Source organism: Rhizomicrobium sp. (assembly GCA_037200385.1).
Classification (GTDB): domain Bacteria; phylum Pseudomonadota; class Alphaproteobacteria; order Micropepsales; family Micropepsaceae; genus Rhizomicrobium.
Genome location: JBBCGL010000001.1, coordinates 115,344 through 173,014, shown reverse-complemented (window position 1 = coordinate 173,014; position 57,671 = coordinate 115,344). Strand labels below are relative to the sequence as shown.

Here is a 57,671-nt window from a genome sequence, read left to right as displayed (position 1 = left end):
AAGTGCTCGCTCGACAGAAGCCGCTTCACTCGAGGCTGAGCCAGGATCGCGTTCAGGAACTTGGCCGCGATGTCACCTTGAAGCAGCCGATCCCGGTTCTTCGAGAACACCGAGTGGTCCCATGCCGGATCATCCACCCCAAGCCCGACGAACCAGCGGAACAGAAGGTCAAACTCTATCCGTTCCATCAGCAGCCGCTCCGAGCGCACACCGTAGAACGCCTGCAACAGCGTCGCCCGCAACAGCTTCTCCGGCGCGATCGAGGGACGGCCAAAGTCCGTGTAGAGCTCGTCGAAGTCCTTCGACAGATCCATCAACGCCGCGTTCGCAATTTCCCGGATCACCCGCAGAGGATGGTCATGGCGAACCCGGGACTCCAAATCCACGTAACTGAACAGCGCCCCGGACCGCTCGTCGCTTCCACGCATCGTCCATCCCTCGGCCGACCCGCCCAAAGGGAATCACGATCCCAAACGCGCCGCCAGAGACTTCTTCAACAGCCTGCTAGGCCAAACGGGAGAAGAGCTGCACCGCTTCGGCCTGGCTCGCCGTGCCGCTCTTGCGGAAGATCGCCTGGAGATGGTTGCGCGCCGTGTTGGGCGCCATGCCGGCATCTGCCGCCGCGCCGGCGAGCCCCGCGCAGCGCACCAGCGCGATGGCGAGATCGGCTTCGCGTTCGGTGAGACCGAAGGCGGCCATGAGCAGGCTTTTCGGCGGCACGCGCACTGCGGCGAGATCGTGAATATGCATGACGGCGGCGATGCTGCCGCCGGCGAGAAAACAATCGAACCGCGGCGCCGCCATAATGCGCAGCACATAGGGCCGCCTGCCGCCGCGGCGCGTTAGGAGCATCTCGCCGCCAGGCTGAGCCTCGGATGGCGGCGCGATCGCCGTAGCATTCGCGATCAGGCTGCGCAGGCGGCGGGTTTCCGGCCCGCGCTGCGTCGTGACTTCGCCGCGCGCGAAGGCAAGACCGTCGCCGGCGCCGAGAATCGCGTGTGCCGCGTCGTTCATGAAGCTCGGCTGTCCCGACGCATCGAGCAGGATCACGCCGTCGGCCCGCCGCGCCAGCGCGTCGAGCAGCGCGGCCTGGGTCGCCGCGCGCTCCTGGACGACCTGTCCGAGCGTCAGCGCCTGCGCCATGTGCGGCGCAAGACGGCGCCAGGCACCGATTTGAGATTGCGAGACGTGGCCTTCGGCCTCCGTCCGGAAGAGCGCGATGGAGGCCACGATGCCGCCGGGAAGACCCATGACCGCGCCGATCTGATATTTGACGCCGAGTGCGGCGCTACAGGCGCGGGCGCCGGGGTCGCGATTGATCGCCTCCACGTCGTAGAGCGCCTGATCGAAATAGATCGCGCCGGGCGGCACCTTGCGGAAATAGGGCACGCGCGGATCGTTGCGGTAGATTTCGCCCGTGTAGAACTGCGCCGCGAAGTCGGTGGAATAGCCGTGGACATCGAAGCCCAAAAGACGTTCCTCGCCATCCAGCAACTGCACCACGGCCTTGCTCGAGCCGAAGTGCTCCGCAAACGACTCCAGGGTTGTGGCCCAGGGCAGATCCCCGAGCGCGGCGGCATAGAGGCGCCCGACAAGGGCGTCATGCTCGTCACGTCCCAACATGAACATCCCCCACGCAACGCAAAGACAGGCGCCAGACAGGCTAAGCCGAATGCGCCCTTGGCCACAACGCAGACCCGCCGCGCGGCAATGCGCGAATGGCCGTGAGGCGGTGCCTATGAAATGAGCATCAGCGCCAGGCCGGCAGCTGCGCCGCGACGTTTGCGCCGATCGAGAGCTGCGGCTCCGAGGGGTACGCGTTGATTTCGGCTTCCTTGCGGCTGACGCAAGCCCGGATGGCGCCTGCGAGACCGGGGAAATCGCCGGCGCGGCCGATGCTGTCGAGCCAGCAATTGTCGAAGAAGGTGTAATGGTCGTTGTCGCCGCAGCCGAAGGACGGCCGGTCGGGCCGCGCCGCCGTCATCACGAAGCGGTTCGGCGCCGCCAGCGCGGGCACGAACACGCCAGAGAAGCAGGCGGCGACGAACACCACGGTCGGGCGGCTGCCGCAGGCATTGTCGATCACCCGGCCCATGCTCTCGGGCGAGAACACGCCTTCGCCCAGCACGATCCCCTCCGGCGAGCCATGGCTGGTGAAATAGACCAGGCAGCCGCCCGTCGTCCGGTTGGAGAGATCCCACAGATCGTTGGCGATGGTCTGCTTGTCGGAATGCTCCGTACCCGGATGGCTGTCGGACTCCACCGAGAACTGCAGCAGGTTCGCCGGCGCGAAGCCGATGCGCAGAAGCTGGGCCGCGATGTCGCGGCGGCCATTGTCGAACACCTGGGACGGGTTGCCGGAATGGGAATGATCGTCGCCGGACACCACGATGGCCGCCCAATTGGCGAAATTCGCCGCCTGTGCGGCCGGCGCGAGCAAAGCCCCGCCGAGCAGCGCCAATGCGAAGGCCAGATATCTCATGACCGTCCCCGTGCGTCCCCTACCGCGCGAACGCGGCCACCAGCTCAATATGCGACGACCACAGGAATTGGTCTACGGGGGTGACGGTTCCGATCTTGTAGCCGCCGCTCACCAGGATCGCGGCGTCGCGGGCGAAGCTGGCGGCATCGCAGGAGACATAGACCAGACGGCCCACCTTCGCGGCGGCGATCTGGCGGACCTGCGCCTCCGCGCCCGCACGCGGCGGGTCGAGCACGACGGCATCGAAGGCGTTCAGCTCGAGAGGACCCAGCGGCACCTTGAAGAGATCGCGCCGCGCCGTGGTGACGGGCTTGAGGCCGGAGGCGGCGCGGGCAGCGGCGGCCAGCGCGTCGAGCATCGCCTGCTCGCGCTCCACCGCATGGACCCGGGCCCGCTCGGCCAAAGGCAGCGAGAAGGTGCCGCAGCCCGCGAACAGATCGGCGACATGCTTGGCGCCCTTCGTCGCCGCCAGCACAAGGGCGGTGAGCGCCGCTTCGCCCTCGCGCGAAGCCTGCAGGAAGGTGTCCGGCGGCAGCTTCACCTGCGCCTTGCCGAAGCGGACGACGGGCGCGGCGCTCTCGAAGGCGAGCCGGGCGTTCCAGGTGATACGGCTGGCCTTGAGCGCCGGGGCGATGCGGCCCAGCGCGGCCGTCAATGCCGGGGTGAGCTTGGCCTGGGCCCGGAAGGCGATGTCGAGGCCGTTGTCGCATTCGGTGGCGCGGGCTTCGGCATCCTGCCCGTCGGCGAGGAGCGGCAGCATCGCGGTGCGCAACGCCGCGACCAGCGCAAACAGCGCCGGGCGCAGCACCAGGCATTCGTGCATGTCGACGACGCTGTGCGATCGCAGCGGATGGAAGCCGACCGCGATGCGGCCGGCGCGGCGCTGGACGTTGAGCACGGTGCGGCGGCGGGTGTGCGACGGGACGGTGACGACCTCCGCGACCGCGGCCTCGACGCCGGCATGCTGCAGCGCGCGGACGACCGCATCGCGCTTTTGTGCGCGATATTGCGCTTCCGGCACGCTCTGGAGCGTGCAGCCGCCGCAGTCCCCGACATGGCGGCAAAGCGCGCTCACACCTTCTTCGCGGCGATCAGATATTCGCGGTTGCCGTCGCCGCCCTCGACCGGGCTTTCCATGCGGCCGGCCACCGTCCAGCCCGCCTGGTCGGCGATCCAGGCGGCGATGTCCTTCACCGCCGCGTCGCGCGCCTCGGCGTCCTTGACGATGCCGCCCTTGTCGACCGCGAAGCGGCCGACCTCGAATTGCGGCTTCACCAGCGCCACCAGCCAGGCGCCGCTCGCCGCCAGCGCCAAGGCGGGCGGCAGGGCGAGCTTGAGGCCGATGAAGCTGACATCGATGACGACCGCCTGCGGCGGCTCCGGCACGTGGTCGCGCGTCAGGGCGCGGGCGTTGACGCCTTCGCAGGGAACGACGCGCGGATCGCGCCGCACCTTGGGATGCATCTGGGCGTGACCGACATCGACGGCATAGACCTTGGTCGCGCCGCGCTCGAGCAGCACCTCGGTGAAGCCGCCGGTCGAGGCGCCGACATCGAGGCAGATCAGCCCCTGCGGCGACAGCTCGAAGCGGTCGAGCGCCGCGACCAGCTTCAGCGCGCCGCGCGAAACATAGGGATGCGGCTTGACGTATTCGATGGTGGCGTCGGGATCGAGGGTGCGCGACGGCTTGTTCACGATCTCGCCGTTGACCTTCAGGCGGCCGGAGCGGATCGCGGACTGCGCCTCGGTGCGGCTCTTGGCATAGCCGTTGCGCACCAGAAAGACGTCGGCGCGGAATTCGTCGCTGGATGGCGTGCTCATGGCGTACTCGCTTTATGCGAGACGCGCGGCCATCCCAAGAGGCGCGTCCGCTCGATTGTCGATTTGCGCGGGGCACCTGGGCCACGGCGCGCGGGAGAAGCATGCAACAGGGGTGGGTTGTGCGTCCACCCTCTCCGCGAGGGCGGGTCGGAAATCAGGCGATCCTGCCCGCCGCCTCCGCTTCGCGTTCGCGGCCCAGCGCATTGAGCACCGTCGCGACGATCGCCTTCGAATCCAGGCCGGCCGCCTCATACATGCGGTCCGGCGTGTCCTGGTCCTGGAAGCGGTCCGGCAGGACCATCGGGCGGACCTTGAGCCCATGGTCCAAGAGGCCTTCCCAGGCCAGGAACTGCATCACATGGCTGCCGAAGCCGCCCACCGCGCCTTCCTCGATGGTGATCAGCACTTCGTGCTGGCGGGCCAGGCGGCGGATCATGTCGGTGTCGAGCGGCTTGGCGAATCGGGCATCGGCGACCGTCGCCGACAGTCCGTAGCCGGAGAGTTTCTCCGCCGCCAGCAGCGCCTCGTGCAGGCGCGTGCCGTAGGAGAGGATCGCGATGGACGAGCCTTCCTTCCAGATCTTGCCCTTGCCGATCTCCAGCGGCACGCCGACCAACGGACGCTCGATGGTGCCCCAGCCCTCGCCGCGCGGGTAGCGCAGCGCGGACGGACGGTCGTCGATCACCGCCGTGGTGGCGACCATGTGCACCAGCTCCGCCTCGTTGGCCGCGGCCATCAGCACGAAGTTCGGCAGCGTGCCGAGATAGGCGATGTCGAAGGAGCCCGCATGGGTCGCGCCGTCGGCGCCGACCAGGCCGGCGCGATCCATCGCGAAGCGCACCGGCAGCGACTGGATCGCCACGTCGTGCACCACCTGGTCGTAGGCGCGCTGCAGGAAGGTCGAATAGATCGCGCAATAGGGCTTCATGCCCTCGGCCGCGAGGCCGGCGGCGAAGGTCACCGCATGCTGCTCGGCGATGCCGACGTCGAAGGTGCGCGTCGGGAAGACCTGCTGGAAGAGATCCACGCCGGTGCCCGACGGCATCGCGGCGGTGATCGCGACGATGCGGCTGTCCTTCTTGGCCTCCATGATGAGGCTCTCGCCGAACACCTTCTGGTAGGCGGGCGCCTTGGAGTTGGATTTCTTCTGCTCGCCGGTGATGACGTCGAACTTGGTGACGCCGTGATACTTGTCGGCGGAGGCCTCGGCGGGCGCGTAGCCCTTGCCCTTCTTGGTCACGACATGGACCAGCACCGGGCCGTTCTTCATGTCGCGGACATTCTCGAGCACCGGGATCAGGTGGTCGAGATTGTGGCCGTCGATCGGACCGACGTAATAGAAGCCGAGCTCCTCGAACAGCGTGCCGCCGGTGACCATGCCGCGGGCGTATTCCTCCGCCCGGCGCGCACCGACCTTCATCGGACGCGGCAGGATGGAGGCGATCTTCTTGCCGAGGCTGCGCAGGCCGCGATAGGTGTGGCTGGAGACGAGGCGCGCGAGATAGGCGCTCATCGCCCCGACCGGCGGGGCGATCGACATGTCGTTGTCGTTGAGGATCACGATCAGCCGCGCATCCATCGCGCCGGCATTGTTCATCGCCTCATAGGCCATGCCGGCGCTCATCGCGCCGTCGCCGATCACCGCGACGACATTGTTCGCGCCGCCCTTGAGATCGCGCGCCACCGCGAAGCCGAGGCCGGCGGAGATCGAGGTCGAGGAATGCGCCGCGCCGAACGGGTCGTATTCGCTCTCGGCGCGCTTGGTGAAACCCGACAAGCCGTCGCCCTGGCGCAGCGAGCGCATGCGGCTGCGGCGCCCGGTGACGATCTTGTGCGGATAGGCTTGGTGACCGACGTCCCAGATGATCTTGTCCTTCGGCGTGTCGAACACGTAGTGCAGCGCGGTGGTGAGCTCGACCACGCCGAGGCCGGCGCCGAGATGGCCGCCGGTCACCGAGACGACGTCGATCATCTCCCTCCGCAGCTCGTCGGCGAACTGGCGCAGATCCTTTTTGTCGAGCGCGCGCAGCTGATGCGGCTCGTTCACGCCGTCCAGAAGTGGCGTCTTGGTCGGCTGCCCCATGGCGAAATCGTCTCCGCGAGTCATACGCTTGTGTTGCATTGCGAAAAGTCGGCCTTTTCAGACCGCAAATCAACGCAAATCAGGACGAGCCCAGATCCACCGGTTCCGCGCCCGTTGCGCCGCCGGCGCCATGCACGATCTTCTCCAACCGGCTCTCCGCCGCCTTCAACTTGGCTTCGCAGTGCAGCTTGAGGGCCTGGCCCCGCTCGTAGAGGGCGATGGAATCCTCCAGATCGACCTCGCCCTGCTCCAGACGCGAGACGATGCCCTCCAGCTCCTTGAGGGCGAGTTCGAAACTGAGCTGGGCGACCGGAACGGCGTCCGGCTTGCTTTTTGCGGTCATGTCTTGCTCCATCGCGCTGAGCGCCGCCGGTCATATCCGCGTTTGCCGCGGGTGACAATTTGCGGCGACGGTGGGGCCGGGACGGCCGCCGCATGGCCGGTTCCTGCCGCGACAGCGCCCGGCTTGCCTGTTACGGAAATAATAATCACAAATCCGGCCAAGTACCGCGCGACCCCGATCCGAGAGTGGAACCATCATGGCGACGAAGGAAAGCAAGTTCGAAGTACCCGGGGACGGATTTCCCGCCTTCAACCCGCGCGCCGCGTCGCCCGCGCTGCTGCAGCAGCTCATGGAAGAAGGGATCGCCCATCACCGGGAGGGCCGCAAGGAAGAGGCGGAGCGTTGCTATCGAAAAGTGCTGGATTACGCCCCGAACCAGCCGGATGCCCTGAATTTGCTGGGCGTCCTGGCGGCCGATGAGGGGCTGCTCGCCATAGCGGTGGACCTGATGGGCCGCGCCCTCGCCATCCGGCCCCGCGACCCCAATATCCACAACAATCGCGGACATGCCCTGTCGGAACTGCGGCGCTTCGACGAAGCGCGCGACCACCTGGAACGCGCGGTGGCGCTCAAGCCCGATTTCGACGAGGCGAAGTACAATCTCGGCCGGGTGTTGCGCCAGTTGGGAGAGGTCGATGGCGCCCTGCAACTCTGGCGCGAGGTCTGGGCCAAGGACGACCGGGTCTATGCCGCTCTGGTGGGAATCACGGGCATTCTGTCGGATCAGGGCAAATTCGATGAGGCCGAGCAGGCCGCGCGGCAGGTCATCGAACGCCTCCCCCACCGTCCGGCCGGCTATATCAGCCTTGCCCATGTCCACAAGTTCCGCAAAGACGACGGCACGCTCGCAGAGATCGAATCGCAGCTCCAGGACGAGGCGCTCTTGGACACCGACAGGATTTCCCTGCGCTATGCCGCCGGCAAGATCTGCGACGACCTGAAGCTCTATAGCCGGGCCTTCGCGCATTTCGATGCCGGAAACCGGCTGGCCTACAAGAACTTCGACCACAAGGAGAATCTGGACTATCGCCGCCAGAAGAAGATGGTGTTTTCCAAGCGCTTCTTCCGGGAACGGGAAGGCTGGGGATTCCCATCCGATGTTCCGGTGTTCATCGTCGGGATGCCCCGGTCGGGCACCACGCTGACCGAGCAGATCCTGTCGGCGCATCCGGAGGTCTATGGCGGCGGCGAAATCGAATCCTTCGAGCGCATGGCGACCCTGTCGGAGGACATTTCACCCACCCGCGACGTCTTCCCCCTGAGCACGCTGAAGCTCAGCCAGTATGGCGCGCATCTCATCGGCGAGCGTTACATCCGCGACCTCAAGAATCGCGCGGACGGCGCAGCGAAGCGCATCACCAACAAGATGCCCCACAATTTCGAACTCCTGGGCCTGATCTCGCTGGTGTTGCCGAATGCCAAGATCATCCATTGCCGGCGCGATCCGGTCGATACTTGCCTGTCCTGCTGGACCAAGAATTTCAACGACGCCCACGGCTACAACCGCTCGCTGACCGATATAGGCCGCTATTACCAAGGTTATCATAGCCTGATGGATCACTGGCGCGAGACGCTGCCGATCCCGATTCTGGACGTCGACTATGAAGACTACACCACCGATCTCGAAGGAACGGCGCGGCGACTCGTAGACTTCATCGGACTGGAATGGGATGCGCGCTGCCTCGAATTCTACAGCGTCGAGCGCGCCGTCCGCACCGCAAGTCAATGGCAAGTCCGCCAGCCGATCTACAAGACATCGGTGCAAAAATGGCGCAATTACATGCCGGAATTGCAGCCTCTTCTGGACGCGTTGGGTCCGCTGGCGAATGCTGAATCATAATCGGTCGTAAAATCGGGAAGTTTACGAGCGCGGCGAATGTTGACGCGCGTACCGCCGGACAGAATATTAGCAATATGTGTCAAACGTGTCAGAATTGCAACTTCTGACTTCAGAATGAAGTCCCGGCGTCATACTGCGTTGCGATACAAAGAGTTGCGAGCATAAGATTTCTTCGCTCGGTGCCGCCGTTGGATGCGGTGACCGCACGATCATAGCGGGGAAAAAATGAAAGTTCGCAACCTTCTGCTGTTTACCGCGTCTGCCGCCTCGCTTCTGGCGGGGACGAGTGCCTCGGAAGCGGCGTCGACGTATGTCAGCCTTTTCGGTGGCGCCAGTCTCCTTCAAAAGCCGGGCCTCAAAGGCATTTCTCACACCCATTCGACCACCTACACCTTCGTTTCCCATCAGTCTGTCGACACCAGCTTCAAGACCGGGTTCGTCGTTGGCGGCAATTGGGGCATCGATTGGGGCACGTTCCGCACCGAGCTGGAGGCGGCCTATCACGGCAACACCTCCAAGAGCTCCGCTCGCGTTCGCACCCTGTACCAGTATGCCGGTCATACCCACACCGGCGGCGGCGCCACGGGCCCGGGCTGGAACCCGCTTACAACCCTGAGCCAATCCACCGGCAACCAGCCAGCGAACATCAAGCTCAACGCGTATTCGCTGATGGCGAATGTCTGGTACGACTTCCATGATTTCGGCCAATCCTTCGGCGTGACGCCCTATGTCGGCGGCGGCATCGGCCTTGCACAGATCCAGATCGGCGGCAAGCTCGGCGGCAACAACCTGATCGAGAAGAACGACTACGTCTTCGCCTGGCAGCTGGGCGCGGGCGCCAGCGTTCCGCTCTCGGACGACATCAGCTTCTTTGCCGACTACCGCTACTTCGCGGCCGACGGCGCGAAACTGAGGATCGCGCCCGGCCTGCATGGCGGCGACGTCGATGCGGATTTCGACAGCCATGAGGTGCTGCTCGGCTTCCGGCTCACGCTCTGATTCCGTCGGTTATCCATCTCTCTAGGGGGGCAACTGTGCTCAATACTCCTAAGTTCCAGACTTCCTTTCGCATGTTCCTGCTTGCCGGTGCGGCCACGGTCGCGCTGTCCAGCAGCGCAATCGCCGACGACCAGGTCGAGACGGTCATCGTCACCGGCTCGCTGATCCAGCATCCTGCCGGCGATGCACCGACACCGACGGTCGTCGTCGATGCCGACACCATCATGAAGACCGGCCAGCCGAACATCGCCAACGTCCTGACGCAGCTGCCGCAGGTGCAGAATGCGGGCGGCCTCGGCGACCTGTCGCCGACGAACTCCAACTTCCTGACCTCGGGATTCGGCATTTCGAACGTCGACCTTCGCTCGCTGGGCAGCTCGCGCACCCTGGTGCTGGTCAACGGACGCCGCCAGGTCTCCGGTTCGCCGACCGCCAGCGCCGTCGACCTGAACACCATCCCGACCCAGCTGATCAGCCGGGTCGACGTGATCACCGGCGGTTCGTCGGCGATCTACGGTTCGGATGCGGTGGCCGGCGTGGTCAACATCATCCTGAAGGACGACTTCGAGGGCTTGCTCGCCACCGGCCAGGCCGGCTCGAGCTCGCGCAGCGATGGCGGCGACGTCTATGGCGCCCTGACGCTGGGCACCAATTTCGCCAATGATCGCGGCAACGTCACGATTTCGGCGACGGTCGAGCACAGCGGGTCCATCCATTCGAGCAATCGCGACCTGACGTCGACGGACGAGACCTATCTGCCGGGTCTGTTCCCGCTTTACGGTCATGCCGGCACGCTCATCCTCGGACCGGCAGCCTACAGCTCGTTCGGTCTGGGTGGCCGCTTCCAGGTTGCCCCTCCGGGCGGCGGCGGCACCGGTATCGGCACCAGCTACAATCCGGACGGCACCGTGTTCAGCACGGCCGCCAACGGCTACGACCGCAATCCGAACCGCTATATCGAGGTTCCGTTGGCGCGTCGCGTCATCGCCGAGACGGCGCATTACGACATCACCAAGTGGCTGACCTTCTTCGTCGAATCCACCTATTCGGAATCGCATTCGGCGTCGCAGCTCGAGCCCTATCCCGGTGCGTCGACCGACGGTCTCAGCGCGCCGACCTCCTCGGGCGGCACCGGCATCGTGATCCCCTACACCAACCCCTTCGTGCCGGCCGCCCTGCTCGCGGCCGACGCGACGACGATCGCAGCGCATCCGGGCTCGCCTGGGTTCTTCTTCTCGCGCCGCTTCGGCGACCTGGGCGATCGCACCGCAGTGGTCGATCGCACCATGGCGAAGGTGACGCTGGGCTTCAAAGGCCCGCTGCCCTTCGGCGACTGGTCCTGGAACTCCTACTATGAGTGGGGCCGTACCTCGGAAGGCCAGTTCGACGGCGGCTATTACGACAAGATCAAGCTGCAGAACGCGCTGAACGCGCGCGCACCGGTCGCCGGGGAAGTCGCGCCGGCCGGTGGCGGCGGCTTCGTCTGCAGCGATCCGATCGCTCGGGCTGCGGGCTGCGTCCCGATCAATCTGTTCGGGGCCGGTTCGATCACGCCGCAGGCGGCCGCCTACGTCGCTTCGCCGCTGTCGCTGCAGAGCCAGGCGGTCGAGCAGGTCGGCCAGGTCACGGCGAACGGTTCGCTGATCGACCTGCCCGCCGGTGCGGTCAAGTTCGCCATCGGCGGCGAGTATCGCGACGAGACGGCGTCCTTCGTTCCCGATGCCGCCACCCAGGCGGGTACGGTCGCGGGCAACCAGCAATCGGCGATCCGCGGCAGCTTCAATGTCAAGGAAGTCTTCGCGGAAGGCCTGATCCCGGTCCTCAAGGACCTGCCGCTGGCCCAGTATCTCGAGATCACCGGTGCGGTGCGCTTCGCGCATTACAGCACGGCCGGCGATGCGACGAGCTGGAACTACGGCGCGACCTACCAGCCGATCGAGGACCTGAAGTTCCGGGTCGAAGAAGCCTCAGCGACGCGCGCACCGAACATCGGTGAGCTCTTCGCGCCGAACGCCCAGACCTTCCCGAGCATCTCGGTGGATCCCTGCTCGCATCCGACACCCGGCACCAATGTGGCGACGAACTGCGCAACGCAGATCGCCGCGCTCGGACCGGGCTTCGTGGGTGAGCCGGCGGCGCCGAACTACACTCTGCCGGGCGGCCAGGCGGCCCTCCAGGGCGTGGGCGGCAACGTCTCGGGCAACCCCAACCTGAAGCCGGAAACCGCGCATACCTTCACGGCCGGTTTCGTCTACACCCCGAGCTGGGTGTCGGGGCTGCAGGCGACGGTCGACTTCTACGACATCCGCCTGACCGGTGCGATCGGCGGCCTGTCCTCGAACGACACGCTGAATGCGTGTTACGAGGCGAGCCCGACGCTGTTCGCCACCAACCTGTTCTGCCGGCAGATCATCCGGCAGCACGACTCGACGCTCGGCCCGATCATCAAGCAGCTCAACTTCCCGACCTTCAACCTGGGCTCGGTCAAGACCTCGGGCGTCGACGGCACGCTGACCTATGCCTTCGACATGGGCGATCTGGACCCGACGCTGGCCGATGCCGGCAACTGGACCGTGTCGCTCAACACGACCTATCTCGACTCCTACACGACGGATCCGGGCGTCGCCGGCACGTCGCCGATCATCGGCGCCGGGACGATCGGGCTCGAGCACTGGAAGGCCCTGCTGCGGACCACCTACAACACCGGTCCGCTGTCGGTCACGACGACGATCCACTTCGTGGGTCCGGCGCTGATCGACAAGACGGGCACGGTTCCGATCGACGATCCGGCCAACCGCGTCCCGACCTTCTACTACCTGGACCTGAACGCGACCTACGACCTCAACAAGTGGGCCCAGGTCTATGTCGGCGCCAACAACCTGTTCGACACCCGTCCGCCGGAGATCTATCCGGGCTCGGGCCTGGACACGACGGGTACCGGTACGGACTCCGACGTCTACGATCCGATCGGCCTGTTCCTCTATGCGGGCGTGAACTTCAAGCTGTAAGTTCCGCCGATCCAGACAAGCAAAACGGCGGTCCGCTCGGGCCGCCGTTTTTTTTGGCGCCACGCGTCGCCGGCGTTCATCGACGCCGCGATATCCATCGCGCGGCCCTCGGCTTTGCGCCCCAGCCGCCCCTGCGGAAACACAGATCAGGTTTCGCGAGATCGCCGGCGCCGCGGCGTGCGCCCGGCTCTTGGCCTGCAGGCGATCGCAGGCGGAGGCGATGTCGTGGTGGATCGTGTGTCGCGATAGGCCAAGGGCGCGGGCGATCTCCCGGATGCTCGCGCCCTCGCGATGCGGCGAAGGCGCTCCCGCTGTCTTGGAGCGAGCCTGCGTTCATCGGCCATGCGGGCTATGCGCCAGCAAGCCTCATGCCCCACCCGTTCCAAGAGCCCGCTGGAAGGCCTCTCGGCCGCTGCCAGCGAGCCATGACCGGAACGGCAGCATCTCGGGGTTGATGGCGCGCAATGCATCCATATCGGCATGGCCGGCGAGCGGGCCGCCGTTCATGAGATCCGCCATCCGCGCCAGGAAGGGACTGGCCGCCAGAACCTGTTCCGGAAAGCGCGAATAGGTAATGGGACGGCCTGCCGCCTCGGTGAAGAAGGTGGCGATATCGCGGGCTACGAACATGTCGCTGGCGATTTCCAGCGTCACGCCCTTGAAGCGAGTCCGATCAGCGAAGATCGCGGCGACGAACTTGCCGATGTCCTCGACCGCAATCACCTGAATAGACTGATCCGGTTCGGCGAACGAGACGAAATGCCCGGTGTCGATGCCCAATCCCGGCCTCACCAGCATGTCCATGAAGCCGACAGGTCGAACGATGGTCGCGGTGATCGGAAGCGAGCGGATGTGGGATTCGATCCGTCCCTTGCTATCGAAATATCCGATACCGACCGGCTGATCGCCCGCAGCCGATGCGGAGCTATAGACCAAATGGCCGACGCCAGCCCCCACGGCGGCATCGGCGACGGCTGTGCCGTAGCGCACCTCGTCATCGTCGGTGACGCCGTAGAGCGCGCCTTGTCCAGAGCTGGGCTGGACGCTGAAAACACCGTGCACGCCCGCCATGGCGGCGCGGATCGATCGGATGTCGTCCAAGCTCCCCTTCACGAGATCGACACCGGCCGCGCGGAGCGTGACGGACTTGGCGGAGGTCGGATCGCGAACCAGCGCACGGATTTGCCAGCCGGCCTTCAGGAGAGCCGCCGCAACCGATCCACCTTGCTGGCCGGTCGAACCGAAAACCAGGATCGGGCCTTGCCGTTTCGTCATGGGAGCCACCTTCGTTGCGAGCGAGGGCTACCCATATACACTCACACGACGGCGCCGGAAGACGGCACATTTGTGAACCCCATGCACAGGGATGATACCCTTGAACGATGCAACCGAAGGCGGGCCTCCGTCCGATATCGAGCAACGCCTTGGCTTCCGGCCGTGCGCACCGACCGGCCTTGTTGCCCGGCTGGGCAACAGATGGACCGTGCTCGTCATCTCCCATTTGGCGGTCGTGCCGGATCGTCGGGCCCGGTTCTCGACGCTCAAGAACAACATCGAAGGGATCACCCAGCGCATGCTGACGCTGACCCTCCGCAATCTGGAGCGTGACGGCCTGCTGTTGCGCCACTACTTTGCGGAAGTGCCGCCCCGCGTCGAGTATGAACTCACCGATATGGGAGCAAGCATGTTGCCGATGCTGGAAGGATTTAGCTCTTGGATTCGGGACAATCGGACTCGCATCGAAGCGTGCCGCCGCGCCTTTGATGACGCCCGCGCGTAACATGGACTTCTGCAGCGCCGCTGCGATCTCCCGGTTCGTCTCTCCAGCCGCCTTGCGCACCAGGTTGGCGTCAGCCTGACAAAAACTTGTCATGGTCCGCGCCCTTCGACGCCGCCTGCGGCGTCGCTCAGGATGACGTGCGGGTGACCGTATTGTCAGTCAAGGGATTTGGTCGCCTGCCATGGGGTGTCGGCTTTGACGATGCGGTTTGCGAGGACGACGAGTTTTCGCCGGCATGCGAATTGGATCCGACCGTGACGGGAGCCTGGCACGTCGGGCTCGCGATCACGTTCCTGGTCGTCGACGACGGCCGCGATCGCTCGCCGCTATGGACGGCATCCCGCATCCGACTCTTATGCGGCCTTGCGGGAAAGGGCGGCGCTGCGCGGACGCACGACATGCGCTTCCGCGCAAAACCATCCCCGCTCGCCGCTCTGGCCGCCCCAGCGCAGAAAATCCCTCCGGCACGGTCCCGACGCGCCGGAAGCCGCCGCCAATCGGGTGCGCGCTGTCGGCGCCCGATTCGCAGACAACCGCGCGGAGATATCGGCCGTCCAGCGCTTGGCGCGCGCCATCATCGCCGCCGCGCCAAACAGCACCGCATCCGGCGCGCAATGGCTTGGAGATCGTTTTGCCGAATATTGATCCGATACTGATCGATATTCCCTACGATTCAAAGCGCTCAAACCTGGGAAAACGCCCAGATTCGTTACATTTTCAAGTCCAGCGGTGCGTTGTATAAATTTTACTTTAGATTCCAGCCACGTTTGGCGGCGGATGCTTAGGGATCAGCATGTTGACACTAAAATGCAACAGGTGCCAGGCGAATTCCGCAATGCAGCACTTCGATTTTGACCCTTGCGCGTGTCGGACGTAGCGTGACTGCGATTGGGGGGAGCCATTCACCGGAGCGCAATAGGTGAGCGGCGCTTGGCATCAGCCAAGTCATGACCCCAGGCAGAGTCGCTTCGACAAAACCAAAGGGGGCATCCACTGATGTTGCACAAGACAAAACCAAAACTACGAGCAGTCGCCATGGCCGGCGCCGCCGTTCTATCCTTGATAGGACTTTCGGCTGCCGCGGCCGGCGCCGACACGGAGACCGTCGTGGTCACCGGCTCGCGCATTCCCATGAGCAATCTGACCAATCCCAGCCCGCTTTCGGTCAAGGACGCGGACGCGATCCAGCTTACCAGTGCCTACAATCTGGAAGACGTGCTGAAGACGATGACCGGCGCGGATACGCTCGGCCTCAGCAACAACTCCAACAATGGCGGCGTCGGTCTTTCGGAGATCAGCTTGCGCGGCCTCGGGCCGGCACGCACACTCGTGCTGATCGATGGCCAGCGCCTGATCCCCGTCTTCGCGGGCAGCATCTCGGTGCCGGATATCAACTCGGTTCCGGTCTCGATGATCGAGCGTGTTGAAGTCCTGCGCGACGGCGCATCCTCGGTCTACGGCGCGGACGCGGTCGGCGGCGTGGTCAACATCATCACCAAGAAGGATTTCTCCGGCCTGCAGTTCGACGCCGAAGCCGGCGGCAGCCAGCATGGCGGCGGCGACACCTACAGCGTCGGCGCGACCCTCGGCATCGACGTGGAGCGCGGCAACGTCACGATCTCCGTGCTGAACCAGAACGACAGCGCCCTGGGACAATGGCAGCGAGACTGGGCGAGCGATCCGCACGCCACCGACCCGAACTTCCCGGGCGGCTCGATCGCGCGCAGCCAGCCGGCCACGCTCAAGGACGAGACGGGCTCCGAGATATGGGTGAACGGCGTTGCCGGCACGACCCATGATCCGGCGCTTGCCGCACAAGTGCCCTGCTCCTTCTTCATCGGCGGCACGCTCAAGCTGAACGCAGGCTGCTACACCCCGGAAGGCGGCTGGAACACGCTCCAGGGCTCGCTGGGACGGACCCAGCTTTCGCTGAACGGACATTACGACATCACTCCGGATGTCAGCTTCATCGTCCAGGGCAGCTTCAACGATCGCCGCTCCGGCCAGCAGCTCCGTCCCGAGCCGCTGCTCGGCGACTCGATCGCGACGACCGATCCGGCCACGGGCAACATCATTTATCCGGGCTTCTACGTTCCGGCAGACGCGCATTGGGGCTATCCGGGCGGCGGCAACGTCCAGCCCGGCGGCACGCAGGCCTGTCCCGACCCGACGGGTTGCATCCTGGCCTTCGACACGCCGGTCCAGTTCGGGCCGCGCACCTATCGCCAGACCTCGCAGACCTATCGCATCCGCGTCGGTCTGGAAGGCACGGCCTTTGGCGACTACCACTGGGAAGCCGGCTACGTCCAGCAGCGCAACGAAGACACCAATCGCGTCTACAACACGGGCAATTTCTACCACCTGGCCCAAGCCATGGGTCAGATCCCCTGCGTCGACGTTCCCGGTGGCTGCGTGTTCGACCCGGCCTTCGGGTTCGCCGTGCCGGTGGCGCCGCCGAACTTCTACAATGAGCCCAACGGCCTGACCGCGGCGCAGGTCGCGTATCTGAAGTACACCCAGGTCGATACCAACCGCTCGATCGAAAACTACGCCTATGCGGACATCCATGGACCGGTCATCGACCTGCCCTATGGCACGATGCAGGGCGCGATCGGTGTCGAGCGCCGCTTCGAATCGCTCTCCGACACGCCGGACGCGCTGGTGCAGGCGAGCTATGCGCCGAACCAGACCTTCCCGACGTCGGGCGGCTATGGCGTCTATTCGGCCTACGCCGAATTGCAGATTCCGGTTCTCGCCGGCCTGCCCTTCGCGAAGTCCTTCGACGTCACGCCGAGCGTGCGGTTCGACCACTACTCGACCTTCGGCAATGCCACGACCTACAAGGTCGGTGCGAACTGGAGCATCACGGACGACATACGGTTCCGGGGGACCTACTCCACCGGCTTCCGTGCGCCCAACGTGTCGGAGCTGTTCGGCGGACACGCCGTCAGCGACAACACGCTGGACGGCGACCCGTGCGACGTCCGCGCCCAGGTCAATGGCAATACGAACATGGGCCAGGCCAGCCTGGCACCGGGTTCGACCTGCTATGCCGCTCTGACCGCGCAGGGTCTCACCCCGGCGCAGATCGCCACGCATCAATCGCCGGAAAACAATCTGTCTTCCGACCAGCGCGGCATCATCATCGGCGGCAACCCCGCGCTCCTGCCCGAGAAATCGCATGGCTGGAACGTGGGCACGGTGGTCACGCCGAGCTTCACCCCCGGCTTCAGCTTTGGTGGCGACTACTACCAGACGACGGTCACCAACGCGATCCAGGGCGGCGGCGGTATCCCGGCAGCGGTGGGGCTCGATTCCTTCGTGCTCCAGTGCTACGGGCCGCTGCAGTCGGCGGCCGCGTGTTCGCAGATCACGCGCAACTCCAGCGGCATCTTCCAGATCAGTGCCTTGAACGCCAACTTCGGCGCCAACAAGGTCACGGGCATGGAGCTGCAGCTGAACTACGACACGGCCGCGGCGGATCTCGATCTCCCGCTCCCCGGCTCGTTCGTGTTCAACGCAGAGATGACGCGTGAGTTCTCGAACGTCCAGCTCCTGCCGACCGGCGACATCCACAACACCGGGCACTTCAACAACGGCGTGGAGTTGAACTACCCGGCCTATCGGGCGACGCTCGACCTCGACTGGAAGCTCGAGGCCTGGACGCTGCACTGGGACACGCTGTTCGCCTCGCACACGACGAACCTCGACGGTTCGGCGCCGGTGTATGGCAACGTCCTGGGCGACAACTGGAACAACAATGTCAGCGTGGCCTACGACCTGAATTCCTGGGTCGGCGATGACACGTTCCTGAAGTCGAGCCGCATCATCTTCGGCGTCAACAACCTGTTCGATCAGGATCCGCCGTTCCTCGGCAACGACAGCATTTGCAAGTGCAACAGCTTCGCCGGCGGCGGTTACGACTTCGTCGGTCGCTTCTTCTACATGAGGCTTTCCGCGAAGATGTAATTTCCCGCATCAGGAAGAAATCGGGGCCGCGGAGAAATCCGCGGCCCTTTTTTCATCTCCTTGGCGGCCGCAGTCAGTGCGGCAGGTTGGTCGCCCGCAACTCGACGCCGCTTCGCGGCAGGTCGCCGACCGCGCCGATCGCCGCCCGCACAGGTGCCGCGTTCATCAGCGTGACCAAGCCCTGCACCGCGCGCACCCCGGCCGAGGAATTGCCGAACAGGGCGCCGATCGCATCGAGCAAGCCCTTCTGCCGCGGATAGATGCGGAAGGCGACACGCTCATTCGGCGCCACGCCGGCCAATTTCCCGGCGAGATCCGCCGCCGTCCAGAAGCCGCCGAGCTGATCGACCAGGCCATGGCTCAACCCATCCGCGCCGGACCACACGCGGCCCTTCGCGATCGCCTGGACCTGCGCCAGCGCAAGATGCCGGCCGGCCGCGACCTTGCCGGTGAAATCGGCATAGATCGCATCGGCCTCGCGGTTCAGCGCCGCGAGCTGGTCCACCGTATAGGGCTGGAATTCGGAATCGTAGAGCGCATTGCGCCCGACCCCGACCGTGTCGGTGCCGATGCCGGCCAGCGCCAGGCTGCGGTCGACAGAGACCTTGCCCGTGAGGACGCCGATCGAGCCTGTGATGGTGCCGGGCTCCGCGACGATCCGGTTGGCGGACAGCGAGATGTAATAGCCGCCGGAGGCCGCGACGCCGCCCATGCTGACCACCACCGGCTTGCCGGCCGCCTGCGCCTTCTTCACCGCGTCGAGGATCTGATCCGAGGCGGTCACCGAGCCGCCGGGCGAGTCGACGCGCAGGATGATCGCCTTGATGTCCTTGTCCGCCGTGGCGGCGCGGATGGCGCTCGCCATCTCGTCGCCCGAGATGACCTCGCCGTCGCCGAACAGGCTGCCGCCGCCGGCAGGACCGTCCTGGATCTCGCCCGCGGCCTGGATGAGCGCGATCTGCGGCCCGGGCGCATAGGCGGCGGCCTGCCGCTGCACGCGGACGAAATCGGCCATCGCCACCATCTTGGCGCCCGCGCCGGCCCGGCCGAGCGCCGCGTTGCGGGCATCGTCGTCATAGCCCAGGCGATCGACCAGGCCTGCGGCCCGCGCATCCTCGCTGAACTGGGGACTCGCCTCGAACACCGCCGCGACCTTGGCCTGGGGCAGATGACGGCCGGCCGCCGCGCCGGCGGTGGCCGCATCGTACCAGGACTGCATCAGCCGCGTGAGCTGCTCACGGTCGGCCGGCGTCATGTTCTTTTCCATGTACTGGTCGGCCGCGCTCTTGTAATCGGCGCGCTTGACGATCTGCGGATCGGCCTGGAGCTTGTCGAGCAGGCCGCGCAGGAAGAACGCACCGCCACCTTCGCCCGCCGCGGTGAATGGCGCACGCGGCTGCATCCAAATCTCGTTGGCGCCGGCGACCGTCAGATAGTCGCCGAGGCCGGCGGCGAGAAAGCCCTGGGCATGGGCGATGACGAACTTGCCCGAGGCGCGGAATTTCTTGAGCGCGCCGCCGATCTCCTCCGCCTGGGCGATCGACAAATTGGCGCTGCCGATACGCACCACAGCACCCTTGACGCGCGGATCGCGCTCGGCGGCGTCGAGCGCCAGCACGATGTCCATCACAGTCACCGGCGAGCCGCCGAAGCTGAAGCTGGTGTTGGACGAGTCCTGCAGCGGTTTGCGCAGGTCGAGCGCCAGGACCATGTTCGGCGGCAGCCCGTCGCCCGTGAAGATGCCGACCGTGAAGATCACGACGAGCAGCAGGACGACGAAGACGGCGAAGCGCGCAATGGCGTTCAGGACGCCCAGGCCAACGGACTTGGCCCAGCGGAGGAATGCGATCATGGGGGAGACCCTTCGTGGCGGCGCGGTTCGCCCCATTATATGGGGACGGTATTAAAGAAGCGCGAGGGCGGCACGGATCGCGCCGCGACGGGTAATAACCTGTTGCTTTTCCTGGAAAATCCACAGTCATAGCGGCGGGACGGACGGCGCGGCGACGGCGGAAGCGCCGCGAACCGCGCCCAAGAAGCCGACCGGAGCGCGCTTCGTCCTTTTGCAGCAATTGTCGCAAGACGCAATTCCGCCATGCGCCGCGGCAAGAGCACTGGAAGTGGCGCGGCGCGGTCCGTAGACTTGTCCTATCACAAAGACAAGAACGCTGCGGACCGTCCGTGGCACAGGGAAACGGCGCATCCGCGCCGGCGGAACAGTTGAGCGTCTCTCCAGCACAGCAAGCGGCCAGGCCGGAGCGTAGCGCGCTCCGGCGGCTCATCCCGCTGGTCAACAGGCACGCGGGCAAGTTCTGGGGCGGGATGTTCTTCATCTGCCTGGGCCGCGTGTTCGAGGCCTGCATGCCGCTGTTCGTGAGCACGGCGGTCAACCGCGTCGCGGCGCACAACTGGGCCTTGCTGGGACCGGTGCTCGGCATCCTCGGGCTGGCGGTGGTGCGCTATGTCTCTGTCGCTTACGGCCGGCAACTCGTGCGCCTGGTCGGCGTCACCGTCACCTTCGCCATGCGTGAGCGCCTCTACTGGCATTTCGAACTTCAGGGGCCGCGCTTCTTCGCGCGCTTCCCGACCGGCGACCTGATGGCGCGCGCGATCAACGACCTCAACCTGGTACGGCAGCTGATCGGCGTCGGCTCGCGCACGCTGATCGTGCTGGGATTCTCCGGCCTCATCGCCTTCGCCTTCATGCTGGCGCTGTCGCTCAAGCTGACGCTGTGGCTCCTGCCGATCATGCCGTTCATCGCCGGCATGGGCTATTTCCTGTCGCGGCGCATCTACGAGCAGTCGACGCGGGTGCAGGAGGGTTTCTCCGCGCTGTCGGAATCGGTGCAGGAGAACCTCAACGGCATCCGCACCATCCAGACCCATGCGCAGGAAGACCGGGAGGTCGCGCGCTTCCGGCAGGTCTCGGCGACCTATGCCGACAACTATTTCCGCCTGATGGTGCTGAACGCCGCGCTGAATGCCTGGATGGTCGTGTTCACCGGCCTTGCCGTGATGGTGATCATGGGCTTCGGCGGCTGGCAGGTGATGCATGGCGAGATGAGCGTCGGGACATTCACCGCCTTCACGCTCTATCTCGGCATGGCGGTGCAGCCGATCCAGCAATCGGGCCAGATCGTCTCGATGTTCCAGCGCGGCTCTTCCGGCGCGGCGCGGCTGTTCGAGATACTCGATTACGAGCCGGAGATTCGCGACGCGCCGGATGCCAGGCCGCTCGACACGATCAGGGGCGACATCGCGCTGCGGCATCTGTCCTACACCTATCCGCGGCGCGCCACGGCGAAGGAGGCGCGGGCGGGCGGGCGGGACGTCGCGGGTCTCGCGGCGCTGAACGACGTGTCGCTCGAGATCCGCGCCGGCGAGACGATCGCCATCCTCGGTCGCGTCGGCGCGGGCAAGTCGACCTTGCTGCGCGCCATCGTGCGGCTGCTCGATCCGCCGCCCGGCGCCATCGCGCTCGACGGCCGCGACATCCGGCTGCTGCCGCTGGCACAGCTGCGCGGCGAGATCGCGCTGGTGCCGCAGGACCCGTTCCTCTTTGCCGACGAACTGGGCCGCAATATCGCCTACGACAATCCGGCGCGGCCGCTGTCCGACATCGCCGGCGCGGCGGAGGCCGCCGATCTCGAGGACACCATCGCGCGCTTTCCCGACCACCTGCACACCCTGGTGGGCGAGCGCGGCGTCACGCTGTCGGGCGGGCAGAAACAGCGCACCAGCCTGGCGCGCGGCCTGATCCGCGACACGCCGGTGCTGCTGCTGGACGACTGTTTCTCCAGCGTCGACACCGAGACGGAGGAGCATATCCTCGCGCGGCTGAAAGCGCTGCGCGCCGGGCGCACGACGCTGCTTGTCTCGCACCGCGTCTCCACCGCGCGGCATGCCGACCGCATCGTCGTGCTCGAGGACGGCCGCGTCGCCGAACTGGGCAGCCATGCCGAGCTGATCGCGCGCGGCGGGATCTACGCCCATTTCGCGCAGGTCCAGGGGCGCCGCGAGGAGCTCGTCCACGATCTCGAGCGCGAAACCGGCGTCGAGGCCGCGACATGACGGACGCCACCGCGACAGATGCGCCGCGCCGGCCGAAAGGCGCCTTCGACGACGACGTCTATGGCAAGAGCCTCGACACCGGCCAGGTGCGGCGCCTGCTGGGCTGGATGAAGCCGTATCGGGCGCAGGCGATCGGATCGCTGGTGCTGGTGTTGCTGGCGGCAGTCGCCGCGATCATGGCGCCGACCGTCATGAGCCGCGTGCTGATCGACGGCATCGTGCTCGATCATCGGGGGCCGGCGCTGGCCGACCTGGGACAGGAGGCGCTGAACCATTGGATCGCGGCGACCTTCGGCCTGACGCCGCTGGTCGCGGCCTGTGCGCAATATATGGGCTGGGTCCTGCTCGCCGCCGCGCTGGGCCGCGGCTTCGGCATCCTGTTCGGGCGCGCCACGCTGAACACGCTGCGCGACCTGCGCTGCGACCTGTTCGAGCATCTCGAGCACCTGCCGTCGAGCTTCTACGACCGCGTCGCGGTCGGGCGGGTGATGACACGCGTCGCCAACGACGTGGAGACCCTGTTCGAGCTGTTCGCCGGCTTCGGCCAGCTTGCAGGACAGTTCGTGCCGTTCTTCGTGGCGATCTCGATCATGCTGACCCTGTCGCCCACGCTCACCTTCGAGCTGCTGCCGGTGATGCCGATCGCGGGATTCTTCACCTGGATGTTCCGCCGCATGTCGCGGCCGCTCTACCGCATCATCCGCCTGAGCGTCTCGCGGCTGAACGAGAATTTGCAGGAGAACCTGTCGGGCATCGAGGTCGTGCAGCTCTATGGCCGCGAGAAGCTGAACTTCGAGCGCTACAGCGCGATCAACACCCAGAACCGCGTCACCGAGGTGAAGGCGCTGACTATCGAAAGCTTCTACGGGCCGTTCATCGACGGGATGAACTATATCGGCATCGCGGCCATCGTGTGGTTCGGCGGCCATCTGGTGCTGCATCAGGCGATGACGGTGGGCACGCTGCTGCTGTTCACTCAGTTCCTCGACATGTTGTTCCGCCCGATCGTCGCGATGGGCGAACAGTGGAACATCGTCTTCCGCGCGATGGCGAGCGGCGAGCGCATCTTCCAGGCGCTCGACTGGAACGAGGCGCTGAAGGAACCCGAGCACCCCACGCCGCTGCCGGCGGACCTGCACGGCAAGGTGGAATTCCGCCACCTCGACTTCGCCTACAACCCCGAGCACAAGATCCTGAAGGATGTGAGCTTCACCATCGCTCCGGGCGAGCGCATCGCCATCGTGGGACCGACGGGTTCGGGCAAGACCAGCCTGATCCGCCTGCTCTGCCGCTTCTACGACGTGCCCGACGGCAGCATCTTCCTCGACAACATCGACATCATGCAGATCAAGCCGTCAGACATCCGCACGCGGATCGGCGTGGTGCTGCAGGACTTCCACATCTTCTCCGGCACGGTCTACGACAACATCGCGCTCAACGACCCGCGCATCACCCGCGCGGCGGCGGAGCATGCCGCCAAGCTGGTGCATGCCGATCCGTTCATCCGCGCCCTGCCGCAGGGCTATGACACGCCGCTGAACGAGCGCGGCCGCAATCTCAGCCACGGCCAGCGGCAGCTTCTCGCCTTCGCGCGGGTGCTGGCGATGAACCCGGAAGTGCTGGTGCTCGACGAGGCGACCGCGAGCATCGACACCGAGACCGAGCTGGTGATCCAGGACGCGCTGCTGAAGCTCACCGAGGGCCGCACCTCGGTGATCATCGCGCACCGCTTACAAACTATTAAGGACGCCCATCGCATCGTGGTGCTAACGGATGGCAGGGTTCGCGAGATCGGCACCCATCAGGAGCTGATCGCGAGGGGCGGGCTGTACAAGACGCTCTACGAGCTGCAATTCCAGGAGGCAGTCGCCGGCTGAGTTGCCGCAGCGAGGGTGTGGCGCGCATGGATCCAAACACCAAGATCGCCGGAACCAGGACAGTCAAAGACTGGCTTAGTTTCCGCAAGATGCTGGCGGGATCGCGCGATCCGGTTCTATGGCGCAGGGCCGGCACCGAATATTTCCACGAGCGCATCCTCGCGCGTTACATGAAGCCGCTCGGCGTGCTCCAGTCGAGCGAAGCGAGTAACGGCGAAGGCTTTTCGATCGTGACGATCCAATGCGCCCTGCTCGAATTTCTCGCGGCCGCGGTGGCTGGCAAGAACTTCCGCTATTCAAAGGCGCTTACCGCCTTCGAGTATTCCAACAGTCACCAGTTGTTCGTCAGGTTTCTCACCCAGGAGCAACCTTTCGCGAAATCCTTTAGCAAGGAGGCGGCGGAGGATTTCTATACGGCGATCCGCTGCGGCCTGTTGCACGAAGCGCAGACGAAGAACGGCTGGCGGATCAGAACTCACAAGCCCGACGTAGCTTCGACCATCGATTTCAAGGAAAAAATTCTCTACCGCCATGGCTTCCAGCGCGACCTCGACACATTCATCAAGCGCTATCGCGACCGCCTGACCGCCGAGCGTCCGCTCCAGGAAGGCTTCATCCGCAAATTCGACCACATTTGCGGTCTCGAGCCTGGCGCGCCCTCCAAATGAAAAAGCCCGGCTTTCGCCGGGCTCTTCCATCGTTCCGCGCGAACGAAAATTAATCGGCGGCGTCGCGGGCGGCGTCTTTCAGACCGCCGATGGCGTTCTGAGCCTTGCCCTTGAGCTTGTCGGTCGCGCCCTCGGTCTTGAGCTTGGCATCGCCGGTCACTTTGCCCACGGCTTCCTTGATGGCACCCTTGGCTTGCGTCGCGGAACCTTCGATACGATCCTTGTCCATTGCCGTCTCCATGATCTGAGTGGAATTCTCACAGAGAACGACAGGCCGCGTCCCACGTTCCCGCTACCGCAAAGGATTAAATTCGAGCCGCCATGGAACCGAACACCCTCGATGCGATTCTCGCCGGGCCGCACGCAACCGTTGTTCCCGGCGTGCACGATGCTTTATCGGCCCGGGTCGCGGCGCGCGCCGGCGCACAAGCGCTCTATATGACCGGCTTCGGCGTCGCGGGCGCGGGCTTCGGCGTGCCGGATATCGGGCTCGTCAGCGCGAGCGAAATGATCGACCGCGTCGGCGTCATCGCAGGCGCCTGCGACGGCGTTCCTCTGATCGCGGACGGCGACAACGGCCATGGCGGGCCGCTCAACGCGGCGAAGCTCGCGCGCGCCTATGAGCGCGCCGGCGCCGCGGCGATCCAGCTCGAGGACCAGGTGCTGCCCAAGCGCTGCGGCCACATGGAGGACAAGGAGGTCGTCCCGAAAGAGGACGCCGCGCAGAAGATCCGCGCCGCGGCCGCGGCGCGCGACAGCAAGGCGTTCAAGATCGTGGCGCGCACCGATGCCCGCGCGACGCACGGCCTCGACGAAGCGCTGGCGCGCGGCGAGGCTTTCCTGGAGGCCGGCGCCGACATGCTCTTCATCGAAGCGCCGCGCTCGGAAGAAGAGTTGCGCCGCGTCGCCGAGACCTTCAAGGGTGTGCCGCTGCTCGCCAACCTGGTCGAGGACGGCAAGACGCCGCTGCTGAGCGTGGCGGAGCTGGACGCCCTGGGCTACCGCGTCGTGCTCTATCCGATCTCGGCGCTGCTCGGCGTCACGAAACGATTGGAGGAGATCTATGATCTGCTTCTCCGCGGCGAACGTAAGATGCTGGACGGCAACCGCTCCAGCTTCGGCCATTACAACGAGATCATGAAACTGCCCGAGCTTCTGGCTGTAACCAAAGCGCTCGCGGGCACGAAATAGGGAGCGAAACCATGCCGAGATTGCGCCAGGTCGGGAAAGATGCCGCCCACCCCTTCGCCAAGGCCATCTACCGATCGCTGTTCGGCGCGCGCGATCCCGTCGCGCAGCCCGGCACCGACACCGGCACGCCGGGCAATTGGTGGACCGTGTTCGCCATCTCCCCCGATGCCTTCGACCACGCGGTCGCCGGTTTCCAATTCTATCGCGGCAAGCGCAAGCTCGATCCCAAGCTGCGCGAATTGGGGCAGACCCGCGCCGGCTGGGCCCGCGGCAGCCAGTTCGTCTATTCGCAGCACTGCAAGGCCTCGCGCGGCGTCGGTCTCGGCGAGGAGCAGATCGCATCCATCCCGCATTGGCCGGTCGCCGATTGCTACGGCCCGGCCGAGCGCGCCGTGCTCGCCTATACCGACGCGATGGTCCTGCAAGGCGGCCGGGTCGCCGACGGGATCTTCGTCGCGCTCAAGAAACATCTCTGCGACGAAGAGATCCTCGAACTCACCTACATCGTGGGCATGTACGACATGCATGCGGTGATGAGCAAAGCCCTGCGCCTCGAATATGACGACGTCGACGACCGCATCGTCGAGGTCGCCGCGCCGGCCGGATCCTCCGCCGACGTGATGCGCATGGTGGACCAGGACAAGACTTGAGGAGACCGAGCATGACGAACCGGCGCGACTTTCTCACGGGATTGATGCTCGGCGGCGCAGCCGCCACGCTGGGGCTCGCGCCAGCGCGCGCCACAGCGCCCATGAGCGACGCCGATTGGCGCAAGCTCGGCGACGCGGAATGGCGCAAGCGCCTGTCGCCCGCGGCTTACGACGTGCTGCGCCAGCAGGGGACGGAGTATCCCTATACCAGTCCGCTGCTCAACGAACATCGCAGGGGCATCTTCACCTGCGCCGGCTGTGCCCTGCCCTTGTTCGCCTCCAACACCAAGTTCGATAGCGGAACGGGCTGGCCGAGCTTCTGGGCGCCGCTGCCGCATGCGGTCGAGACCACGACGGACGGCTCCTGGATCGAAAGCCGGACCGAAGTCCATTGCCGCCGCTGCGCCGGCCATCTGGGCCATCTTTTCGACGACGGCCCGAAGCCGACCGGACTGCGCTATTGCATGGACGGCGTGGCGCTGGGCTTCAAACCGGATTAGCCGCTTCGCCGTCATCCCGGCCAAGCCATGCGGACGCATCGCGCAGAGCCGGGACCCATCCAGCCGCAGGCGCGATGGGTCCCGGCTCTCGCTGCGCTCGGCCGGGATGACAATCCATGTCGGTTGCGAAGCACCGGGTTTCGCTCGACAATATCGCCATGGCGACTTTCGAGAATGACGGGCTGACGCTCGCTTACGACGATATCGCGGCCCCGGGCGAAGGCCGGCCGATGATCCTGCTGCACGGCTTCACCTCCAACCGGACGGAGAACTGGCGGCGGCTGGGCTGGTATGGCGCGCTGGAGCGGCGGCGCATGCGCGTGGTGGCGATGGATGCGCGCGGCCACGGCGAAAGCGCCAAACCGCACGATCCAGCGCTTTATGGCCGCGACGCGATGGCAGGCGACATCCTTGCGTTGATGGATCATCTGGCGATTCCCCGCGCCCATATCCTCGGCTTCTCGATGGGATCGCGCACCGCGCTGGCGGCGGCGCTGCGCGCGCCCGAGCGCGTCGCGACGCTGACCCTGGGCGGGGTGGGCGAGAAACTGTTCGAACGGCCCGAGCCCGGCCATCCGATGGCCGAGGCGATGGAGGCAGCCGATGTGGAGAGCATCCGGGAGCCGATGCTGAAGAGCTTCCGGCAATTCGCCGACGACCAGGGCGAGGACCGCTTCGCGCTCGCGGCGCTGACGCGCGCGGCCGATTTGCCGTTCACGCGGGCCGATGTCGACAAGCTGGCGGTGCCGGTTCTGGTGGTGGCGGGCGCGCGCGATGAGTTGGCCGGCGATCCGGAGCCGCTGGCGAAGGCATTTCCCGACGGCCGTGCCGTGCGCGTGCCAGGCGTCGACCATTTCTCGATCATCGCGCACGCGCTGTTCAAGGCGAGCGTGTTCGAATTCCTCGATGGCGGGATTTAAGACTTCTCCCCCACCTTCCTGCTTGCGCGCGCTTTCGCAGACGTCTTGCTCCGATTGAGATCGACTGCGGCGCGGATGAGCGTCTTCAGCGCCTTGCCGTCGATCTTATCGCCCTCGCGAAGATCGATCGCGCGCCGCGTGTTGCCATCGAGACTCGAATTGAAAAGCCTGGCGGGGTCCGCAAGTGACGCGCCCTTGGCAAAGGTCAGCTTCACCACGGCCTTGTAGGTCTCGCCCGTGCAGATGATGCCGGCATCTTCCCACACCGGCACGCCCCGCCACTTCCATTCCTCGATCACGTCGGGATCGGCCTGCTTGATGAGCGTACGGACCCGCGCCAGCGTCTCGCCCCGCCAATCGCCGAGTTCTCTGATCCGCGCATCGATCCGCCGGGAGGGCAAGACTTCATCGCTCTTCCGATTCAATGGAATCTCCTTCGAAGACGGCCGGCAGGCGTCAATCCAGCCGCGCCAGAGCCTGCTCCAGGTTCGTCAGGAATTTCTGCCAGCCGAAATTGGCGCCGCCGAGGGCCTGTTTCTGCTCGGGGCGGAAGCCGGACTGTTCCATGCGCAGAAGCGTTCCGCTCGGCGTCGGCGTGAGTGTGAAGGTCACCACGCTGTTCAGGGCGAAGGCCGCGTCGTCGCTGGTGGAATTCCAAGTGTAGGACAACGTCCGGTTCGGCTCGACGGCGAGGACTTCGCAATCCAGCCCGCCGTTCGGGAGATACGTTTCGCGAAACTTGAAGCTGCGGCCCACGATGGGCGCGAAGTCGTTCTGCATCAGCCATTCCGCGATCAGATGCGGCTGGGTGAGCGCGCGCCAGAGCTTTTCCGGCGGGTGGGGCATCTCGCGTTCGACGACAACGGAGCGCGTTTCGCTCATTGGTCCATCCTCTTCAGCAGGTCTTCGAGGGCGTCGAACCGCTTCTCCCAGAAGCCGGTCATTCGGCTCGTCCAGTCGATCAGCGGCGCCAAGGCACTGAGCTGCGCGCTGTAATGCGTCTGGCGGCCATCGGGCCGGTCGCGGACCAGGCCCGCCTGTTTCAGGACGCCGAGATGCTTTGAAACCGCCGGCTGCGAAATCCCGGCCCGCGCCGTCAGCGCCCCGACCGTCTTCTCGCCTTCGCGGCACAGGCGCTCGAAGATCGCCCGCCGTGTCGGATCGGCCAATATTCGAAAGAGAGCGTCGTGCGCGGCCGCCATTCAATCAATAACTCGTTGGCTATTGGTAATACATATACCCAACCGGCTATGCGTGAGTCAAGCCGCCATCCCCCTTCAGGCGCCGCAAGCCGCCACCGGTCAGTTCAGACGCGCCGTCAAAAAGCGGTACACCGCCGCTTCTTCGCCGCTCAGCGCGTGTTTTTTGGCGCGGGAACGGACACGCAGGTTCAGAGCGCGCAGGTCGTAGCCCGTCATCACTTCGGGATGGATATAGCATTTGCGGCATACCGCCGGCGTGTTGCCGAGCCGCGCCGCGACTGAGCCGATCACCTCGCGCAACGTCTTTTTGGTCGAGACGGTCTCGCCCGCCGCGCGTTCGTGCAGCGCGACGGCGGCCGCCACCGTGCCGAACCAGGTGCGGAAATCCTTGGCGGTGATGTCGCGGCCGGTGATTTCCTTGAGATAGGCATTCACGTCCGACGAGCCGACGCCGTGCGGGGCATCGTCTTCCCCGAGATATTCGAAGAGCTGCTGCCCCGGCAGTTCCTGGCAGGCGCGCACGACCTTGGCGACGCGGCGGTCCTGCAGCTTCAGCTTCCATTCCTTGCCGCTCTTGCCCTTGAAGCGGAAGCGCAACGCGCCGCCTTCCACCGCGACATGCGGGTTCTTCAGCGTGGTGAGGCCGTAGCTGCCGTTGTCCTTGGCGTAGTCCTTGTTACCGACGCGCACCAGCGTGGTCTCGAGCAGGTGCACCACCGCGGCAAGCACCTTCTCGCGCGGCAGGCCGTGGCGCGCCATGTCATGCGCGACGGTTTCGCGTATCTTCGGCAACGCCTGGGCGAAGATCAGGATGTGTTCGAACTTCGCGGTCTCGCGCAGGGCGCGGAAATCGTCGTTGTAGCGGTACTGCTTGCGGCCTCGTGCGTCGACGCCGGTGGCCTGGATATGGCCGTTCGCCTGCGGGCAGATCCAAACGTTTTCCCAGGCCGGCGGAATGGCGAGCTTGCGGATGCGCTCCAGCGTGGCGGGGTCGCGCACCTTGCCGCCACCGCTACCCGTATAGAAAAAGCCCCTGCCGGCGCGGTGGCGGGCGATGCCGCTATCCTCACCCGAGACGTAGCGCAAGCCGGCGGCACCGGCCGCAGCCTGCGGGTCGGCGATTCGTCCAGTGTCGTCGACCAGTTGCATGGCGTGATAGCGCGCCGCGGGCATAGCGGTTCCCGCGACCATGCCGCCGGGGTATCCTTCGGACGATTCCGAGGGGGTGTCATGGGCAAGTTGCAGGTCGATACCGCGATCACCGAACGCGACGGAACGTTCTTCGCCAGCCTGTCGCGCGACTGGAACATCTGGGGACCGAATGGCGGCTATGTCGCGGCCATCGCGCTGCGCGCCGCCGGCAAGGTGGCGCCGCCGGGCCACCGGCCGTCCGGGATTTCCGTGCAATATCTCTCAGCCGGCAAGTTCGAAGAGGCCGAGGCGGTCGTCGAGCCGGTGAAGCAGGGTCGCACGGCCTGGTGCATCAATGTCGCCCTGGTGCAGGGCGGCAAGCGCTTCCTGCAGGCACAGGTCTGGACGACCGACCGCAGCGCAGGTCCCGACGGCAACGAGCTGACGATGCCCGACCTGCCGAAGCCCGCGGCGCTCAAGACGTATATCGAGCTCGTGGGGCGCCAGTCGGACGCGTTCAATTTCTGGGACAACATCGCGTGCAAGCCGACCAAGCTCTATACGCGCGAGAATCCGCATCCCGGCGGCGCGGTGATCCAGGAATGGTATCGATATCCCGACTTCGCGGCGGAGAGCGATCTCTTCCTGGATTGCGCGCGCCCGCTGGTCCTGATCGACACGCTGCAATGGCCGGCGCATCACCGCGGCCTGAAGGACGGCTACCCGAACTATATCGCGCCCAGCCTGGACGTCTCGGTCTGGTTCCACGAGATGCCGGGCACGGCGGACTGGCTGCTGGCGGACGTGCATGCGCCGGTGGCGCGCGGCGGGCTGATCCATGGCCTGGCACGGATCTGGTCCGAGGACGGGCGCCTGCTGGCGACCGGTTCCAGCCATATGCTGGTGACGCCGATGCCGCCGCGGGGTTGATGCGAGGGAGAAATCATCTCCCGCTGCGCGGGGAGGTGAACACAGCTAAATCGCTTCCAGCCACTGCACCGAGAATAGATTCATCTCGTCCGTCCACACCCGGCGCGGGACATAGCCGGCTTCGGCCGCGACCGCGCGGAAGCCGTTCAAGGTGTATTTGTGCGAGTCCTCGGTATGGATCGCTTCGCCCTCGGCAAAGGTGATCGACTCGTTGCAGATGCGCACGGTCTGGCGCCTGGCGCTGATCAGGTACATCTCGATGCGCTGGGCCAGCGGATTGTAGCTCGCGTGATGCCAGAAGGCGTCCGGATCGAAATCGGCGCCCGCTTCGCGGTTGGCGCGCAGCAGCAGGTTCCTGTTGAACGCCGCGGTCACGCCTTCCGCGTCGTTATAGGCGGCATGGAGGATCGCCGGGTCCTTCACCAGGTCGACGCCGATCAGCAGGCCGCCGCCGTTCAGCGTCTGCCGCGCATGGCGCAGGAAGCTCACTGCATCGGGGCGGGTGAAATTGCCGATCGTCGAGCCGGGGAAGAAGCCGACGCGGCGCATCGCGCCGACGCCGAGCGGACCCAGCGCCATCGGCCGGGTGAAATCGCCGATCACCGGCTTCACCTTGAGGCCGGGATAATCGGCTTCCAGCGCCGAAGCCACCTCCAGCAGGTAATCGCCGGAGATGTCGATCGGCAGATAGGAGCGCGGGCTGCGCAGGGCATCGAGCAGCAGGCGCACCTTGCGCAGCGCGCCGGCGCCGAACTCCACCAGCTCCGCATTCGGCCCCATCAGGAACGCCACCTCGGCGATATGCGTCTCGAGGATCGAAAGCTCCGTGCGCGTCGGATAGTATTCCGGCAGGCGCGTGATGCGCTCGAACAGCTCGGAACCGGCGGCGTCGTAGAAGAACTTGGCGGGGATGCTTTTCGGATGGCGCGTCAGGCCATCGAGCAGCGCGTCGGCGAACGCGTTCTCCGAATGGCGGGCGCGGACGGCAAGGGCGACGGGACTCATAGATCACCTGCGAGACGGATGCCGCTGAACTGCCAGCGGGCAGACGGCGGGAAGAAGTTGCGATAGGTGGCGCGGATATGGCCCGGCGGCGTCGCGACCGAACCGCCACGCAGCACGACCTGGCCGCTCATGAACTTGCCGTTGTATTCGACGACATCGCCGTCGAACGGCCGGTAGCCCGGATAGGGGTCGTAGGAGGAGCGCGTCCACTCCCAAACCTTGCCCTGCTCTCCCAGACGCGGCGCCATGGCTTCCCACTCGAATTCGGTCGGCAGACGGGCGCCGGCCCAGGCGGCATAGGCCGCCGCTTCGTAGAAGCTCACATGGGAAACCGGCGCATGCTCTTCAAGCGGCCCGGCCCCGCAAAGCGTGAAGCTGCGCCAGCCGCCGCGTTCGCCGAGCCAATAGAGCGGTGCGTTGAGTTGTTCGCGCTGGACCATGGCCCAGCCGTCGGACAGCCAGAATTCGGGACGCCGATAGCCGCCGTCCCGGATGAATTGGAGGAATTCGCCGTTGCTGACCGGCCGCGCCGCGATGCGAAAGGGTCGCAGCAGCACGTCATGCCGCTGGCCTTCATTGTCGAAAGCGAAGCCGCCACCCGCATGCCCGATGCCCACGATCCCGCCGGGGTGATCCCGCCATGCGAGCGGCGTTGCCGCCGCGTCCGGCGCCGTCCGCTCCGCCGCATAGGCCGGGAGCAGCGGATTGGAGAAGAAGGCATGCTGGATGTCGGTCAGGATCAGCTCCTGATGCTGCTGTTCGTGATGCAGGCCGAGCGTCACCAGCGGCGCGACCTCCGACGCCCGCTCCTCGATCAGCCGCGCCATCGCCTCATCGACATGCAGGCGGTACTCGACGATGTCTTCGACCGGCGGGCGACTGAGCAGGCCGCGCTGCGACCGCGGATGGCGCGGCCCAAGCCCCTCGTAATAGGAATTATAGAGATAGGCATAGGCCGGATCGAACGGGCGATAATCCTTCGCGAACTTGCCGAGCACGACCGTTTCGAAGAACCAAGTCGTGTGCGCCAGATGCCACTTGGTCGGGCTGGCATCAGGCATCGACTGGATGTTCTGGTCCTCGACGCCGAGCGGCGCGGCCAGCGCCTCGGTATGGCGGCGCACGGCCGCGTAGTCGGCCAACAGCAACGCTGCCGCGTCCGCCGCTTGCGCGGCGGGGATAATCGCCTCTCTGGGCATAGGGTTTTACCTTCGGCTGCCTAAGCTCAACGGCAACCGTAGCAGGAAGTTCCCCCAAATGTGGCAGCTACCTGGCAGCCGCCAGCATCACGGGCCTGCCGCTATAGAGCGCCGGCAGGACCCGCTTCAGGGCGTCGATCTTCGGCATATCGTTGATCCGGATGTAGGGGTAATCGGGGTTGTGGATCAGGAAGTCCTGGTGATAGCCCTCGGCCCAATAGAAGCCCTTGAGCGGCTCGATCCGGGTGACGATGGGGCCGTCATAGACATGTGCGGCGCCGAGCTGGGCGACATAGGCGCGGGCGATCTTCTCCTGCAGCGGCGAGGCGAAGAATATCTCGGAGCGATAGCTCGTGCCGCTGTCCGGGCCCTGGCGGTTCAGTTCCGTCGGGTCGTGCGCCACCGCGAAATAGACCCGGAGGATCTCGCCATAGGACACCAGGCGCGGGTCGAAGGTGATCTCGACGGATTCGGCATGGCCGGTGGTCTCGCTGCCGACGAGCTCGTAGATCGCGGTTTCCCTGGCGCCGCCGGAATAGCCGGCCACGACCCTGGTCACGCCCTTCACATGCTCGAACACGCCCTGCAAGCCCCAGAAGCAGCCGCCGGCGAGGACCGCCGTCTCGCTCGCAGGCGCGCCGGCCTTGGGCTGGTCGACCGCAGCGACGGGAATCGGCTTGTCGATGGCGTCGCCGCAGGCGGCGGACAATCCGCAAAGCGCGGCGGCCAGGACGAAATTGCGAAGCGGACGCAGCATGGTGGTCTCCATCCATCCTCCCCGCAAGGAGGGTATCGGACGTCATTCGTCTCGGACGGCTTTACGGTTACACCGTCGTCGCAGATCACCAGCGCAGCATCAGCCGGCCCAGCAAGGCGCCGATCAGGCCGACGGCGGCGATGCCGAGCGTGTACCAGATGACGACGAAGGGCGCCGCGCTCTCATTGCAGTGAAAGGCGTAGATGGCGGTTCCGGCGGCGCCGGCGACGATCCCCGCCACCGTGCCCGCCAGGGTCAGCCGCGTCGGCGCCAGCGCCCGCAAGCTCCAGAACAATCCCAGGAAGATCGGAGCCGAGAGAACGACGATGTTGCGGGCACAGACCTGGGACGAGTGGCCCATCATCAGCGCCATGCGCTCAGCCGCCGACGCGCCCGCCAACTGATAGAGCGCCAGCGCGATCATCACGCCGAGCGGCGCGAGGATGAGTGGTCCGAACACCCCGCCCTCCCCGTCCGGCCGCGCCAGGCGGTCGATCAGGCCGAAGCCGAGCACCGCGACGCTCGCGGCGTAGACGAATTTCATCCAGAACGGTCCGGAGGCCAGCGCGTGCATCAGATCCGTGCGCACGCCGAGCCACAGCACCAGAAGCGCCGCGGAGATCGCCACGCCTGTGCCCAATCCGAGCGCGAGATGGCGGCCGACGGCGCGGCGCGGCATCGGATCCACATCGGCGGAGAGCGCGGCGATCAGATCGTCGGTCCTCATTCGCCCTCCTCCAGGCTCGACCCAAGCGCTTTGAGGCCGCGATGCACGCCGACCTTGACGGCCGATTCCGAGATGCCGTGGCGTGCCGCCGCTTCCGCCGTCGAGAGACCTTCGATCCTGGTGTCGCGGATCAGGCGGCGGGTCTTCTCCGGCAGGCGGCTCAGCAGGCGCTCGACGTCGAGCTGCGCTTCGGCGGCCTCGGACTCCTGCGAGCCGAACAGGATGTCGGGATCGTCCAGCGGATCCTCAGCCCGGCGCCGGTTGCGGCGATAGAAGTCGATCAGCTTGTAGCGCGCGATCGCATGCACCCAGGCGGTGAAGGGACGGGACGGATCGTAGGTGGCGCGGCGGGTATGCATGGCGATCAACGTTTCCTGGAGCAGGTCCTCCGCCTCCGCCGCGCTGCCCAGGCGCCGCCGGTAATAGGCGCGCAAATGCATTTGCAGCTTGCGCAGCAACTCGGCATAGGCCGCGCCGTCGCCGGCCAGCGACCGGACCATCAGCGCTTTCAGTTCCGCTTCCGCTTCGACCAAGCCGCCGCCTTCGAGATCACATTCGTGGGAGCCGGGACAAAGGTTACATCGCGGGCGGACTTTCGCCAAATCGCCGCAGCGCGTTTCGCAGCCGACCTTTGATCTGCGTCAACCCCGCTTGCCGCGGGGCGGCGATATTCGCCGGCGTCTTTTCTTTCGGTGCGCCATGGACAACGCGACGAAGGCTGCGGTCCTCGAGATCCTCGGAACCGTGCCGGACATGACCATCGCGACGATGCGCGAAGACGGTTATCCGCAGGCAACCACGGTCAGCTTCGTCAATGACGGCCTGACGATCTATTTCGGAACCGGGGCGCAGTCGCAGAAGGCCCACAATATCGGCCGGAACGACAAAGTGTCCCTCACCGTCAACTGCACGTACCGTTCATGGGAGGAGATCAAAGGCCTGTCGCTGGCCGGAACCGCGCGGCAGGTCACCGATGCGAGCGAGGCACAGCATGTGGGACAGTTGATGTTCGCGAAATTTCCCCAGATCGGCCGCTTCGTATCGACCGATGCCGGCGACCTCACGCTTTTTCGCGTCACGCCATCGGTCGTCTATCTGCTCGACTATTCCAAGGGGTTCGGCCACACCGAGCGCTTCGTCGTCTGATCGCGCGTGCCGAGCCGCCGTCGCGCGCGCCGCGCTCCATCCGTTAGTCCAGCGTTATGAGCGCGTCGGCGGCGATCGCGGCTCCGGCCGCGACGCGGATCGGGTTGATTTCGGCGCTGGAGATTTCCGGGAGTTCGAGCGCGATGTCGCCCAGCGCCACTGCGAGCCTGGCCAATTCCTGAACCTCTGCCGGCGTCAGGCCGCGTGTCCCGCCCAGCAGACGCCCGCCCAGCAGGCCCTGCAGCGCCACGACGACCGCGTCGCCGTCGAATGGCGCGCGCAGCAAGGCCGCGCTGCCCAGAATCTCGACCAGGACGCCGCCAAGCCCGATCGCGACGATGGGGCCGAACACCGGATCGCGTTTCATGCCGCAGAGCATTTCCAGACGCGCCGGAACCATCGCCTGTACCAGCGCGCCTTCTATGCGCGCCTGGGGCGCGAGCTTGCGCACATCGTCCATCATGCCCGCATAGGCATCGCGCATCGCATCCGGACCCTGAATGGCCAGGCGCACGCCGCCGACGTCGGATTTGTGCGGCAGGTCGTAGGACATGATCTTGAGCACGACCTTGCCGCCGATCTCCTCCGCCGCGCGGACTGCCTCCTCCACGCCGCGCACGAAAGTCTCGCGCGGCGCAACAACGCCGTAGAGCGACAGCAGCGTCTTCGCGGTGCTCTCCAGCAGACATGATCGGCCCTCGCCTTCGGCGACGATCGCACGGGCCGCCGCCGCGCGCTTTGGATCCGGTTTCCAGTCCGCCGTCGCGATGGGACGCCTCGACCGCTGCGAAAAATCCGCCAGCGCGGCCAGCGCATGCGCCGCGCGACGAGGATCGGTAAAGGTCGGAACCCCCGCGGCGAGGAGATCGGCGCCGAGCAGCGTGGAGGTGATCGCCACCGGCTTGTCGGTGCCGCGGAAGAAATCGATATACATCTGCTGACCATTCGGATTGCCGATGATGACCGGCGCCAGCATGTCGCCACCCTTGCTGTCGGCCACCGCCTTGAGAACGGCCGGCATCGTGGCCGGGTTGGCGAGCGCCTGCGCCGTGACGTCGACGGGATTCGCCACCGAACCGTAAAAGGGCTTGGGCATGCGCTCGAGCAGCGCTTCTTGGTCCTCCCTCGGCAGAACCGGAACGGCAAGGCCTTCCAACGCGCAGGCGTCCGTCAGCATCACGCCCGCGCCGCCCGAACCCGTGATGATGCTCACGCGGTTTCCCCGCGCCCGCCTTCCGCCTTGGAAGATCAAGCCGAGATCCAGCATCTCCTCCAGCGAGGAGACCGAGAACACGCCGTATTGGCGGCAGACCGCGTCGAACGCCTGTGCGGAGCCGACGAGCGACGCGGTATGCGCCTGCGCGGCGCGCGCCGCCTCGTTGGAACGGCCCGCCTTCAGGATGACGACGGGCTTGTCGAGCTCGGCGGCGCGTTGCGCGAACGCCATGAACCTGTCCGGATCGCGCAGCGTCTCGCTGAAAGCGAGCAATGTGCGCACTTCGGGTGCTTCGACCAGCGTGCGCAGCACCGTCGCGATGTTCACGTCCGCCTCGTTGCCCGTGCTGACGAACCAGCCGACATTGAGCCCGGCGGTCAGCGCCTTGCGCACCATGTAGCCGCCGAAGCCGCCGCTCTGCGACACCAGCGCGACGGGACCGGGCGGCGGGATGGAATCGCCCGGATCCAGGACGAAATTGGCCATCACGTCGCGGTGCGAATTCATGAAGCCGATGCAGTTCGGGCCGATCACGCGAAGACCGGTCCGGCGCGCGATGGCGGCGATCTCGTCCTGCAGCTTGGCGCCCGCCTCGCCGACCTCGGCGAAACCCGAGGTGATGACGACCGCGCCGCCGACATTCTTCGCCGCACAGGATTCCAGGATCGGCGCGACGCCTTCCGCGGGGATGACGACCATCACCAGATCGACATCGGCCGGCATGGCATCGACGCTGGGATAGGCTTTCAGGTTCTGGACCGTGGGGCTGCGCGGGTTGATCGGCAGGACCTCGCCCTTGAACGAGCGGGCGATGTTCGACGTCACGTAGCCGCCGATGCTGGGCATGCGGTCCGTCGCGCCCACGATGGCGATCGAGCGCGGGTTGAGCATGCGCAGCAGGCGGTCATCCGCCTGCGCGTCTAAGGAAATCATGGTCATGTCAGCGTCCGGTGAATGTGCCAGGGCGTTTCTGCTGGAAGGCGGCGATGGCTTCTTTGTGGTCGTCGCTGATGAAGCAGGCGCCTTCGAGAAGCAGGCCCGTGTCGAGCACCAGGTTGATGCGCTCGCGGATGATCTTGTTCAGCGTGGCCTTGGTCCCCTTCACCGCCATGGGCGCCAGCCGGGCGAGCTTGGCCGCATGGGCATGCGCTTCATCGGCCAGCCTGTCGGCGGGGACGGATTTCAGCGCGAGGCCGAGGCGGACGGCCTCCGTGCCGCTGATGCGCTCGCCCGTCATCAGGTACCATTTGGCGGCGCCGAAGGTCATCATCAGCGGCCACAGGACGGCGCCGCCGTCGCCGGGCACCACGCCGATGTTCACGTGGGTATCGGCGATCTGCGCGTCGTCAGCCATGATGAGCACGTCGCAAAGCAGCGCGATCGTCGCGCCCAGTCCCATCGCATAGCCCTGAACGGCGGCGACGATAGGCACCTCCACCGCGAGGAATTCGTCGACGAGCTTGGCGGCGGTCAGCGTTTCGCGCACCCGCTCCGCATGATTGGGTCCTTCGCCGGCGGCTTTGGAGCCTTCCATCGTGCCGACGTCGCCGCCGGCACAGAAAGCCCTGCCCTCTCCGCGCAGGACGATGGCGCGGACGTCGCGATCCTTCGCCGCCAACGCGAGGATCTGCGTCAAGTCGCCGTGGATGTCGCCGTTCACCGCATTGAGCTGCCCCGGACGATTGAACGTCATGGTCAGGACGTGCCCGTCGAGCTTCGCGAGGACGTATTGGAAGGCGTCGTAACCGGTCATCGTCGTTTCCTCAGCCCCAGCGCGCATGGACAAGATCGTGGGCATGGCTGTTGATGCCGCCGGCCTCCTGGCGGAGCGTCTGCAGACGCATGGTCCACAGATGGAGATCGTATTCACGCGTGAAGCCGATCGCGCCGGTGAGCTGATGCATTTCGTAGAACAGGCGATACGCGGTTTCCTCCGCCGCGATGGCCGCGCTCGCCGCGAGCTCGTCCGGCGCGCGGTGATAGGCGGCCTCACGCGCCGCCCACTGCACCGCGTCGGTCGAGACGTGGCAGTCGACGAGCCGATGCTGAATCGCCTGGTAGGATGCGATGGGCCGGTCGAACTGCACCCGGTCCTTGAGGTAGCGGATGGTCAGATCGAGCGCCGCGCGGCCGATGCCGGCCACCTCGGCGGCGATGGCGACCCGCCACCAGTTGCGCGCCGTGCGACCGGAACCGGCGGCAAGCGCCGTTCCCTTTGCCGATGCGATGCGCGCCATGGGATAGCCGAACTTGGAGTCCACCGGCTCCGCGACGAAGTCGCCCTTGCGGACGGCTTGCGCATCGTCCCCGTCGAGAAGGATCAGAAGGTCGGCCTCGGCAGCGTAGCGCACCGGACCCTTCCTGCCCTTCTCGCCGACCGCGACCACCAGCGGCGGGATGTCGGACATGGCGGCGGGGGCGATGAGTGCACGCTGTCCGATCGGCGCCAGCGCCGCAGCCGTCGACGCCCATTCGGTGACGAGCGCCGCCGCGAGCGGCCCGGTCTCCGCATCATCGAACAGATCGAGAAAACCGGCGCTCTGCATCTCTTCGAGCAGCGGCCGGTCGAAGCCGCCCTCCGCACGGAGGAGGCGCGCCCGCGAGGGGCCCGCTTTCCTGGCGAACAGCCGCGTGCAGGAATCTTCGATCGCGCGCTGCGTCTCGTTCAGTTCCATGTCCATGGTCAGGCTCCCACGCCGCCGACGATGTCGCGCGCAATGAGGTTCAGCTGCATCTCCAGCGTGCCGGTGGCGACGCCGGCCGTGACCGCGTGACCGAACTGCTTCGCGGCCACGCTTCCCTCCGCCATGCCGGCGAGGCCCTCGATGTGAAGTTCCGCCTCGTAGACGGCGCGCTCCGCGCGGATCGTGGCGACGCGATAGACATAGGCCGTGAGGTCGGGGTAGCGGCCCTTCGCGCGCTCGTCGATGACGCGGTAGACGAGCACCCGCGCCGCTTCGCAGGCCGCCCGCGCCCGGCCCAGGGCTTCGAGCACGGTGGGATCGTCGAACAGCCCCTCCGCCTTCGCGATCTTGGCGGCCCGTTCGAGGCTGCGCGCAGCGCGGCGATAGCGGGCGACGCCGACACGCTCGTTCACCAGCAGCTTGCGGATGATCGGCCAGCCGCCGTTCTCCGGCCCGAGCATCCACGACGCGGGCGCGCGCACGTTTTCGAAGGTGCATTGGTTGAACGCGCCGTCGAAGAAGAGCGAGGGGATATTGCGGATGGTCAGGCCCGGCGCATCGGTCGGCACCAGGAAGATCGAGATGCCGCGATGCTTGTGCGCCTCACCATCGGTGCGCGCCAGCAGAAAGCAGAAATCGGCCACGCCGGCATAGGAGGTCCAGATCTTCTCGCCGTTGATGACGTAGTCCTTGCCGTCCCAGATGGCGCGCGTCCGCAGCGAGGCCAGGTCGGACCCGGCGCCGGGCTCCGAAAAGCCCTGGCACCACATGACGTCGCCGCGGCTGATGCGCTTGAGGTGGTATTCCTTCTGCTCGTCCGTGCCGGCGAGGATGAGCGCGGGCCCGACCCAGTTCACGCACATGTATTGCCCGAAGCGCGGTTCGCCATGCGCCACCATCTCCTCGCTGAGGATCAGCGACTGCCAGGGCGACTGGTCGAGGCCGCCATACGCCTTCGGCCATGCCGGCGTGAGCCAGCCGCGCTCGGCGAGCTTCACCGCGAACGTCTTGGAGAACTCCTTCGCATCATGCTCCGGCATGTCGAAGGCATCGAAGCCCTCCGGCAGCTCGGAACTCAGAAAGTCCTTCAATGCCGAACGAAATTCCGTTTCGTCCTTCGACCAGTCGAATTCCATGTCATTCCTCCCGGCCGCGGCTAGCGCGGCATTCCCAGAACCTGGTTCGCCAGGATGTTCTTCTGAATTTCGCTCGTGCCGCCGAAGATGCTGATGGTCCGCGAGCGGATGTAGGAATTGAACGTCCCGGTGGCGCGGCCATTGAAGGCGTCCGCGCCCATGACTTCGAGCTCCAGATGATTGATGTATTGCTGCGCCTCGGTGAGCAGCAGCCGCGCGACGGAGCCTTCCGGACCCGGCATCCGCCCGGCGCTGCGCTGCGAAAGCTGCTCGACCACGTTGAGGCGCAGCGCTTCGCCGTGCACATAGGCGCGCGCCAGCGCCTTGCGGACTTCCGGCTGGCCGGCGACGCCGCGCGCCTTGGCGAGATCCTCGATCTTACGCAGCGCCGTGTCGTAGGTCGCGATCATCCCGATGTCGGCCGGGCCGCGCTCGAAAGACAGAACGGTCATGGCGATGCGCCAGCCGGCGCCCGGATCGCCCACACGCTGGTCGGCCGGTATCTTCACCTCGTCGAGAAAGACCTCGCAGGTTTCCGGGGCGCCGTCCGAAATCCGGATCGGACGGACGTCGATGCCGGGCGCCCGGATCGAGGTGAGCAGGCAGGTGATGCCCTTGTGCTTGGGCACGTCGCGGTCGGTGCGGACGAGGAGCAGGCACCAATCGGCATTGAGCGCGCCGCTGGTCCACATCTTCTGCCCGTTGACGACATAGGTGTCGCCCCGCAGTTCCGCGAAGGTGCGCAGCGACGCGAGGTCGGAGCCGGCATTCGGCTCGCTGAAGCCCTGGCACCATTGCACCTCGCCGCTCAGCATCGTCGGCAGGAAGCGCCTTTTCTGTTCTTCGGTGCCGAATGCGAAGATCGCGCGACCGAGATAGTTGTGGAACGAGATGCGCGGCGTATCCGCCTTGCCGAGCTCGTCGTTCAGGATGGCCTCGAACGTGGGACCGAGATTGCGGCCGCCATACTCCTCGGGCCAGGAGAGGCCGATAAAGCCGGCTTCATAGAGCTTGCGGTGCCAAGCCCGGGTGATGCGGCCGGCCGCCTTCTCGTCGGACGCCTCTTCCTGCCAGTTCCGGGGCGCGTTTTCGGCGAGCCAATCATGGACCCGCTTCCGGAAAGCCGCTTCCTGCTCGTTTTCGCGGTAGTCCATCATGCGGCTCCCAGACGGGCATCGGCGATGCACAGGAGTTGGTGGGATTCGTCGCCGAAGAGCTTGCGGTCGAACATCACGCGGCGGTTCATCAGCGGCGCGATGTGCTCCCATGTCTGACCGATCCCGCCGAAGGCCTGCATGACGGTTTCGGCAACGGACCGCGCCGCGCCCGCGCAATGCGCCTTCGCCGTGCGCGCCGCGAGCAGGCTTTCGGAGGGCGGAAGCGCATCGACGGTCCAGGCCGCGTAGCGCGTCATGCTGGACGCCGCTTCGACCTTGACCAGCATTTCGGCGCACATGTGCTGCACGGCCTGGAACGAGCCCACCGGGACGCCGTATTGAATGCGCGTCTTGGAGTATTCGACGACCTGCCGAAGGCCCGAACGCAGGACGCCGACGATGTCGGCGCAGGTCAGCGTCAGGGCGAGCGCCAGCCACCGGTCCAGCGCCTCCGCGGTGACGGCAGACCCCAGCAGCTCGGCCTCCGGCCTCTTCTTGTCGGTCGCCGGACCGACGCAGACACGCGTGAAGTCGGGCGTCTGGAGTTCCGAGAACACGCCTGCGATTGCATAGCGGCAGAGCCGTGCGCCACCTCGGCCGCGGCTGAGACCGAGCGCGTAACCAGCGGCGTCGGCATCGAAACCGACGGCGCCGTTGAAGGATTCAGCATCCGCGAGCTGGGTCAAGTCGCGGGTGAGCAGCAACGCATAGCGCGCGCTGCCCGCCGCGATCGCGTCGATCTCGGCGTCCACACCCGCAAGCGCGAGCAGTTCTTCGGCGAGGATCGTTCCGATGAAGGATGGCGGCGTCAACGCACCCGCCAGCGCCTCGGCCACCAGCATCACCTCGACGCCCGATACGAAAGGCTGCGCACCGTCGCGTGCGCGCAAGCCGAGCAGGCCGGCATCGGCGACGGCCTGCCAGCTCTGCGCCCTGTCTATCGTGGCGAGGTCGGCGGGATTGCGGACCGCGTAACGCTGCGCCAACCGCTCCGCCGTCGTGCGGAGCATCTCCTGTTCTTCGCTCAGTACCGCATGCATCGGAGAGAAAACCGCCTGATAAGCCGAATGGGTGAATTAGTGTACTATATAAATGCCGGATGCGAAAAGCCAAACGATCGCGCGACACCGAAAAAAAGGGCGGCCGAATCGCCGGCCGCCCCGTGCAAGGTTCGCCAGTTCAATAGCTCTGGCGGATCCTCAGGCCGAACATCCTCGGCTCGCCGACAAAGCCCGCATAGCCATCGCTGATGAGCGGCGCGATGAATGCGAATTGCAGGTAGTTCTTGTCGAGCAGATTGGTGGAGAACGCTTCGATCGCGAGCCCATTCGGGCTTTCCACGCCGGCACGGAGATTCACCAGGCCGTAGCCGGGCTGATACAACGCCGTGTCGAGCGCCTGGTTGAAGTAGGCGCCGCTGCGGTAGGTGTATTCCGCCAGCGTCGTCCCATGCCAACTCGTGGAACCGAGCGGATAACGATAGCCGATCGATCCCGTGAAGGTGAAGTGCGGTGCCTGCGGCAAGGTCTTTCCGCTCAGATCGCATTGCGCGGCCGGATTGCCGACTTGGCACGCGCCGTTCGCGAAGCTGGTGTAATGGTCGTCGTCATAGGCGGCCGCGCCATGCAGCGTCAGGCCGTCCGCCGGAACGGCCGTCACCTCCAGCTCGAAGCCCTGGCTCAGGAAGCCCTTGGCGTTGGTCGTCGAGAACTGCGTTCCGTTGAAGGCGAGCGCCTGGAAGTTGCTGAAGAGCGTGTGGAAAGCCGTGGCGTCGATGACGAGACGGTCGTCCAGCAAGGTGGACTTCACGCCGACCTCATAGTCCTGGTTGGTCTCCGGCTTGAAGACCAGGCCGTCGAGATTCGACCGCAAGGTCAGGTCGACGCCGCCCGGCTTGAAGCCTCGCGCGACCGACGCGAAGACCATCGTCTCGGGCGTGATCTGATATTGCAGCGTTCCGGTATAGGTGAACGCGCTGTCGCGCGGGCTGACATCCGCGCTCAGCGTATGCGGCGCCGTGAGCGGATCGGCGGGGTTGGGGAAGAAGACGAAGTTGTTCGACGACTCCGCCATGACCGCGTGCTGGTTCTCCATCGTGTAGCGTGCGCCGAACGCGGCGGTGAACTGATCGGTGAAGTGATATGCGACGCGGCCGAACACGGCCTTCGACGTGTCCTGGAACGTGTCGTTGATGAAGGAATCGCCATTGGTTCCCGGGAATTCCAGGAAGGGCGAATCGAACTTGATGTTCTCGTAGTCCTTGTGGTTGGCGCTCATGTAATACAGGCCGAGAACGTATTCGAACGGGTCGCCGGCCTTCGACGCGAGGCGCAGCTCCTGTGAGAACTGGTTGTGCGACTGGTCGACCAGGAAGTCGTCCATGATCGCCAGCGGGCTGTCGTCCGGATCGTTCAGGGCGCTGACGGTCTCGTGCCGGAAGGCGGTCACCGACGTGATCGTGGCCCAGCCGGCGTCCCAATTGACCTCGGCGGACACGCCGCCGCCATCCGTCTTGTTGTTGTTCGGCGAGCCGTCGACGGTCGTCCGGCTGTAAGGAAAGCCCGGCGGCGCGAAGCTCGTCGCCGGCACGCCCAGAAGATTGGCGCCGGGGTCGAGATGGACGATGACGTTCGAGCAGCATTGCGAGTTCTCATGCGCGTAGTCCGCGATGAGAAGGACATTCAGGTTGCCGCTTTCATATTCGAGCTTTCCGCGCGTGCCCCACCGGTTCTGATCGTCGACATGCTCGTGCAATGTCGAGTTGTAGGTCAACCCACCGTGATAATCGGAGAAACCGGCGAGGCTGAAGCCGAGTTCGCCGTCGACGATCGGCCCCGTGACCGTGCCGCGAAGCTCGCGGGTATCGTAGTTTCCGACGACGCCTTCGAGATAGCCACCGAAATTCTCGAGGTCCGGCCGGCGCGTGACGACGTTGATGAGGCCCGCGTCCACCGCGTTGCCGAACAGCGTGCCTTGCGGTCCGCGCAGGATTTCGATGTGGTCCACGTCCAGGAGGTCGGTGAACGCCATGTTGATGCGCGAGAGGAATACGCCGTCGAGGAACACGCCGACCGAGGATTCCTTGCCGGGATCCTGGCTGGAGGTGACGCCGCGCAGGCCGACGCGCGCCGCGCGCGCATCGCCGTTCTCGTCCGTCAGGAGGCTCGGCGAGTATTGCGCGAGATCCTTGAAATCGGTCAGGCCGGATGCGTCGATGCTCTTTCCGGAAATCGCGGTGATTGCGACAGGCACCCTTTGCACGTCCTCGGCGCGCTTCTGGGCCGTCACGACGACGGTTTCGACCACGCCGTCATTCGAGGATTGCGCCCGTGACGCCGTCGCCGTAGCGACAAGGAGCGCGCCCGTGAGCGCCGTCGTCGCAAGCAGCATTCTGCAGTTCAGATGAGCCATTGTCTTAATTCCTCCCCTGCCGCCGGATTGTTGCCCCGGTCGGCGTGTCTTCATATATGCCAAATATTATACTATATGGCAATCGGCGGTGAGCGGAATTCGTGCGGCGTGACATTCTCGTAACGAGCCGCGAGGGTGCCCGTTGCCGCAAACAAAAAAATCGGCGCATGAGGGATGAAACGAATGGGTGCTTTCAAGATGGCTGAAAAGACGAGCGCGGCGCGCGCCTGGTATGCGGTGGTCCTGCTCGGCGCGCTGTACATCGTCGCGTTCATCGACCGCATGATCCTGGGTCTTCTGGTCGAGCCCTTGAAGGCGGACCTCCATGTCAGCGACACGCAGATCAGCCTGCTCATCGGATTCAATTTCGCGATATTCTATTCGATCGTCGGCGTTCCGCTGGGCTGGATGTCCGATCGCGCGAACCGCCGCAATCTCATCCTGATAAGCACGCTGCTCTGGACGGCCTGCACCTTCTTCTCCGGCCTGTCGACGGCGTTCTGGCTGCTATGCGCGCTGCGGCTGGGCGTGGCGGTGGGCGAAGCGGCGCTCAGCCCCAGCGCGATGTCGCTGATCGGCGATCTGTTTCCTCGCGAGAGCAGAGCCGGGCCGACGACGCTCTATATGTGCTTCGGCGCATTCGGCGCGACGGCGGCCTATCTTTTCGGCGGCATCGTCGTCCGCATGCTCGAGCATTTTCCGCTCGTCCTGCCCGGTCACGGCGTGCTGTCGCCCTGGCGCGTGGTGCTTTTCGCCGTCGCCTCGCCCGCCCTGGTGCTGACCGCACTTCTGTACTTTACGATGCGCGAGCCGCAGCGCGTTCAGGCCGTGCATGAGCCGGCGGAGCCGACGCTCTTCCTCGCCTGGACCGCGCCGCGCTGGCGCCCGCTGGTCTATCTCTTCATCGCGGGCGCGACCGCCCAGGCCATCACCATCGGCCTGAGCGCCTGGGCACCGACCTATCTGGTGCGGCGATTCGGATGGGATGTCGGCGACGCGGGGATATTCCTCGGCCTCTCGACCATGATCGGCGGACTGACCGGCATGGCGTTCTCGCCGTCGCTCACGGAACGCTGGACGCGCTCGGGCCGCGCCGATGCCTTGCCGCTCGTCCTGTTGGGCGGCGCCTGCGTTGGAATGGCGGGCGCGCTGGGCGCGGTGCTTGCACCCAATGCCGGTTTGTTCGTGTTTTTCTATGCTTTATCGGCGTTCGGCGTCATGGGCACGGGCTTGCTCCTGATGGTGGCGATCCAGCTCGTCGCCTTGCCGCGCATGCGCGGAGAACTCATGGCCGTATGCCTCGTGCTCAACTCGCTGCTGGCCATGGGATGCGGGCCTTTCATCGTCACGCTGTTCGCCAAATGGCTGGGCCATGGGGCGCTGCAGCCCGGCTTCGCGGCCGTCGCATTGATCTGCGGACCGATCGCCATCGCGCTCATCCTGGCGGGACGCGCCGGCTATGTCGTCCTGCTGCGCGAGGCCGACGGCGTCGCGCAAACCCGGCCGGTCGAGCCGGTTCAGAACACCAGCGTGCCGCCGCCGTCGATCACCAGCGTGACACCGTTGACATAGGACGCCGCCGGGCTGAGCAGGAAGACGATGGCGCGCGCGACATCCAGCGCCTCGCCCAGCCGACCGAGAGGGCAGCGCTCGACCATCAGCCGGCCATAGGCGCCGCCCGTCAGATCGGCGACGCGCGGCGTTGCGATGACGCCGGGTGCGACCGCATTGGCGCGGAAGCGGCCCGCGGCGAACACCGCCTGGTAGCGGGTGAGGCCGGCGATCGCCGCCTTGCCGGCACCGTACCAGCCATTGCCGATCTTGCCGCGCGCGCGCTCGCGCACGATAGCCGGCGGCGGACCGCCGGAGATCGTCCCAGCGACCGACGCGACATTCACGACGCTGGCACCGGCGGGCAGTCCGCTCGCTTCCCAGGCGGCCGTCACCGCCTCCACGCTGCCCGCCGTCTTCGCCATCCCTTCCTCGATGGAGTAAGGCGCGGAGCTCGGCGGCCCGGCATTGTTCACGAGATGCGCGATCTCGCCGTATTCTTCCTTCAGCGTCGCGAACATCGCCTCGACATCCGCGCGGTTTCCCGTGTCGAGCACGCGGCCCGAGAAGTTCGGGCCGAAATCGAGCGTCGCAAGGCCGGCAGCATTGATATCCAGCCCGACGACGCGCAGACCCTGGGCCAGCAACTGCGCGGCCGTCTCTCGCCCGATGCCGCTGGCGACACCCGTGACGACCGCAACGGTGCCTTTGGCAAATCCGAGAAAGTCGGTCTGCTCGAGATGTGGATTGGCCATGAGGTCGTTCTTCCCCGATATCATCAAAGAGAATATTTATTATACTATATATCGCGGCGTCAACGCGGGCGCGCCGATGCGGAGATTTCCCGGCCGACAATTTGCGACTCCCCGGCCAAAACACTCTACGTTACAGACTTGTGCGCGAATCCGGGGAGACCGCAGTGAAATCCGTCAAGAAGACACGCGCCAAGGCGAAACGTCCGTCCGAGCCTGCCGCACGCTCGTCGATCAATGTGCCGAAGACCGCCGAACTGATCGCCGAAACGCTGCGGCGACGCATCGTCCAGGGCGAATTGACCGAAGGCGACGCACTTCCCGCCGAGGCCGCGCTGATGAAGGAGTTCGGCGTCTCGCGCGCGTCGCTGCGCGAGGCGCTGCGCATCCTGGAAGCGGAGTCCCTGCTCGAAGTCCGGCGCGGCGCGGGCGGCGGCCCCCGGATCCGATTGCCCCGCGACGAGACGGTCGCGCGCTTCGTCGGCATGCTCCTGCAGCTTCGCGGCGCGACCTTGCGCGAGATGTTCAACGCCCGGCTCATCATCGAGCCGCCCCTGATCAATCAACTCGCGAAGATCCGTACCGCCGACGACGTGCACGCCCTGCGGCGGCATGTCGAGGCGGAGCGGGCGATCCTGGGCGACTTCAAGGCGTTCGGCTATGCGGCCGCGGAGTTCCACCGGCTGCTCATCCGGCGGTCCGGCAATGTGGTGATGTCGCTGATCGTCGGGATGCTCGACGAGCTCTATCTGCTGCATCTCAAGCGCTTCATCGCGCGCGCGCGCGCCGACCAGCTGGCGCTCAACACGTCGTCTTTCGCGATCCACAAGCAGATCGTGGACATGATCGAGGCCCGCGACGGCGACGCCGCCGAAGTCACCTGGCGCTATCACATGCAGCAGGCGCGCAAGATCATCCTGCACGAACTGGGCGAGGAAACGCCGCTCTCGCTCTACTGAGCGGCAGGCGGCTCAGAACATCAGCGCAACCTGCACGTCGCGCTTGCCCGTAAAAGGCTCGCGTCCGTGCATGGTGTAGATGTTGTCCAGGATCATCACGTCGCCATGTTCGTAGGGGATGTTCACGGCGAGGTTGTCGAGGATTTCGTACAACGGCACGACAAGGTCTTCCGGTATCGCGCCGCCGTCGCCGTACAGGATTTCCACCGGCCATGGCCGGCCGGGCGGGAACGCCGCCTTCAGCATGTCGTAGTGGTGGGCCAGGCGCGTTTCGTTGGCGTGCATGCCCTGCACCTGCGCGAACCACACCTCGTCGCCGGTGAGGGGATGCCGCGCGAAGCCCGGCGAGCGATAGAGCAGCGACAGGCTGCCGTCGCTTTCCCATTGCGGCGTGCAGCCTACGGCCTCGCAGGCCTCCTCCGCGCCCTCGCGCGTCTCCACATGCAGGACCTCCTTCCAGGGACGATGGAAGAGATTGAGCACCGGCGTCGCCTCGTCGTAATCGCCGCGATAATTGCGCCGGTAGAGCACACCACGCTCGCGCACCGAATCGAGCAGCGTCGCGGGAATCGCCTTCTGATACCGGCGCGCGTCGCCGATCGTGGTTGCGCCGCCCGTCTCCGACGGAATATGGCAGTAGAACGCCACGCCTTTGGGATATTTCGGCAGATATCCCATCTCCTGATGCAGGATGATCTTGTCGGGTGCAGGCACTTTCGAGGTCTCGAACACCTTGCCCGAGATCTTTTCACGCGGCGCGAGCCCTGCGGCATAGCCGTTCGGATCGGTCGGATAGCTGTCGATGAACGCGTTGAATGCCTCGGTATCGGGAACCGCAAAGCCACGCAGCATCACGCCGCCATATTCCGGCAACAAGCTTTCTATGCGCTCGCGGTTGGCGACGAACCAGTCCAGAGCCGCCTTCGGATCGTCGGCCAGCGCCGTGGAGGCCGGCTCGATCATCAAAGGCAGGCCGTTTTCGTCATAGAGGCGGGTGGTGATCGCGCCGGACAGGATAGGGGCGGATCCCGGCTTGTGGCTGGCGGACATTGCTCTTTCCTCCATGCGCCGGCTTGTTGACGGGCCGGCTACACGCATAATCCTTACACTATTTAATGGCCGAGGCAATGCCGGCGTCAAAGCCGATAGTCGGCGCCTGCGCGCGCCAGCCGACGCAGCATGGCCGGCCAGATGTAGTTGTCGGCCACGTTGCGTCCGTCGGACCTGCCTTGCTCCGTCGCGACGCCTTGAACGGCCGCGGGCGGGGTGATGACCTCCGCGCCGCCGGCGAGTGCGGCGACCTGCATCGCACAGGCGCGTTCGAGGTGATACATGCGCGAAAAAGCCTCCGCGACCGAGCGGCCGACGGTGAGCGTGCCGTGGCTGCGCAGGATCATGTAGTGCTTGTCGGCCAGATCGGCCACGAGACGCGGGCGCTCGTCGTGATTGAACGCGACGCCCTCGTAGTCGTGATAGGCGATCTGGCTGTTGATCAGCATTGCCTCCTGATGGATGGGCAGAAGACCGTGTTTCTGGCAGGACACGCCGGTGCCGGCGATCGTGTGCAGGTGGATGACGCATTGCGCGTCCTCGCGCGAGGCATGCACCGCGGAGTGGATCGTGAAGCCCGCCGAATTGATGCGATATTCCGTCGGCTCCAGAATGTTTCCGTCGAGGTCCACCTTCACCAGCGACGATGCGGTGATCTCGTCGAAAGTCAGGCCGAACGGGTTGAGCAGGAAATGGTGCTCCGGGCCGGGAATGCGGACGGAGATGTGGGTGAACAGCAGATCGTCCCAGCCCAGCATCGCAACAAGACGATAGCAGGCCGCAAGATCGCGCCGCAGTTCCAGCTCGGCCTCGTCGCGGAGCGGAAGCCTCGAAATCTGCTGCGTCGTCATGGTATCCTCCTGGCGTTCTTCTTCGGGCGATGATCCGCGCAGATCTCCCGCCAGTCAATACCGACGGTATTCATAAAACGGGCTCGACATTGGAAAACCAAGCCACGATCCGCGAGAAAATCCTGCGCGCCGCCGAAGCCGCCTTTCGGGAGGACGGCTTCCAAGCCGCCTCGCTGGCCGAGATCGCGAAGGCGGCCGGCCTGACCAAAGGCGCGGTGTATTCCAATTTCAAGGACAAGGACGATCTGCTGCTCACCGTGCTCGAGGGCCGCGTCAACCGCTCGATCGCGCGCTTCCGCAAGGCGGCGAGCGCGGAGGGCCGCGACACCATCGCCTTCATGGCCGAATTCCTCGCCAGAGCCGCGATCGTCGATGCCCCCTGGTCGACCGTGTTCGCCGAATTCGCGCTGCACGCGTCGCGCCGACCTTCCACCGCCAAGGCGCTCGCCGCCATGCGTACGCGCCTGCGCGCCGAAATCATCATCCTGCTGCGCCCGCTGGTCGACGACGGCCAAGCGGACGATGCGCGGCTGGACCGCGTGGCGACGCTCTTCTTCGCGATCAGCAATGGCCTGACGCTCGAGCGCATGAGCGATCGCAGCCGGATCGATTCCGCGCTGTATCGCGAGGCGCTGGAGAGCCTGCTGCACCGCTCGCGCGGCTAGGCCCGTCCCGTTTCGACGACGATCTTCACTTGCGTTTCCGGTTTTTTCAGCGCGTCGAAGGCATCGGCGACGCCGGCGCGCCCCACCAAGGTGCTGGCGATGCGCCGCACGTCGATCCGTCCTTCCGCGATGTCCGACAACGTCCTGGCGAATTCGTCCGGCGTATAGGCCGCGACAAAACGGAAGCTGAGTTGCTTGTTGATCGCGATCGACGGTTCGATGCGGTCTTCCTCCATGCAGACGCCGACGACGATGATCTGGGCGCCGGGCACCACGCCCTCGAGAATGCCCTGCAGCATGCCGGGCACGCCGACGCATTCGAAGACCACCGGATTGGCGGCCCGCCGCCCCGCAGCCCGCGCCAGATCGCGCTCCAGAAGGGATGCGGAAACGCCCAGCTCGGTCCAGCAGGCATGCGGCGAGCGTTCCGCCGGATCCACCAGGATGTCCGCGCCGAGCCGTTCGGCCGCTTGGCGGCGCGCCAAGGAAAAATCCGCGGCGACGACCGGCCCGAAGCCGCGGGCCTTCAAGGCGGCGACGACGGCGAGCCCGACGGGGCCGCAGCCCAGGACGAGCGCGACAGAGTCGCCGTCCAACTGCGCCTGTGCGACCGCATGCGCGCCGACCGCGAAGGGTTCGGTCAGGGCGGCGTGGATGTCGGACAGGCCATTGGGGACGGCAAGCAACATCGCTTCGTCCACGCAGACGCGCTCCGCCAACCCGCCCGGAAAGCGATTGGAGAGTCCCACGGTTTCCCGACCGGACTGCCCGGTCGCATAAGGCAGCGCCACCACGCGTGTTCCGGCTTTCAGCGAACGGGACGTGCCGGGGCCATGTGCGAGGATTTCGCCGCAGAATTCATGACCGAAGACGATGTCCCGATCCGGATCCAGATAAGGCCGCCCGGCGCGGCGGCGGAGCGCCGCAAGACGCTCGGCATGCTGATGGACATGCAGATCGGAACCGCAGATTCCGCATGTCAGGGTCCGCAACAGAACCTGCCCCGCACCCAATACCGGTTCCGCGATCTCGTCGCAGACGAGGCGCGCCTGTCGCCTGATGACGGCCTGCATGGTGGTGGCCCGCATAGAACTCGCATCCGGGATACCGCCCTGCCCCGCAGCCGTCAATACCGCCGGTATCCAGTGCGCCCGCGCGCGCGAGGGGCGGTGTTCGCATTCACGCCGCGCCGGCCGCCGCTCCTACCACAAGAGCGGAAACAGCGTGTCGGCGATCCAATGCGCGCGCCTGAGATGCGATTGCACCACGTCGCGGACGACCGCGCGGCGGCCGGCAGGGTCGAGTCCGAGCGTCACCCGCGCGAGATCTTCTTCCGACGCCGCCTCGGACACGTCATGCAGCAGCCACGCGCAGAGCGACATATGGCGCTTGTCGTAGTCGGAGGCTTCCTCGCTTCGAGAGCAGATTCCCCACATGTCGACCGCCCTATCGGCGGGCGACGACCGCTGTGGCGCCCGCCATGCGCGCGCGGGAAAAGCCAGAATTGTCACGCGATCCACCTCGCACCTTTCGGTGAAGCCGACGACACCAGGCGCCGGATGGCGCAATCGCCACGGGCCGTATCCAAATGCCTCTTTCCCCACCCAAGGCTTCGCCTTTCTTACCACGGAATCCCTATCATGCAACTCGTCTTTTGATCGGAGCGCCGCATGGCTCCGGCAGCCGCCGCCCGTTGTTGGGAGGGCGCGAGCGCCGCCGGATCGTGCGCGGGAAAAGGTGCGGCCGATCTGTGCCGCGAAAAACGAAGAGGCGAGGAAGTCGCGGAATTCGAGCGTGCTGCCCGCGACCACGGCCCCGACTTGCCAGAGCGGAAGCCCGGCCGCCTCGGGGGAGGTGCCGGCGCACCTCCCCCGGTCCGGTATTTGCAGATCGGGTATTCCATTTTTTCCCGCTACAATGATGGCCCGGCGCGCGCGAATGACATAAGGCATGCGCGACAACGTAGCGATCGAGATCGACATGCCCGACAACCGCCCACTGCTGGCCGAGCTTGAACGCAAGGTGCTCTGGCTGGCGAGCTGGACCGTGCACAACGCCAACCACCTGCGCCCCGGCGAGGACGGGCTCAAGGTCGGCGGACACCAGGCGTCCTCCGCCTCGCTCGCCTCGATCATGACCGCGCTCTATTTCGCCGTGCTGAAGCCGGAGGACCGCGTCGCGGTGAAGCCGCACGCCTCGCCGGTGTTCCACGCGATCCAATACCTGCTGGGCAAACAGACGCGCGAGAAGCTCGAAGCCTTCCGCGCCTATGGCGGCGCGCAATCCTATCCCTCGCGGACGAAAGACACCGACGATGTCGACTTCTCCACCGGTTCGGTCGGTCTCGGCGTCGCGGTCACCGCCTTCGCATCGATGGTGCAGGATTATGTCCACGCCCATGGCTGGGCCGACGGTCGGCCCAAGGGACGGATGATCGCGCTGGTCGGCGATGCCGAGCTCGACGAGGGCAACATCTACGAGGCGCTGCTCGAGGGCTGGAAATTCGGCCTCAAGAACACTTGGTGGATCATCGACTACAACCGCCAGAGTCTAGACGCCGTGGTGCGCGAGGACCTGCACACCCGCTTCGAGAAGCTGTTCCAAGCGATGGGCTGGGACCTCGTCGTGCTCAAATACGGCAAGCTGCAGCAGGCGGCGTTCGAGGAGCCCGGCGGCGACAAGCTCAAGGCCTGGATCGACAATGCGCCGAACCAGCTCTATTCCGCGCTGACCTTCCAAGGCGGCGCATCGTGGCGCAAGCGCCTGATGGATGATCTGGGCGACCAGGGAGACGTGTCCGCGCTGATCGGGAGGCGATCCGACGCCGAACTCGCCGCGCTGATGAGCAATCTCGGCGGTCACGATATTCCCTCGATCCTCGAGGCGTTCCAGTCGATCGATCACGACCGCCCCGTCTGCTTTCTCTGCTACACGGTGAAGGGCTTCGGCTTGCCGCTTGCCGGCCACAAGGACAACCACGCCGGCCTGATGAACGAGGCGCAGATGGCGCAGCTGCGTGCGCTGATGAACATCGGCGAGGGCAAGGAGTGGGACAAGTTCGAAGGACTCGCCGCCGATCCCGCCGATCTGCAAACCTTCCTCGACGCAGTGCCTTTCGCACAGGACGCGAAGCGGCGCCTTTCCGCGCCGAAGATCGCGGTGCCGGACGCGTTCGTGCTGCCGCCGCAGAAGGCGGTCTCCACCCAGGCGGCGTTCGGCAATCTGCTCAACGAGATCGGGCGCACGCAGTCGGATCTCGCCGCGCACATCGTCACGACGTCGCCCGACGTCACGGTCTCGACCAATCTCGGGCCGTGGGTCAATCGGCGCGGCCTGTTCGGGGTCAGCGCGCAAGGCGACACGTTCCGCGAGCACAAGATCCCTTCGACCCAGCGCTGGGAATTCTCCAGCGACGGCCAGCACATGGAGCTCGGAATCGCCGAGATGAACTTGTTCCTGCTGCTTTCCGCGCTCGGCCTCTCGCACAGCCTGTTCGGTACGCGGCTGCTGCCGGTCGGCACGCTGTACGATCCCTTCATCGCCCGCGGCCTCGATGCCCTGAACTATGCCTGTTATCAGGACGCGCGGTTCATCCTCGTCGCGACGCCGAGCGGGGTTGCGCTGGCGCCCGAAGGCGGCGCGCACCAGTCCATCGGCACCCCGCTGATCGGCATGGCGCAGCCGGGGCTGACGTCCTACGAGCCGGCCTATGCCGACGAACTCGCGGTGATCCTGCGCTGGGCGTTCGAGCATATCCAGGACGAGGAACAGGGCGGCTCGGTCTATCTGCGCCTGACCACGCGCAGCCTCGACCAGTTGACGCGCACGCTCGACGCGCCGGCGAAGCGCAACATCATCGCCGGCGGCTATTGGCTGGCCGAGCCGACCAACAGCACGCGCGTCGTGCTCGCCTACCAGGGCACGGTCGCGCCCGAAGTGATCGCCGCTGCCGGACTGATGGCGGAAGACCGCCACGGCGTCGGCGTGCTGGCGCTGACATCGGCCGACCGTCTGTACACGGAGTGGCGCAAAGGGAGCAAGCACCGCCAGGGCGGCCGGCTCAGCCCGCCCAGCCATGTCGAGTCCCTGCTCGCCCGCGTGCCGCGCGACGCGGTGATCGTGACGGTGATCGACGGCCATCCCGCCAGCCTGTCCTGGCTCGGCGGCGTGGCGGGGCATCGGGTCGAGAGCCTGGGCGTCGACGCTTTCGGCCAGACCGGCACCATCGCCGACCTCTATCGCCATTTCGGCTTCGACACGGAAAGCATCCTGCGCGCCGTCGAAAGCGCCACCCCAGGCAAGCCGATCCGCTTTCGCGCCGGGTGACGGCGGGTCAAGTCAATGTGTAGGCAACGCCCTCCGGAATTGCCTAGCGCAGATGCGCGTCGAACCAGAGGCGCATGCGCCTCCATGCGTCGCGGACATTCGCCGGACTGAAATTGCCATGCCCTTCCCCGAGGTAGCGGACATAGGTCACTTCCTTGCCCTGCCGTACCAGCGCGACATAGTACTGGTCGAACTCCGTCATCTGATAATCCCAGTCGAGCTCACCCGCGAACAACAGAAGCGGCGTGTTCATCGTCCCCGCGTGCGAGAGCGGGCTCGCGGCGGCATAGGCATCGGGCCGCTCCCAAGGCGTCGCGCCGATATGCAGGCCCTCGTCGGGCGCGCCTTCGTACATCGCCGCATGGCCGACCGCGAACAGATCGTCCGACAGCAGGCTGCGCACGATGCCGAGGCTCGCATAGTTGCTGAAGAAATCCGCCGCGCCGTTCGCCGCGACGCCGGCCTTGAAGATATGCGTCTGCGACAGCGTCGACAGCGCGCTGTGACCGCCGAGGCTCATGCCCCATAGGCCCAGCCGGTCCTTGTCGACATAGCCGCCGCGCACGGCCTCGTTCACCGCCGCCTCGACGAGCGCGCCCCAATGCGCGGTGGGGTTGTCACCCTCCTGCAGCAGGCGCGCCGGCGTTGCGGGATTGAGCACGGCGTAGCCCATCCCGGTGAAGAGCTCGTCGTCATAGGTGTTCGCCAGTCCATAGTGCCAAAGGGAGCGGCAGCGGCCTTCGACCGGATAGACCGAGACAATTGTCGGCAGCTTCTTTCCCGGCACGGCATTCGCCGGCAACAGCAGGCAAGCCTGCTCGACCTCGCCGCTGGGCAGCGTGTATTTCAGCATCACCTGTTTGGCGGGCGCAACCTGCCGGAGATGGCCGTTGATCGACAGGATCGGCGCGATGCGTCCATCGCGATCCAGCACGGACAGCGTACTTCCCTGGGGTCCGTCGGACTGGAAGGCCACGACGCCGGACGTCGGGTCCACAGCCATGGGAATGCCGATCGTGGCGGGGGCCTTCACGCTGAGCTGGCTCGTACGACCGTCGAAAAACTGCACGATGCGGCTGCCGTCCGGGCCAACCGAAACCGCGACGGCGTGGCCACCCTCATCGATCGCACCGTCGAGCTTGTAGAGCACGCCCTGCCCCGCGAGCGCCGCGATATCGTGCACCGTGCCGTTGAAGTCGAGGCGCAGTATCTTGCCGCCACCCATGAAATAGAGGCCATGTGAATCTTCCGCGGCCAGGTTCGGCTGGACATCGTCCAGCGCGCCGGTGAGCGGATGCGACACGCCGTCGGGCGTCACGACGTACCAGTCCAGCCGGCCGAGCTTGGCCTTCAAATCCTTGCGGTCCATGTTCACGCGCAGCAGCGTCGTCGGCTCCTTGAAGGTGAAGATCGGCGCCGCCTTCGGATCGGTCTGCTTGCGCGCGGGCACGAGCGCGCCGGGACCGAACGGGATCGCCTTGACCGGCGCGCTGGCCGCGCCCGTCGTCTCCCGCTGGGATGCGAGGTCCAGACCGACATGGCGGATCTCGGCAAGCGCCTTGGTGTCGGCATCGAACACGCGGAAGCGGACATGCTCCCATGGCTCCTGGCCGA

Annotated in this window: 50 protein-coding genes (2 of these 50 cut by a window edge); 18 read left to right on the top strand and 32 right to left on the bottom strand. The window is 65.9% G+C overall.

The features are described from left to right. The 7 genes from WDM91_00620 to WDM91_00590 all read right to left on the bottom strand — a co-directional run. A protein-coding gene (locus tag WDM91_00620) for an IS5 family transposase (GenBank protein ID MEI9993067.1) crosses the window boundary here: on the bottom strand, positions 1–428 show its beginning. 682 nt of this gene lie to the left of the window's left edge; the window shows 428 of its 1,110 coding nt (coding positions 1–428); the start codon lies at positions 426–428; the stop codon falls past the left edge of the window. A 76-nt stretch (positions 429–504) separates the two neighbouring features. Continuing rightward, positions 505–1,623, bottom strand: a complete 1,119-nt coding sequence (locus WDM91_00615; GenBank protein MEI9993066.1) for a hypothetical protein — start codon at positions 1,621–1,623, stop codon at positions 505–507. A 127-nt stretch (positions 1,624–1,750) separates the two neighbouring features. Next, positions 1,751–2,482, bottom strand: coding sequence for a C13 family peptidase (locus WDM91_00610; protein ID MEI9993065.1), 732 nt, complete (start codon positions 2,480–2,482; stop codon positions 1,751–1,753). A gap of 19 nt (positions 2,483–2,501) precedes the next feature. After that, a complete protein-coding gene (locus WDM91_00605) occupies positions 2,502–3,557 on the bottom strand; it encodes a hypothetical protein (GenBank protein MEI9993064.1) in 1,056 nt (351 codons plus the stop codon). Beyond that, entirely contained in the window at positions 3,554–4,303 is a 750-nt protein-coding gene (locus WDM91_00600) for a TlyA family RNA methyltransferase (GenBank protein MEI9993063.1), read from the bottom strand. The genes WDM91_00605 and WDM91_00600 overlap by 4 nt, the downstream gene beginning before the upstream one ends. Positions 4,304–4,457: 154 nt before the next feature. Continuing rightward, positions 4,458–6,410, bottom strand: a complete 1,953-nt coding sequence (gene dxs, locus WDM91_00595) for a 1-deoxy-D-xylulose-5-phosphate synthase (protein MEI9993062.1) — start codon at positions 6,408–6,410, stop codon at positions 4,458–4,460. Between the two features lie 55 nt (positions 6,411–6,465). Beyond that, the gene (locus tag WDM91_00590; protein MEI9993061.1) at positions 6,466–6,729 is read right to left on the bottom strand and encodes an exodeoxyribonuclease VII small subunit; all 264 of its coding nucleotides are present in this window, start codon (positions 6,727–6,729) and stop codon (positions 6,466–6,468) included. A gap of 196 nt (positions 6,730–6,925) precedes the next feature. Here WDM91_00590 and WDM91_00585 point away from each other — a divergent pair, with 196 nt between their 5' ends. The 3 genes from WDM91_00585 (at position 6,926) to WDM91_00575 (ending at position 12,576) form a co-directional block, all read left to right on the top strand. After that, complete coding sequence (locus WDM91_00585) at positions 6,926–8,569, top strand: sulfotransferase (GenBank protein ID MEI9993060.1); 1,644 nt, start codon at positions 6,926–6,928, stop codon at positions 8,567–8,569. A 225-nt stretch (positions 8,570–8,794) separates the two neighbouring features. After that, a complete protein-coding gene (locus tag WDM91_00580) occupies positions 8,795–9,568 on the top strand; it encodes an outer membrane beta-barrel protein (GenBank protein MEI9993059.1) in 774 nt (257 codons plus the stop codon). A gap of 71 nt (positions 9,569–9,639) precedes the next feature. Then, entirely contained in the window at positions 9,640–12,576 is a 2,937-nt protein-coding gene (locus WDM91_00575; protein ID MEI9993058.1) for a TonB-dependent receptor, read from the top strand. 366 nt (positions 12,577–12,942) lie between these two features. On the opposite strand, the gene WDM91_00570 is transcribed toward WDM91_00575, so the two are convergent. Beyond that, complete coding sequence (locus WDM91_00570) at positions 12,943–13,851, bottom strand: NmrA/HSCARG family protein (GenBank protein MEI9993057.1); 909 nt, start codon at positions 13,849–13,851, stop codon at positions 12,943–12,945. A 100-nt stretch (positions 13,852–13,951) separates the two neighbouring features. On the opposite strand from WDM91_00570, the gene WDM91_00565 reads away from it, so the two are divergent. Both WDM91_00565 and WDM91_00560 read left to right on the top strand, forming a co-directional pair. After that, entirely contained in the window at positions 13,952–14,356 is a 405-nt protein-coding gene (locus WDM91_00565; GenBank protein ID MEI9993056.1) for a helix-turn-helix domain-containing protein, read from the top strand. 1,035 nt (positions 14,357–15,391) lie between these two features. Beyond that, positions 15,392–18,325 carry a TonB-dependent receptor gene (locus tag WDM91_00560; GenBank protein MEI9993055.1) on the top strand — a complete coding sequence of 978 codons (2,934 nt, stop codon included), beginning with the start codon at positions 15,392–15,394 and terminating at the stop codon, positions 18,323–18,325. A gap of 73 nt (positions 18,326–18,398) precedes the next feature. On the opposite strand, the gene sppA is transcribed toward WDM91_00560, so the two are convergent. After that, positions 18,399–20,177 carry a signal peptide peptidase SppA gene (gene sppA, locus WDM91_00555; protein ID MEI9993054.1) on the bottom strand — a complete coding sequence of 593 codons (1,779 nt, stop codon included), beginning with the start codon at positions 20,175–20,177 and terminating at the stop codon, positions 18,399–18,401. 368 nt (positions 20,178–20,545) lie between these two features. Between sppA and WDM91_00550 the strand changes: the two genes are divergently transcribed. From WDM91_00550 to WDM91_00540, 3 genes are read left to right on the top strand one after another with little or no spacing between them, the layout of a single operon-like run. Continuing rightward, complete coding sequence (locus WDM91_00550) at positions 20,546–22,396, top strand: ABC transporter ATP-binding protein (GenBank protein MEI9993053.1); 1,851 nt, start codon at positions 20,546–20,548, stop codon at positions 22,394–22,396. Beyond that, positions 22,393–24,273 carry an ABC transporter ATP-binding protein gene (locus tag WDM91_00545; protein ID MEI9993052.1) on the top strand — a complete coding sequence of 627 codons (1,881 nt, stop codon included), beginning with the start codon at positions 22,393–22,395 and terminating at the stop codon, positions 24,271–24,273. Before WDM91_00550 ends, WDM91_00545 begins: the two co-directional genes overlap by 4 nt. Positions 24,274–24,299: 26 nt before the next feature. Continuing rightward, entirely contained in the window at positions 24,300–24,941 is a 642-nt protein-coding gene (locus WDM91_00540) for a hypothetical protein (protein MEI9993051.1), read from the top strand. 49 nt (positions 24,942–24,990) lie between these two features. Here WDM91_00540 and WDM91_00535 read toward each other — a convergent pair whose 3' ends face one another. Continuing rightward, a complete protein-coding gene (locus WDM91_00535; GenBank protein MEI9993050.1) occupies positions 24,991–25,170 on the bottom strand; it encodes a CsbD family protein in 180 nt (59 codons plus the stop codon). A 92-nt stretch (positions 25,171–25,262) separates the two neighbouring features. Here WDM91_00535 and WDM91_00530 point away from each other — a divergent pair, with 92 nt between their 5' ends. The 4 genes from WDM91_00530 (at position 25,263) to WDM91_00515 (ending at position 28,202) form a co-directional block, all read left to right on the top strand. Continuing rightward, positions 25,263–26,132 (top strand): isocitrate lyase/phosphoenolpyruvate mutase family protein, encoded by an 870-nt coding sequence (locus WDM91_00530; GenBank protein ID MEI9993049.1) that lies wholly within the window; start codon positions 25,263–25,265, stop codon positions 26,130–26,132. Between the two features lie 11 nt (positions 26,133–26,143). Beyond that, positions 26,144–26,782, top strand: coding sequence for a carboxymuconolactone decarboxylase family protein (locus WDM91_00525; GenBank protein ID MEI9993048.1), 639 nt, complete (start codon positions 26,144–26,146; stop codon positions 26,780–26,782). An 11-nt stretch (positions 26,783–26,793) separates the two neighbouring features. Continuing rightward, entirely contained in the window at positions 26,794–27,282 is a 489-nt protein-coding gene (gene msrB / locus WDM91_00520; GenBank protein ID MEI9993047.1) for a peptide-methionine (R)-S-oxide reductase MsrB, read from the top strand. A gap of 116 nt (positions 27,283–27,398) precedes the next feature. Beyond that, positions 27,399–28,202 carry an alpha/beta fold hydrolase gene (locus WDM91_00515; GenBank protein MEI9993046.1) on the top strand — a complete coding sequence of 268 codons (804 nt, stop codon included), beginning with the start codon at positions 27,399–27,401 and terminating at the stop codon, positions 28,200–28,202. Here the strand turns inward: WDM91_00515 and WDM91_00510 are convergent. The 4 genes from WDM91_00510 to WDM91_00495 all read right to left on the bottom strand — a co-directional run bounded on the left by WDM91_00510 (position 28,199) and on the right by WDM91_00495 (position 30,577). Continuing rightward, positions 28,199–28,627: a DUF1801 domain-containing protein gene (locus tag WDM91_00510; protein MEI9993045.1), complete on the bottom strand. Its 429-nt coding sequence runs from the start codon at positions 28,625–28,627 to the stop codon at positions 28,199–28,201. The genes WDM91_00515 and WDM91_00510 overlap by 4 nt on opposite strands. A gap of 31 nt (positions 28,628–28,658) precedes the next feature. After that, on the bottom strand, positions 28,659–29,084 hold the full coding sequence (locus tag WDM91_00505; GenBank protein ID MEI9993044.1) for an SRPBCC domain-containing protein: 426 nt from the start codon (positions 29,082–29,084) through the stop codon (positions 28,659–28,661). Next, a complete protein-coding gene (locus WDM91_00500) occupies positions 29,081–29,404 on the bottom strand; it encodes a metalloregulator ArsR/SmtB family transcription factor (GenBank protein ID MEI9993043.1) in 324 nt (107 codons plus the stop codon). The genes WDM91_00505 and WDM91_00500 overlap by 4 nt, the downstream gene beginning before the upstream one ends. 99 nt (positions 29,405–29,503) lie before the next feature. Next, complete coding sequence (locus WDM91_00495) at positions 29,504–30,577, bottom strand: hypothetical protein (GenBank protein MEI9993042.1); 1,074 nt, start codon at positions 30,575–30,577, stop codon at positions 29,504–29,506. Between the two features lie 57 nt (positions 30,578–30,634). On the opposite strand from WDM91_00495, the gene WDM91_00490 reads away from it, so the two are divergent. Further along, positions 30,635–31,465 carry a thioesterase family protein gene (locus WDM91_00490; GenBank protein ID MEI9993041.1) on the top strand — a complete coding sequence of 277 codons (831 nt, stop codon included), beginning with the start codon at positions 30,635–30,637 and terminating at the stop codon, positions 31,463–31,465. A 45-nt stretch (positions 31,466–31,510) separates the two neighbouring features. Here WDM91_00490 and egtD read toward each other — a convergent pair whose 3' ends face one another. From egtD to WDM91_00465, 5 genes are all read right to left on the bottom strand, one after another. After that, positions 31,511–32,470: an L-histidine N(alpha)-methyltransferase gene (gene egtD, locus WDM91_00485; protein MEI9993040.1), complete on the bottom strand. Its 960-nt coding sequence runs from the start codon at positions 32,468–32,470 to the stop codon at positions 31,511–31,513. Further along, positions 32,467–33,669: an ergothioneine biosynthesis protein EgtB gene (gene egtB / locus WDM91_00480; GenBank protein ID MEI9993039.1), complete on the bottom strand. Its 1,203-nt coding sequence runs from the start codon at positions 33,667–33,669 to the stop codon at positions 32,467–32,469. Before egtB ends, egtD begins: the two co-directional genes overlap by 4 nt. Before the next feature lie 67 nt (positions 33,670–33,736). After that, a complete protein-coding gene (gene msrA, locus WDM91_00475) occupies positions 33,737–34,426 on the bottom strand; it encodes a peptide-methionine (S)-S-oxide reductase MsrA (GenBank protein MEI9993038.1) in 690 nt (229 codons plus the stop codon). 85 nt (positions 34,427–34,511) lie between these two features. Next, positions 34,512–35,153, bottom strand: coding sequence for a DUF1109 domain-containing protein (locus WDM91_00470; protein MEI9993037.1), 642 nt, complete (start codon positions 35,151–35,153; stop codon positions 34,512–34,514). Then, the gene (locus WDM91_00465; GenBank protein ID MEI9993036.1) at positions 35,150–35,686 is read right to left on the bottom strand and encodes a sigma-70 family RNA polymerase sigma factor; all 537 of its coding nucleotides are present in this window, start codon (positions 35,684–35,686) and stop codon (positions 35,150–35,152) included. The genes WDM91_00470 and WDM91_00465 overlap by 4 nt, the downstream gene beginning before the upstream one ends. Positions 35,687–35,852: 166 nt before the next feature. On the opposite strand from WDM91_00465, the gene WDM91_00460 reads away from it, so the two are divergent. Then, positions 35,853–36,299 carry a pyridoxamine 5'-phosphate oxidase family protein gene (locus WDM91_00460; GenBank protein ID MEI9993035.1) on the top strand — a complete coding sequence of 149 codons (447 nt, stop codon included), beginning with the start codon at positions 35,853–35,855 and terminating at the stop codon, positions 36,297–36,299. A gap of 43 nt (positions 36,300–36,342) precedes the next feature. Here WDM91_00460 and WDM91_00455 read toward each other — a convergent pair whose 3' ends face one another. The 7 genes from WDM91_00455 to WDM91_00425 form a co-directional block, all read right to left on the bottom strand. Next, positions 36,343–38,454, bottom strand: a complete 2,112-nt coding sequence (locus WDM91_00455; GenBank protein ID MEI9993034.1) for an acetate--CoA ligase family protein — start codon at positions 38,452–38,454, stop codon at positions 36,343–36,345. Between the two features lies 1 nt (position 38,455). Then, positions 38,456–39,268, bottom strand: a complete 813-nt coding sequence (locus WDM91_00450; GenBank protein MEI9993033.1) for an enoyl-CoA hydratase-related protein — start codon at positions 39,266–39,268, stop codon at positions 38,456–38,458. 10 nt (positions 39,269–39,278) lie between these two features. Then, positions 39,279–40,196 (bottom strand): acyl-CoA dehydrogenase family protein, encoded by a 918-nt coding sequence (locus tag WDM91_00445; protein ID MEI9993032.1) that lies wholly within the window; start codon positions 40,194–40,196, stop codon positions 39,279–39,281. 2 nt (positions 40,197–40,198) lie between these two features. Further along, positions 40,199–41,335, bottom strand: coding sequence for an acyl-CoA dehydrogenase family protein (locus WDM91_00440; GenBank protein MEI9993031.1), 1,137 nt, complete (start codon positions 41,333–41,335; stop codon positions 40,199–40,201). 20 nt (positions 41,336–41,355) lie between these two features. Further along, a complete protein-coding gene (locus WDM91_00435) occupies positions 41,356–42,489 on the bottom strand; it encodes an acyl-CoA dehydrogenase family protein (GenBank protein MEI9993030.1) in 1,134 nt (377 codons plus the stop codon). Further along, on the bottom strand, positions 42,489–43,502 hold the full coding sequence (locus tag WDM91_00430; GenBank protein ID MEI9993029.1) for an acyl-CoA dehydrogenase: 1,014 nt from the start codon (positions 43,500–43,502) through the stop codon (positions 42,489–42,491). Before WDM91_00430 ends, WDM91_00435 begins: the two co-directional genes overlap by 1 nt. Positions 43,503–43,671: 169 nt before the next feature. Beyond that, positions 43,672–45,903 (bottom strand): TonB-dependent receptor, encoded by a 2,232-nt coding sequence (locus WDM91_00425; protein MEI9993028.1) that lies wholly within the window; start codon positions 45,901–45,903, stop codon positions 43,672–43,674. A 198-nt stretch (positions 45,904–46,101) separates the two neighbouring features. Between WDM91_00425 and WDM91_00420 the strand changes: the two genes are divergently transcribed. After that, positions 46,102–47,475, top strand: a complete 1,374-nt coding sequence (locus WDM91_00420; GenBank protein MEI9993027.1) for an MFS transporter — start codon at positions 46,102–46,104, stop codon at positions 47,473–47,475. On the opposite strand, the gene WDM91_00415 is transcribed toward WDM91_00420, so the two are convergent. Next, positions 47,421–48,209 (bottom strand): SDR family oxidoreductase, encoded by a 789-nt coding sequence (locus WDM91_00415; GenBank protein ID MEI9993026.1) that lies wholly within the window; start codon positions 48,207–48,209, stop codon positions 47,421–47,423. The genes WDM91_00420 and WDM91_00415 overlap by 55 nt on opposite strands. A 164-nt stretch (positions 48,210–48,373) precedes the next feature. Here WDM91_00415 and WDM91_00410 point away from each other — a divergent pair, with 164 nt between their 5' ends. Then, positions 48,374–49,165 (top strand): GntR family transcriptional regulator, encoded by a 792-nt coding sequence (locus WDM91_00410; protein MEI9993025.1) that lies wholly within the window; start codon positions 48,374–48,376, stop codon positions 49,163–49,165. A gap of 12 nt (positions 49,166–49,177) precedes the next feature. Here WDM91_00410 and WDM91_00405 read toward each other — a convergent pair whose 3' ends face one another. Further along, positions 49,178–50,215 (bottom strand): TauD/TfdA family dioxygenase, encoded by a 1,038-nt coding sequence (locus WDM91_00405; GenBank protein ID MEI9993024.1) that lies wholly within the window; start codon positions 50,213–50,215, stop codon positions 49,178–49,180. Positions 50,216–50,301: 86 nt separating this feature from the next. Then, entirely contained in the window at positions 50,302–51,066 is a 765-nt protein-coding gene (locus tag WDM91_00400) for a class II aldolase/adducin family protein (protein MEI9993023.1), read from the bottom strand. Between the two features lie 89 nt (positions 51,067–51,155). On the opposite strand from WDM91_00400, the gene WDM91_00395 reads away from it, so the two are divergent. After that, entirely contained in the window at positions 51,156–51,731 is a 576-nt protein-coding gene (locus tag WDM91_00395; GenBank protein ID MEI9993022.1) for a TetR family transcriptional regulator, read from the top strand. Here WDM91_00395 and WDM91_00390 read toward each other — a convergent pair. Further along, positions 51,728–52,819, bottom strand: coding sequence for a zinc-binding dehydrogenase (locus WDM91_00390; protein MEI9993021.1), 1,092 nt, complete (start codon positions 52,817–52,819; stop codon positions 51,728–51,730). The genes WDM91_00395 and WDM91_00390 overlap by 4 nt on opposite strands. A gap of 114 nt (positions 52,820–52,933) precedes the next feature. Beyond that, a complete protein-coding gene (locus WDM91_00385; protein MEI9993020.1) occupies positions 52,934–53,713 on the bottom strand; it encodes a hypothetical protein in 780 nt (259 codons plus the stop codon). Here WDM91_00385 and WDM91_00380 point away from each other — a divergent pair. Further along, a complete protein-coding gene (locus tag WDM91_00380; protein ID MEI9993019.1) occupies positions 53,682–56,057 on the top strand; it encodes a hypothetical protein in 2,376 nt (791 codons plus the stop codon). The genes WDM91_00385 and WDM91_00380 overlap by 32 nt on opposite strands. Positions 56,058–56,100: 43 nt before the next feature. Here the strand turns inward: WDM91_00380 and WDM91_00375 are convergent, their stop codons facing one another. Beyond that, positions 56,101–57,671: the 3' portion of a prolyl oligopeptidase family serine peptidase gene (locus tag WDM91_00375; protein MEI9993018.1), read on the bottom strand. It continues 949 nt past the right edge of the window; only the last 1,571 of its 2,520 coding nucleotides appear in the window; its start codon lies off the right edge, out of view — the gene reads right to left on this strand; its stop codon occupies positions 56,101–56,103.

Bases quoted from the DNA above. Each gene is read 5' to 3' on its own strand.
- WDM91_00615 (MEI9993066.1), bottom strand. From the start codon at position 1,623: ATGTTGGGACGTGACGAGCATGACGCCCTTGTCGGGCGCCTCTATGCC.
- WDM91_00610 (MEI9993065.1), bottom strand. From the start codon at position 2,482: ATGAGATATCTGGCCTTCGCATTGGCGCTGCTCGGCGGGGCTTTGCTC.
- WDM91_00600 (MEI9993063.1), bottom strand. From the start codon at position 4,303: ATGAGCACGCCATCCAGCGACGAATTCCGCGCCGACGTCTTTCTGGTG.
- dxs (MEI9993062.1), bottom strand. From the start codon at position 6,410: ATGACTCGCGGAGACGATTTCGCCATGGGGCAGCCGACCAAGACGCCA.
- WDM91_00590 (MEI9993061.1), bottom strand. From the start codon at position 6,729: ATGACCGCAAAAAGCAAGCCGGACGCCGTTCCGGTCGCCCAGCTCAGT.
- WDM91_00585 (MEI9993060.1), top strand. From the start codon at position 6,926: ATGGCGACGAAGGAAAGCAAGTTCGAAGTACCCGGGGACGGATTTCCC.
- WDM91_00580 (MEI9993059.1), top strand. From the start codon at position 8,795: ATGAAAGTTCGCAACCTTCTGCTGTTTACCGCGTCTGCCGCCTCGCTT.
- WDM91_00575 (MEI9993058.1), top strand. From the start codon at position 9,640: ATGTTCCTGCTTGCCGGTGCGGCCACGGTCGCGCTGTCCAGCAGCGCA.
- WDM91_00570 (MEI9993057.1), bottom strand. From the start codon at position 13,851: ATGACGAAACGGCAAGGCCCGATCCTGGTTTTCGGTTCGACCGGCCAG.
- WDM91_00560 (MEI9993055.1), top strand. From the start codon at position 15,392: ATGGCCGGCGCCGCCGTTCTATCCTTGATAGGACTTTCGGCTGCCGCG.
- sppA (MEI9993054.1), bottom strand. From the start codon at position 20,177: ATGATCGCATTCCTCCGCTGGGCCAAGTCCGTTGGCCTGGGCGTCCTG.
- WDM91_00545 (MEI9993052.1), top strand. From the start codon at position 22,393: ATGACGGACGCCACCGCGACAGATGCGCCGCGCCGGCCGAAAGGCGCC.
- WDM91_00540 (MEI9993051.1), top strand. From the start codon at position 24,300: ATGGATCCAAACACCAAGATCGCCGGAACCAGGACAGTCAAAGACTGG.
- WDM91_00535 (MEI9993050.1), bottom strand. From the start codon at position 25,170: ATGGACAAGGATCGTATCGAAGGTTCCGCGACGCAAGCCAAGGGTGCC.
- WDM91_00530 (MEI9993049.1), top strand. From the start codon at position 25,263: ATGGAACCGAACACCCTCGATGCGATTCTCGCCGGGCCGCACGCAACC.
- WDM91_00525 (MEI9993048.1), top strand. From the start codon at position 26,144: ATGCCGAGATTGCGCCAGGTCGGGAAAGATGCCGCCCACCCCTTCGCC.
- msrB (MEI9993047.1), top strand. From the start codon at position 26,794: ATGACGAACCGGCGCGACTTTCTCACGGGATTGATGCTCGGCGGCGCA.
- WDM91_00515 (MEI9993046.1), top strand. From the start codon at position 27,399: ATGTCGGTTGCGAAGCACCGGGTTTCGCTCGACAATATCGCCATGGCG.
- WDM91_00505 (MEI9993044.1), bottom strand. From the start codon at position 29,084: ATGAGCGAAACGCGCTCCGTTGTCGTCGAACGCGAGATGCCCCACCCG.
- WDM91_00500 (MEI9993043.1), bottom strand. From the start codon at position 29,404: ATGGCGGCCGCGCACGACGCTCTCTTTCGAATATTGGCCGATCCGACA.
- WDM91_00495 (MEI9993042.1), bottom strand. From the start codon at position 30,577: ATGCCCGCGGCGCGCTATCACGCCATGCAACTGGTCGACGACACTGGA.
- WDM91_00490 (MEI9993041.1), top strand. From the start codon at position 30,635: ATGGGCAAGTTGCAGGTCGATACCGCGATCACCGAACGCGACGGAACG.
- egtD (MEI9993040.1), bottom strand. From the start codon at position 32,470: ATGAGTCCCGTCGCCCTTGCCGTCCGCGCCCGCCATTCGGAGAACGCG.
- egtB (MEI9993039.1), bottom strand. From the start codon at position 33,669: ATGCCCAGAGAGGCGATTATCCCCGCCGCGCAAGCGGCGGACGCGGCA.
- msrA (MEI9993038.1), bottom strand. From the start codon at position 34,426: ATGCTGCGTCCGCTTCGCAATTTCGTCCTGGCCGCCGCGCTTTGCGGA.
- WDM91_00470 (MEI9993037.1), bottom strand. From the start codon at position 35,153: ATGAGGACCGACGATCTGATCGCCGCGCTCTCCGCCGATGTGGATCCG.
- WDM91_00460 (MEI9993035.1), top strand. From the start codon at position 35,853: ATGGACAACGCGACGAAGGCTGCGGTCCTCGAGATCCTCGGAACCGTG.
- WDM91_00455 (MEI9993034.1), bottom strand. From the start codon at position 38,454: ATGACCATGATTTCCTTAGACGCGCAGGCGGATGACCGCCTGCTGCGC.
- WDM91_00450 (MEI9993033.1), bottom strand. From the start codon at position 39,268: ATGACCGGTTACGACGCCTTCCAATACGTCCTCGCGAAGCTCGACGGG.
- WDM91_00445 (MEI9993032.1), bottom strand. From the start codon at position 40,196: ATGGACATGGAACTGAACGAGACGCAGCGCGCGATCGAAGATTCCTGC.
- WDM91_00440 (MEI9993031.1), bottom strand. From the start codon at position 41,335: ATGGAATTCGACTGGTCGAAGGACGAAACGGAATTTCGTTCGGCATTG.
- WDM91_00435 (MEI9993030.1), bottom strand. From the start codon at position 42,489: ATGGACTACCGCGAAAACGAGCAGGAAGCGGCTTTCCGGAAGCGGGTC.
- WDM91_00430 (MEI9993029.1), bottom strand. From the start codon at position 43,502: ATGCTCCGCACGACGGCGGAGCGGTTGGCGCAGCGTTACGCGGTCCGC.
- WDM91_00425 (MEI9993028.1), bottom strand. From the start codon at position 45,903: ATGGCTCATCTGAACTGCAGAATGCTGCTTGCGACGACGGCGCTCACG.
- WDM91_00420 (MEI9993027.1), top strand. From the start codon at position 46,102: ATGGCTGAAAAGACGAGCGCGGCGCGCGCCTGGTATGCGGTGGTCCTG.
- WDM91_00415 (MEI9993026.1), bottom strand. From the start codon at position 48,209: ATGGCCAATCCACATCTCGAGCAGACCGACTTTCTCGGATTTGCCAAA.
- WDM91_00405 (MEI9993024.1), bottom strand. From the start codon at position 50,215: ATGTCCGCCAGCCACAAGCCGGGATCCGCCCCTATCCTGTCCGGCGCG.
- WDM91_00400 (MEI9993023.1), bottom strand. From the start codon at position 51,066: ATGACGACGCAGCAGATTTCGAGGCTTCCGCTCCGCGACGAGGCCGAG.
- WDM91_00390 (MEI9993021.1), bottom strand. From the start codon at position 52,819: ATGCGGGCCACCACCATGCAGGCCGTCATCAGGCGACAGGCGCGCCTC.
- WDM91_00380 (MEI9993019.1), top strand. From the start codon at position 53,682: ATGCGCGACAACGTAGCGATCGAGATCGACATGCCCGACAACCGCCCA.
- WDM91_00385 (MEI9993020.1), bottom strand. From the start codon at position 53,713: ATGTCGATCTCGATCGCTACGTTGTCGCGCATGCCTTATGTCATTCGC.